Consider the following 56,304-nt stretch of genomic DNA (forward strand, 5'->3'; position numbering starts at 1 on the left):
AGGCAATATCGGCGGGCGGAAAGGCGATAACATCGACTTCGTGTGAGAAACAAACGAAGGTGCGATGCCGTGTTATCAGATAACCGGGGCAGGAAATATGTCGCAAAGACAGAGTGTTGCCTGTATCGGTCGACCCCCCCTCTCTCGACACTGGACGGGGCGGCGCCTGCCAGACCCACACCGCATCGCTGAAACGGTAACACCCCATCCGACCCACACCCCAGCAGACAACACCCCATATCGTGTGAAAATTACGCTTTTTGGGGCAGGCGACTCGGGATGATTTGCCAGGTCAGCCGCGTCGGGATCGCCGCCGGGAATCGGGGCGGGCCGTGGACCGGTGCTTGCCAAACCGGAAAATCCTCAACAGGATTGGCCCGGTATGAGACGAGACCGGGATCGGCGCGGGAATGGTGACTTCTGACAGAAAGATGGATGATGCCGCGCGGGCGGCCTGGCTCTCTTATGTGGCCGGTCGCAAACAGGACGAGATTGCCGAGATCATGGGGATCTCGCGGCAATCGGCGCAGCGGCTGGTCTCGCAGGCCAGTGCCGCCGGGCTGGTCAAGGTGCGCATCGACCATCCGATTGCGCGATGCCTGGAACTGGTCGAGGCGCTGACCGAGCGGTACGGGCTGGGAACCTGCGAGGTGGTGCCGTCGCTGGCCTCGGTCGCGGCGTCGGGCCTGGCAGTGTCACACGCGACCGGAAACCTGATCGAACGCTGGTTGTCGCAGCCCGATCCCATGGTCATGGGTCTCGGGACCGGGCGAACATTGCGCGCTGCCATCGAACACCTGCCGCATCTGGCCTGTGATCAGCACAAGGTCGTCTCCTTGACCGGCAATATCGCGCCCGATGGCTCTACCGCCTATTACAACGTTCTGTTCACCATCACCGACAAGGTCACGGCCCCCACTTACCCTTTGCCCCTGCCTGTCATCGCCGCGTCCGCAGAAGAGCGCACCGTGCTGCTTGGGCAGACGACCCTGACCACCACCCTCGATCTGGCCCGTCAGACCGATGTCCGGTTTCTCGGGATCGGGGCGATCAATGACCGGGCGCCGCTGCTGCTGGACGGGTTCATCACCCCCGACGACCAGCAGCGGGTCAGCGACAAGGGCGCCGTGGGCGAGATCATCGGCTGGATCTACGATGCCGAGGGCCGGTTGCTGGACGATGCCTTGAACGAGCGCGTGTCCTCGGCCGGTCTTGGGGATGAGGCCGATCGCCCGGTCATCGCCGCGGCGCATGGGCCAGACAAGGTGCCCGCGATTCGGGGTGCCTTGCGGGGCGGCCTTGTGAACGGACTGATCACCGACGAAGAGACAGCGACCGCGCTGCTCTGAAAAACCCCTGATTTCCAGACTTTTGAGCCTGACCCTCTCGCCCGCGCCGCGGTGCGGCGGGATTTTGGTGTTGACCTTTCGTAACGGAAAGTGAATAAATGCCCATGAGCTTAGCAATTGCTCATCCTTGGGAGGATATCATGACAAGAACGACCCGCGCCCTTCTGGGTGCCACCGCGCTGACCGCCATGGGCTTTGCCGCGGCCGCGCAGGACACCACCATCACCATCGCAACCGTGAACAACGGCGACATGATCCGCATGCAGGGTCTGACGGACGTGTTCGAAGCAGAAAATCCCGGCATCACTGTCGAGTGGGTGACGCTGGAAGAAAACGTGTTGCGCCAGAACGTGACGACCGACATCGCCACCGGCGGTGGCCAGTATGACATCATCACCATCGGCACCTACGAGGTTCCGATCTGGGGCGAACGTGGCTGGCTTCAGTCGCTCAATGACCTCGGCGACGACTACAATATCGACGACCTGCTGCCCGCGATCCGCGGAGGCCTGACGGTTGACGGCAACCTCTACGCCTCGCCCTTCTACGGCGAAAGCTCCATGGTCATGTATCGCACCGACCTGATGGAGGCCGCCGGTCTGGATATGCCCGATGCGCCGACTTGGGAATTCATCCGCGAAGCCGCCATCGCCATGACCGACCGCGACAACGATATCTACGGCGTCTGCCTGCGCGGCAAGCCGGGCTGGGGCGAGAACATGGCGTTCCTGACCGCGATGTCCAACAGCTTCGGCGCGCGCTGGTTCGACGAGAACTGGACCCCGCAATTCGACAGCGAGGCATGGGCGACGACGCTCAATTTCTACCTCGACCTGCTGAACCAAGCCGGGCCTCCGGGGGCCGCCAACAATGGTTTCAACGAAAACCTCGCCCTGTTCCAGACCGGCCATTGCGGCATGTGGATCGACGCGACCGTTGCGGCGTCTTTCGTGACCAACCCGGACGACTCGCAAGTGGCTGACTCTGTCGGGTTTGCGCTGGCGCCCGACAATGGTCTTGGTCCGCGCGGCAACTGGCTGTGGGCATGGTCACTGGCGATCCCGTCCTCGTCCGACGCCCCGGACGCTGCGCGCGCGTTCATCTCTTGGGCAACCGGCCCCGGCTATGTCGGGCTTGTCGCCGAGAACGAAGGCTGGGCCAACGTGCCTCCGGGCACCCGCACCTCGCTTTACGAGAACCAGGACTATCTGGATGCGGCGCCCTTCGCGCAAATGACGCTCGACTCGATCAATTCGGCCGACCCCACCAACCCGACGGTGGACCCGGTGCCCTATACCGGGGTTCAGTTCGTGGCGATCCCGGAATTCGCGGGGCTGGCGACGGAAATCGGGCAAGTCTTCTCGGCTGCGCTGGCGGGTCAGACGACCGCCGAAGATGCGCTGGCACAGGCACAAGACCTGGCCACCGAGGAAATGGAAGCGGCTGGCTACTGATCGGCTGATCTCCCTCCCTCTCGGGGGGCGGCCCTCAACCGCCCCCCACTTTTCCCAACTGTCCCGAGCGTTGGCCGCAAATCTGCCGGCCTGCCGTTTCCCTTGCCTGTCCGGTCGCCGCCCCGCACGCTTGCAGCCTGCCGCCCGGAAGAGAGGACCCCGCCATGGCCACCCAGCATTCCCGATCCGCCGCCCGACTGATGATGGCACCCGCCGTTTTCGTTCTTCTGGTGTGGATGCTCGTTCCGCTCTGCCTGACGCTCTGGTTCTCGGTGATGGACTACCGACCCATGCGCGGCACCTTCGATTGCTGCGAGGGCTTGGGCAACTACACACGCTTCGTGACCTCCAGTTCGTTTCAGGATGCCGTCGTCACCACGCTGATGATGGTGGGGGGCATTCTGCTGATCACGGTGATCGGGGGCATTCTGCTGGCGCTCCTGCTGGATCAACCGATCTGGGGGCAGGGGCCTGTGCGGATCCTTGTCATTGCCCCGTTCTTCGTGATGCCGACCGTTTCGGCGTTGGTCTGGAAGAACATGTTCATGAACCCGGTGAACGGCCTTTTCGCGCATCTCTGGCGCGGGTTGGGGATGGAGCCGATAGACTGGCTCTCTCAACTGCCGCTGTTTTCGATCATTCTGATTGTGGCGTGGATGTGGCTGCCCTTCGCCACCCTGATCCTGCTGACCTCGGTGCAATCGATGAGTTCTGAACAGCTCGAAGCCGCCGAGATGGACGGCGCGGGCGCGTTCAGCCGGTTCTTCTATATGATCCTGCCGCACATGGCCCGTGCAATCACTGTTGTGATCTTGATCCAGACGATCTTCCTGCTGTCGATCTTCGCCGAGATCTTCGTGACCACCGGCGGCGCGTTCGGCACCCGGACGCTGACATATCTGGTCTACCAGCGGGTCATCGAGAGCCAGAACGTGGGGCTCGGATCCGCCGGCGGCATCATCGCCGTGATCCTCGCCAATATCGTTGCCTTGGTGCTGATGCGCATCGTCGGCAAGAACCTGGACGCCTGAGGGAGGACCTGACCGATGGCCCGCGCAATCACCACACAACGCAAGATCACGCTGACCGCTGTCGCCTGGATCATTGCCCTGCTGATCTTCTTTCCGATCCTCTGGACGATCCTGACCAGCTTCAAGACCGAGGCCGACGCCATCGCCGACCCGCCCTTGTTCCTGAACTTCCACTGGACGCTGGAAAACTACGCCGTGGTGCAAGACCGCTCGGACTACATGCGCTATCTGTGGAACTCGATTGCCATCGCCGTGGGCTCGACCGCGCTCGGCATCCTGATCGCGGTGCCTGCCGCCTGGTCGATGGCCTTCGTGCCGGGCAAGAAGACCAAGGACATCCTGCTGTGGATGCTGTCCACCAAGATGCTGCCCGCCGTGGGCGTGCTGTACCCGATCCGCCTGATCCTGATCCAGACCGGCCTGCTGGACACCAAGGGCGCGCTGATCGTGATCCTGACGCTCATCAACCTGCCGATCATCGTCTGGATGCTCTACACCTATTTCAAGGAAATCCCCGGCGAGATCCTTGAAGCCGCGCGGATGGACGGGGCAACCCTGCGCTCGGAAATCCTTTACGTGCTGACGCCGATGGCGGTGCCGGGGATTGCCTCGACTGTTCTGCTCAACATCATCCTGGCATGGAACGAAGCCTTCTGGACGCTGACGCTGACCACCGTCGACGCGGCGCCGCTGACCGCCTTCATCGCCAGCTATTCCAGCCCCGAGGGCCTGTTCTACGCCAAGCTCTCCGCCGCCTCGACCATGGCCATCGCGCCCATCCTGATCATGGGGTGGTTCAGCCAGAAACAGCTGGTGCGTGGTCTCACCTTCGGCGCCGTCAAATAAGGAAACAAGGATATGGGACGCATTACGCTGGACAAGGTCCGCAAAGCCTTTGGCGACGTCGAAGTCATTCCGCCGCTGGACCTGACAATCGAAGATGGTGAGTTCGTGGTTTTCGTCGGCCCCTCGGGCTGCGGAAAATCCACCCTGCTGCGGCTGATCGCCGGGCTGGAAGATGTCTCGGGTGGGCAGATCCGCATTGACGGCGAGGATGCCACCATGGTGCCCCCTGCCAAGCGCGGCCTTGCCATGGTGTTTCAGAGCTACGCGCTCTATCCACATATGTCGGTTAAAAAGAACATCGCCTTCCCGATGAAGATGGCAGGGATGCCGCAGGACGAGCAGGAGCGCCGGATTGCCTCTGCCGCCAAGGCGCTGAACCTGACCGACTATCTTGATCGGCGGCCCGGCCAGTTGTCGGGCGGGCAGCGCCAGCGGGTCGCCATCGGTCGCGCCATCGTGCGGGAACCGGCGGCTTTCCTGTTCGATGAGCCTCTGTCGAACCTCGACGCCGCGCTGCGCCACGGGATGCGGCTGGAAATCAGCGAGCTGCACGAGCGGCTGACCACGACCATGGTCTACGTTACCCACGATCAGGTGGAAGCCATGACCATGGCCGACAAGATCGTGGTGTTGCAGGCCGGTGTGATCGAGCAGGTCGGCAGCCCTCTGGAGCTGTATCGCGCGCCCCTTAACAAATTCGTTGCAGGCTTCATCGGCTCGCCCAAGATGAACTTCCTTGAAGGCGAGGAAGCCGCCAAACGCAATGCACATACGATCGGCATCCGGCCCGAGCACCTGACCATGTCGACCACCGAAGGCGCGTGGCGTGGCACGGTGGGCGTGGCAGAGCATCTGGGCGCAGACACGTTCCTGCACATTCACCCCGACAGCGCCCGGTCTGAAACCATGACGATCCGCGTCGATGGCAGCGTCACCGCCCGCCATGGCGACGTGGTGTGGCTGAGCCCGCAGGAAGAAAACATCCACCGCTTCGACGAAACCGGACTGCGCATCGCATGAAACGGCTGGACGGAAAATGCGCGCTGATCACCGGCGCAGCGCGGGGCATCGGCCTTGCCTTTGCCAAGGCCTACGTGGCCGAAGGCGCGCGGGTGGCGATTGCCGATATCGACATCGCGCGCGCCCGGCAGGCCGCCGAAGCGATCGGCGAGGCGGCATTTGCCGTCGAGATGGATGTAACCCGTCAAGCCAGCATCGACCAGGCCGTCACCGACACGGTCGCATGGCTCGGAAAGATCGACATCCTGATCAACAACGCCGCGATCTTCACCGCCGCGCCGATCGTCGAGATCACCCGCGACGACTATGCCCGCGTGTTCGATATCAATGTAAGTGGGACGTTGTTTACCCTGCAAGCGGTTGCGCGCCACATGATGGCGCGCGGCGGCGGCAAGATCATCAACATGGCCAGCCAGGCGGGTCGCCGGGGCGAGGCGCTGGTGGCCGTCTACTGCGCCAGCAAGGCCGCCGTCATCAGCCTGACCCAATCGGCGGGGCTGAACCTGATCCAGCACGGCATCAACGTGAACGCCATCGCGCCCGGCGTGGTGGAGGGCGAGCATTGGGACGGTGTTGACGCCTTCTTTGCTGAACACGAGGGCAAAGCCCCCGGCCAGAAAAAACGCGAGGTCGGCGACGCCGTGCCTTTCGGACGAATGGGCACCGCCGCAGACCTGACCGGCATGGCCATTTTCCTTGCCTCGGACGAGGCCGAATACATCGTCGCCCAGACATACAATGTCGATGGCGGCAACTGGATGAGCTGAGCCATGGCCGTGACCCTTTCCCTTTCCACGCTCTCGGACCTGACCGGCGTCGCCGTGCCCGCCTATGCGCGCGCCGACGTTTCGCCCGGCATCGTCCATTTCGGCGTCGGCAATTTTCACCGGGCGCATCAGGCGATGTATCTGGACCGGCTGTTCAACAAGGGCCTCAGCCGCGATTGGGCCTTGGTCGGCGCCGGGGTGTTCGAGGGCGAGCGCAAGGGCCGCGACGTGCTGGCCGCGCAGGACTGGCTGACCACGCTGGTGGAACAAGAGGCCGATAGCAGCACGGCGCGGATTCTGGGCTCGATGATCGAGTTCCTGGAACCGGCCAATCCCGCCGCCACCATCGCCCGCATGGCTGCCCCCGATATTCGCATCGTGTCGCTGACCATCACGGAAGGTGGCTATTTCCTCGACTCCGACGACCGGTTCGACCCGACCCATCCGGCCATTGTCGCGGACGCGGCCACCCCGGCGGCGCCCAAGACCGTGTTTGGCCAGATCCTTTGCGCGTTGCGCCTGCGCCGCGAGCGGGGCCTGTCCCCCTTCACGGTGATGAGTTGCGACAACATCCCCCATAACGGCCATGTCGCCCGCAAGGCGGTCGTGGGGCTGGCCGAGTTGTCGGACCCCGCCTTTGCCGCCTGGGTCGCCGACACCGTCGCCTTCCCGAATGGCATGGTGGACCGGATTACCCCGGCCACCACCGACCGCGAACGGGCCATGCTGGCCGAACAGTTCGGACTCGAGGACGGCTGGCCAGTGTTCTGCGAGGATTTCACGCAATGGGTGTTGGAGGACCATTTTCCCCTTGGCCGCCCGGCGCTGGAGGAGGTGGGGGTGCAATTCGTGGCCGATGTCGCGCCCTATGAGCTGATGAAGCTGCGTATCCTGAACGGCGGCCACGCCATCATCGCCTATCCCGGCGGCCTGATGGACATTCATTTCGTGCATGAGGCGATGGAACATCCGCTGATCCGCGCCTTCCTGCGCAAGATCGAGGAAGACGAGGTGATCCCGAATGTGCCACCGGTTCCCGACACCGACCTTGGCGGCTATTTCGACCTGATCGAACGGCGGTTTTCCAACCCCAAGATCGGCGACACGGTGCGGCGGCTCTGCCTCGATGGATCGAACCGCCAGCCCAAGTTCATCGTGCCCACCCTGCGCGATGCCCTGAAGTCCGGCGGCTCGGTCGAGGGGCTGGCGCTGGAATGCGCGCTTTGGTGCCGTTACTGCGCCGGGACCACGGATAGCGGGGCCGAGATCGCGCCCAACGACCCCAACTGGGACGCCTTGCAGCCGGTGGCGCTGGCTGCGAAGGACCGGTCGCAGGCATGGCTCGACCAACGGGCGATTTATGGCGATCTGGGGCAAGACCCGCGCCTGTGCGAGGCGTTTGCACGTTGGCTTGGGCTGCTCTGGTCGCACGGTACGGCGGCCACCTTGGAAACCTATCTCGGACGCGGCTGACCCATGGCGATGCCTTCCCCCGGCCTGGTGATCTTTGATTGTGATGGCGTGCTGGTCGACAGCGAACCGATTTCGCTGGAGGTGATGCTGGAGGTTCTGGCGCAGGCGGGCTGCACGCTGGACCCGGAAGAAGGCTATGCGCATCTTTTGGGGAAATCACTCGGCTCGATCGGGGCTTGGCTGCGGGCAGAACACGGGCTTGACCTGACGGACGCCCACCTGACGGCCTTGCGTGCGCGCCTGTTCGACCGCTTTCGCCAGTCCCTCAAACCGATTTCCGGCGTGGCCGAGGCAATCCGCGCGATGCCCGGAAAGGTTTGTGTTGCCTCGTCGAGCCAGCCCGACCGTATTCGGTTTTCGCTTGGCCTGACCGGCCTGCTCGACCTGTTCGAGCCGCATATCTTCAGCGCCAGCATGGTGGATCGTGGCAAGCCCGCCCCCGACCTGTTCCTGCACGCGGCGCAGGAAATGGGCGTCGATCCCGGTGATTGTGTCGTTATCGAGGACAGTCCCGCTGGAATCGAGGCGGCGCAGGCGGCAGGGATGCAGGTGATCGGCTTTGTCGGGGGCGGCCATGCCGGGCCGGCCGGTCTGGTCAAACGGGTTGCAAATCGCGCGCCCTCGGCCATCATCTCGTCGATGGAAGACCTGCCCGCGCTTCTTGGTGCGGGCCACTGAAGTGCCGGGAGAGGTGATGACGCAATATCTCTGCGCGGTCGATGTCGGGACACGCTCGGCACGGGCTGGCCTGTTTACCCCCGAGGGCGCGCGCATCGCCCGGGCGGTGCAGCCGATCGCGTTGCATGAAGAGGGCGGCACCGAGGCGGAATACCGGTCCGAGGAGATCTGGCACGCGACCTGTGCGGCCATTGCCGCTGTGCGGGCCGAGGCGGGGATCGCCGCCGATGACGTGGCGGCGCTGGCCTTTGACGCCACCTGTTCGTTGGTGCTGCGCGATACCGGAGGGCGGGGCGTGGCCCTTTCGGCAGACGGGCGGGACACCATCGCATGGTGCGATCACCGGGCCGTGGCACAGGCCGCACGCTGCACCGATACCGGGCACGCGCTGATCCGGCATCTGGGCGGCACCATGTCGCCCGAAATGCAGACGCCCAAGCTGTTGTGGATCAAGGAAAATCGCCCGGATATCTGGGCGCGTCTCGGTCGCGTGCGCGATCTGGCGGACGATCTTGTCTGGCGCGCGACCGGGGCCGAGGGCGCCTCGTCCTGCACCCTGTCCGCGAAATGGCCGTTCCTGCCCGAGGCGGGCGGATGGCAGATGGATTTTCTGGACCAGATCGGGTTGGGGGACCTGCTGGGCCGGGCCGCACTGCCCGCTGTTGCAACACCGGTCGGCACCTGCGCCGGGCCGCTGTCGCCTGACGCCGCCAAGGCCATGGGGTTGCGGCCGGGCCTGCCGGTCGCCGCTGGCATGATCGACGCCTTTGCCGGGGCGCTTGGCTGTCTGCGGCCCGGCAGCGACACGGGCGTGGCGATCATCGCGGGCACCTCCAGTACCGTTCTTGCCACCACGCCGGACCCCAGATTTGCCGCTGGAATATGGGGGCCGTTCCGGGACGCGGTTCTGCCGGGATGGTGGAGCCGCGAGGGCGGGCAATCCGCTGCGGGGGCCCTGCTGGATCATATCCTGACCTCGTGGCCATCAGACGGCGCGCCGCCGGGGCACGAGCGGGTGATCGCACGGGTCGAAGAACTGTTGACGCGCGACGGGCCGGGGTTTGGCGGGGACATCCACGTCCTGCCCGATTTCAAGGGCAACCGGTCCCCCTTGGCCGATCCGGGCGCGCGCGGGGTCATCCACGGTCTGTCCCTTGATCGCAGCTTTGACGGGCTGGCCGCGCTCTACTGGCGCACGGCGGTGTCGCTGGCGCTTGGGCTGCGGCAGATCGCGGATCACATGGGCCTGTTGGTGCCGGGGCAGGGGCCGCTGGCGGTCGCGGGCGGGCTGACGCGCAGCCGCCTGTTCTTGCAGATGATTGCGGACGCCACCGGTCGGCCAGTAATCACCCCGGGCGGCGGCGACGGCGTTCTGCTTGGCACGGCCATGGCGGCGGCCATGGCGGGCGGTATGGCGGACACCCTTTCTGGCGCGGTCGCGGCGATGGCGGGGGTCGCCCCGATCATTGAACCGACGCCAGAAGGGCAGGGCGCGCGCGACCGGGACTATCGCGCCTTTTGCCTGATGCAGGATCAACGCGCGGCCCTGAGCCGGCTTTAGCCTTTCACGCTGCGCAGGATCACGTTGGTCTGTGCGCTGGCCACGGCGGGCAGACGAAACAACACCTCTTCGAGAAACCGGTTGTAGGCGTCGATATCGCGGCAGGCGACGTGCAGGTGATAGTCGGCTTGCCCGGTTGTGGCGTGGCAAGCGCGGATTTCTTCCCGCGTTTCGACCGCGCGTAGAAACGCCGTCAGCTGTGCCGGGTCGTGGCGGGTCAGCTGCACATGGACGATGGCCTTGAACGTCAGGCCCCGCCGGGCGTCGTTGATGCGGATGCCATAGCCCTCGATCACGCCGGCCTCTTCCAGCGCCTTGACGCGCCGCCAGCAGGACGAGGTCGACAGGCCCACGGTCTCGGCCAGATCGGCATTCGACATGCGACTGTCCTGTTCCAGTTGGCGAAGGATTTGTTCGTCGGTTTGGTCCAGTTTCGGCATTTTTTCGCTTATATCGGCATTTCGCGGGCAATCCTTTCAGAACTGGCCATTTTGGACAAGACAATTGGCCAGTTCTTCCAGCTCTCCTGCGCTATCCTTGGCCGCAAGGAGACCACTGATGACCGCACATGCCCCCACCTTCGACACCTACCACCTTGACGACCGCTATGCCCGGACCGAGGGCCGCGTCTTCCTGACCGGAACGCAGGCCCTTGTGCGCGTGATGATCGACCAGGCCCGCCGCGACCGGCAGGCGGGGCGCGATACGGCCGGGTTCGTCTCGGGCTATCGCGGCTCGCCGCTTGGCGGTCTGGACCAGGAGATGTGGCGCCAGAAGGCCCGGCTGAAGGACGAGCGCATCGACTTCTTGCCTGCGGTCAACGAAGACCTCGCAGCCACCGCCGTTCTGGGGGCACAGCAGGCGTCGCTTGACCCTGACTGCACTGTCGAGGGCGTGTTTTCCATGTGGTATGGCAAGGGGCCGGGTGTGGACCGGTCGGGCGACGCGCTGAAACACGGCAACGCTTACGGCTCGTCGCCAAAGGGCGGTGTGCTGGTGGTTGCGGGCGATGACCACGGCTGCGTGTCTTCGTCCATGCCGCACCAGTCTGACGTGGCGTTCATGGCGTGGTTCATGCCGACGCTGAACCCCGCCAGCATCGCGGAATACCTGGAGTTTGGGGCCTATGGATTTGCCCTGTCGCGGTTTTCCGGCACATGGGTCGGGTTCAAGGCGATCTCTGAAACGGTCGAGTCCGGGCAGTCCATCGAAATCCCGGCCGAGCGGGCGTTCGTGCAACCGGATTCCACCGCGCCGCAGGGGGGGCTGCATGTGCGCGCGTCGGACATGCCAAGCCCCGAGATCGAAGGCCGCATCGGCGCCAAGCTGGAGGCGGTAGAGGCTTTCGTCGAGGCCAACCCGATTGACCGCCGCATCTATGACCTGCCAGACGCCCGGTTCGGGATCGTCACCACCGGCAAAGGGCACCTCGACCTGATGGAGGCGCTGCGCCTGTTGGGTCTGGACGCCGCCGCTTGCCGCCGCCTTGGCATCGACATCTACAAGGTCGGCATGGTCTGGCCGCTGGCCCGGCGCGATGCGCTTGCCTTTGTCGAGGGCAAGGACGAGGTTCTGGTCGTCGAGGAAAAACGCGGCATCATCGAAAGCCAGTTCAAGGAATATTTCTATGACTGGCCGGGGCACAAGCCGCAGAAAATGGTGGGCAAGCACCGCGCGGCGGGCGATCCGCTGATCCCGTGGACGGGAGAGTTGAGCCCGCTGTTGCTGGTGCCGGTTCTTGCAGAACGGCTCGACCGGTTCTTTCCGGGCGAAGGGTTGCTTGCCAAGGCGCGGCACCTGACTGCAACGCCCGCCCCGGTGCTGACGGTTCCCGGCGCGACGCGGACGCCCTATTTCTGCTCGGGCTGTCCGCATAACACGTCGACCAAGCTGCCCGAGGGCAGTTTCGCCAATTCCGGTATTGGCTGCCATGTCATGGCGGGGTGGATGGACCGCAACACGCTCGGATATGCGCAGATGGGGGGAGAGGGCGTGCCATGGGTCGCCGCCTCTCGCTTCACCGGTCTTGGACACCGGTTTCAGAATCTGGGCGAGGGGACATGGCATCACTCGGGCTCGCTCGCCATTCGGCAGGCCGTCGCGGCGCGGGCCAATATTACCTACAAGATCCTCTACAACGATGCCGTCGCCATGACCGGCGGCCAGCCTGTCGATGGCCCCGTCAGCCCCGCCGCAATTGCGCTGGCCTGCCGGGCCGAGGGGGTCGAGCGGATCGCGCTGGTTTCGGATGATATCGGCAAGTTCCGGCATGGGGAATTCCCGGCGGGCACCACCTTCCATGACCGGGCCGAGTTGATGCCGGTGCAGGAAGAGCTGCGCGAGGTGCAGGGGGTTTCTATTCTTCTGTATGAACAGACATGCGCCACGGAAAAACGCCGCCGCCGCAAGCGGGGCACGATGGCAGACCCCAAGCGCTTTGCCTATATCAACCCGCTGGTCTGCGAAGGCTGCGGCGATTGTTCGGTCGAGTCCAACTGCCTGAGCATCGAGCCGCGCGAAACCGCGTTTGGCCGCAAGCGCAAAGTGAACCTGTCGTCCTGCAACAAGGATTTCTCTTGCCTCAACGGGTTCTGCCCCAGCTTCGTGACGGTCGAGGGGGGCGCGCGGCGCAAGCCCGCTCCGGTGGCGCTGGACCTTGAGACCTTGAAAGCCGATCTGCCGGTGCCCGACACGGCCGACCTGAGCGAGCCTTTCGACCTGCTTGTCGCGGGTGTGGGCGGAACCGGCGTCGTGACCGTGGGCGCGCTGATCACCATGGCCGCGCATCTGGAAGGCAAGGGCGCAAGCGTGCTCGACTTCACCGGCTTCGCGCAGAAATTCGGCACTGTTTTGGGCTATGTGCGGATCGGTGCCAGCCCCGAGGCCATCCATCAGGTGCGGATCGAACAAGGCGCGGCAGACGCGGTGATCGGCTGTGACGCGGTTGTGTGTTCGTCTCCCAAGGCGTCGCATCACTACCGCAACGGCACGCGGATGGTGCTGAACCGGGCCGAAATGCCGACGGGCGATCTGGTGTTGCACCGTGATGCACACCTCAGGATTGACGAGCGCGAGGCGTTGATCCGTGCGACCGTGGGCGACCGGGTTGTGGCCTTCGACGCCAACCGGGCGGCGGAAAAGCTGATGGGCGACAGTGTCTTCGCCAACATCCTGCTGCTTGGGGCGGCCTTTCAGAACGGGTTGGTGCCGGTCAGCGAGGTGGCGCTGAAGCAGGCGATCCTGCTTAATGGCGTGGCGGTGGACAAAAACGCCATGGCCTTTGATCTGGGGCGCATCATGGCGGCCCAACCCGAGGTGCTGGTGCCCCATCTTGACGATTCGCCCCCGGCCGACGAGACCTTGGACGAGGTGATTGCCACGCGCGCGGCGTTTTTGGCCGACTACCAGAACGCCGCCTATGCCAAACGGTTCACTGACCGCATCGCGCGGTTCCGGACGGCGTTGCCCAAGGCGGAGGACGTCGTGGTGAGGACCGCCACCAAATCCCTGTTCAAGCTCATGGCCTACAAAGACGAATACGAGGTGGCGCGGCTCTTCACCGAGACGGGGTTCGAGGCGGAATTGGCCGAGACATTCGAAGGGGATTACTCCGTCACCTATCACCTCGCGCCACCGATCCTGTCGCTGCGCCGCGATGCGCGGGGTCGGCCTGTCAAACGGGCCTTCGGGCCGTGGATGACCATAGGGTTCCGGCTGTTCGCCCGGATGAAAGGCCTGCGGGGCACGGCGCTCGATCCCTTTGGCTACAGCGCCGACCGGCAGCTCGACCGGGCGCTTCTGGCTTGGTTCGAGCGGGTGTTGACCCATGTGGAGCAGGGACCAGATCCTGACATGGTGCTGGACCTGCTGGCCGCCCCGATGGAAATCCGTGGCTATGGTCCGGTCCGCGAAGACGCGGTGCAAGAGGTTATGGCCAATATGCCCGACGGGCTGCGACTTGCCGTGCCGGGGCAGGGCCGATAAGCAGGATGGAACCAGACACAGGCGGCCCGCCGTGGCCCCATTTCCAAGGAGTTCCTCCATGATCGAACGCAACCACACCGGCCCCCGGATGAGCCAGATCGTCAAGCACAACGGCACGGTCTACCTTGCCGGTCAGGTTGGAGAGGGCGACACCGTGGCCGACCAGACGCGCGACTGCCTGGCCCAGGTGGAAACCCTGCTGGCCGAGGCGGGATCTTCGACCGAGCAAATGCTGCAAGTCATCATCTGGCTGGCCGACATGGCCGATTTCGACGAGATGAACGCCGTCTGGGACGCATGGGTTCCGTCCGGCCATTCGCCTGTGCGTGCCTGTGGCGAGGCCAAGCTGGCCGCCCCGAAGTATCGCGTGGAAATCATCGTTACGGCGGCCTGCTGAACGCGATGCTCACCATCGGCACCCTCGCCAAGAAGACTGGCACCAAGGTCCAGACCATCCGCTATTACGAGCAGATCGGCCTGATGCCCGAGGCCGGTCGCACCGAGGGCGGCCAGCGACGGTATGACGAGGCGGGGCTCGACCGCCTCGCCTTCATCCGCCATGCGCGGCAACTGGGCTTTTCGCTCGATGCGATCCGAGAGCTGCTGGATTTGGCGGACAACCCCCACCAATCCTGCGCCGAGGCGGATTCCATTGCGCAGCGGCAATTGCGGCAGGTGGAAGCGCGGATTGCCCGGTTGGAGGCCCTGCGCACGGAACTGAGCCGAATGGTGCAGGACTGCGATGGACAAAGCGGCAGCGATTGCCGGGTGCTGAGCGTCTTGCGCGACCACGCCGAATGCCTGACCGAACATGAAGACATCGGCGGATAGGGCAATTCGGGGCTTGAACCTACAGTTGCTGTAGGTCTTATCAAGAAGGCCGACTCACGGAGACTGACCCCGGAAAGGCCCCCTATGCCCCACGACCATGGCCACGGCCATCACCACCATCATCATCATCTGGATGCTAACAGCGGCGACCGTCGCGTGTCGCTGGCGATCTGGGCCAATGGTCTGCTGACCGTCGCGCAGATCGTGGGCGGGATCATGTCCGGCAGTCTTGCACTGGTGGCCGATGCCTTGCACAACTTGTCGGACATGGCGTCGCTCGCCATCGCCTTTGCCGCACGAAAGGTGGCTCGCCGCCCGGCGGACGAGGCAATGACCTTTGGCTATGGCCGGATCGAGATCGTTGCCGCCCTGATCAACTACACCACGTTGATCATCGTCGGTCTCTACCTGATCTACGAAGGTGCCATGCGCCTGATCGACCCGCCTGCGGTCGGTGGCTGGACGGTGGTTGTCGTGGCGGGGGTGGCGTTGGTGATCGACGCGCTGACTGCATGGCTGACATGGACGATGCAAAAAGACAGCGTGAATATCCGGGCGCTTTTTCTGCACAACCTCTCGGACGCGCTTGGCTCGGTGGCGGTGATCGTCGCGGGCACTCTGATCCTGCTTTATGACTGGCGACTGGTGGACCCGATCGTGACCATTGGCATCGCGGTCTACATCCTGTGGCTGGCGATTAGCGAGATCGGCGGGCCTGTGCGCACGCTGATGCTGGGCAGCCCCGCCCATATCGACAATGCCGAGGTGCTGGAAGCGCTACGCGGGGTCGATGGGGTCGCGTCTCTCCACCATGTGCATTTCTGGCAGATGCAGGAGCATGAGGCGGCGCTGGACGCGCATATCGTGCTGACCGATGCCGCATGGACGCGGCAGGAACGGGTCAAGGCCGCGCTGAAAGCGATGCTGCACGCGCGTTTCGGAATCGGTCATTCCACGCTGGAATTCGAGCATCAGGACCGCGCCCATGACGCTGCCGGGATCTATGGCTGCCGCGACGGGGCCTTGTCTGGAAACCCTGCGCAGGAATAGGGCGCGTGACCGGTTGTGCCGGTCCGGACACGTCGGCGACACCCCCCGGCAAACGCCACTCGTTTCGGGGGGAAATGGTGCCCGGCCGCGTCTGATTGCGCTGGCGCGCCAGAGGGCGCGATGGTTATTGTCGCCGGTAAGCGTAGGGTAACGAAAGGACTGGAGCGGATGCGTATTGCCATCGTCGGCACGGGATATGTGGGCCTGGTTTCCGGAGTGTGCATGTCCGATTTCGGTCATGACGTTGTCTGCGTCGATTCCGATGCGGCCAAGATAGACCGGCTGAGGGCTGGCCAGGTGTCGATCTACGAACCCGGCCTCGATGATGTCGTGGCCCGCAACGTGCGGGCGGGGCGCTTGTCGTTCACCACCGATCTGGCGGAGGCCACGGAAGACGCGCAGGCCGTGTTCATCGCTGTCGGCACCCCGACGCGGCGCGGCGATGGTCATGCGGACCTGAGCTATGTGGACGCCGCCGCCAAGGCCATCGCCAAAACGATCACATCCTACACGGTGGTGGTCACCAAATCGACGGTTCCGGTCGGCACCAATCGCCGCCTGCGAGAGATCATCGCCACCGAAAACCCCGAGGCCGATTTCGATGTGGCCTCGAACCCCGAGTTCCTGCGCGAAGGCGCCGCGATCGAGGACTTCATGAAGCCTGACCGCGTCGTGATCGGCGTGGAGTCCGAGCGCGCGGCCGAGATCATGTCGGAAGTGTACCGCCCGCTCTACTTGCGCGATTTCCCCATCGTCATCACCGATATCGAGTCCGCCGAGATGATCAAATACGCAGCCAACGCGTTTCTGGCGACCAAGATCACCTTTATCAACGAAGTGGCAGCCCTGTGCGAACGGGTCGGTGCCGATGTTAAAGAGGTCGCCAAGGGCATCGGTCTGGATGGCCGCATCGGCAACAAGTTCCTGCATGCCGGTCCCGGCTATGGCGGCTCTTGTTTTCCCAAGGATACCAAGGCGCTGGCCCGGATCGGACAGGAACATGCCTCGCCCATGCAGATCGTCGAGACGGTCATGAAGGTGAATGACGAGGTCAAGCGCCGCATGGTCGAGAAACTGCGCGATCTGTGTGATGACAGCTTTCGCGGCAAGACGGTCACGGTTCTCGGGGTGACGTTCAAACCCAACACCGACGACATGCGCGACGCGCCCTCGCTGACCATCGTTCCCACCATGATCGGGGGCGGAGCACAGGTGCGGGTGGTCGACCCGCAGGGCCGCCGAGAGGGCGAGGCACTGCTGCCCGGCGTGACGTGGCACGATGACCCTTACGAGGCCGCCGAGGGGGCAGATCTGATCGTGCTGTTGACCGAGTGGAACGAATTTCGGGCGCTGGACCTGCCAAGGATCGCCGCTTCGATGGCCAAGCCGCGCATTGCCGATCTGCGCAATGTTTACCACCGGCAGGCCTTGTGGGACGCAGGCTTTACCAACTGCGCGTTCAACGGGCGGTGATGTCGTGACCGTCCCCCGCGAAACCGCGCACCACTGACATGGCGATGGTGCCGGTTCACGGCACCTTGATACGCCTCAGATGTCCTTCACCAGTCTGAGCGCATCGTAGATCGCCGCATGGGTGTTGCGGGCGCTGACCGCATCGCCAATACGGTAGAGCATGAAGCCCCCGTCGGTATTGCGACTCACGTCCTGTGGGCGTCCGCCGATCAACGCCTCGTAGTCCACCGCGCCTTGGTTCGCGCTAAGCGGCTTGAGGTCGAAATAGAGTTCGTCCAACGGCAGGGTGCCGTAGTTCACCACCACCTGATCATAAGTCTTATCGCTGGTGAAATTGCTGTAATCGGTGCCGATGGTGGCCCGCAGGCGGTTACCGTCGCGGGTGACATTCAGCAGGCGGCGGGTGACGGTGAAGGTCACGTCCTTGTCCTGTAACGCGCGCATGTAGGGCACCAGGTTCATGGCCATGATGTCAGGGGCGAAGACGCGGTCGGGGGTCATCACCTCGACGCTGGCCCCCGCATTCGCGGCCACCTCGGCGGCCATCAGGCCGGGATGGTCGCCGCTTTCGTCGTAGATCAGCACAGTCTGCCCCGGCTTCACGTCACCCGAGATCAGATCCCAGGAGGTGACGACCAGATCCTGCTCCTTGCCGGACTCGAACAGCTCTGTGTTGGGCAGGCCGCCGGTGGCGACGATCACCACGTCCGGGTCCAGCGCGGTCACGTCCCCGGCCTCGGCCCAGGTATTGAAGTGGAACTCCACGTCGCGGGCCGCGCATTGCGCCATGCGCCAGTCGATGATCGAAATCATCTCGCGCCGTCGCGGGTTCTGCGCAGTCAGGCGGATCTGGCCGCCCGGATCGGGCTGCGCCTCGAACACGGTCACGTCATGGCCGCGTTCGGCGGCGACGCGGGCGGCCTCAAGACCTGCAGGGCCGGCGCCGACAATCACCACCTTCTTGCGGGTTTCGGCCGGGGCGATGGTGTGCGGCATGGTCAGCTCGCGCCCCGTGGCCGCGTTGTGGATGCACAGCGCCTCGCCCGCGGCATAGATCCGATCGAGGCAGAAGGTCGCCCCGACGCAAGGGCGGATGTCATCCTCGCGCCCCTCGACGATCTTTTTAACGATATGGGGATCGGCCATGTGCGCGCGGGTCATGCCGACCATGTCCAGCAGGCCAGCCTGAATGGCGTGGCGCGCGGTGGCCACATCGGGGATCTTGGCGGCGTGGAAGGTGGGCAGTCCGGTGGCTGTCCGAACTGTGCCCGCGAAATCCAGATGCGGAGCGTTCTTCATGCCCTGCACCGGGATCACGTCGGTCATCGCCGGATCGGTGTGGATGCGGCCGCGGATCACGTTGAGGAAATCCACCATGCCGCTGTCGGCCAGCCGCTTGGAAATCTCGATGCCTTCCTCGGGGGTGATGCCACCGGCCTCGGCCTCGTCGGCCGTGTAGCGCAGGCCGACGATAAAATCATCGCCCACCCGCGTGCGGATGCCGGTCAGCACGTCCATCAGCAGCTTCATCCGGCTGTCGAGCGTCTGCCCGCCATAGGGACCGTCGAGGTCGTTGGTCAGCGGTGACCAGAACTGATCCAGCAGGTGGCCATAGACCTGCAACTCGATCCCGTCCATGCCACCCGCTTTCATCCGCTCGGTCGCGTCGGCGAAGTCCGTGATGATGCGTTCGATATCCCAATCCTCGGCCAGCTTGGGAAAGGCCCGGTGCGCAGGTTCGCGGTGTTTGGTGGATGACACCGAGGGCAGCCAGTCGCCCTTGGACCAGCCGGTCCGGCGGCCCAGATGGGTCAACTGGATCATCACCGCGCAGCCGTGGTCGTGGCAGGCGTCGGTCAACTGGCGGATCCATGGCACCACCTCGTCTTTATAGGCGAGGATGTTGTTGAAGACCGGCGGGCTGTCCTTGGATACCGCCGCCGACCCTGCCGTCATCGCCAGCGCGACGCCCGCCTTGGCCCGTTCGGCGTGATACGCCGCGTAGCGCTCTTTCGGCATCCCGTCTTCGGGATAGGCCGGTTCATGGCTGGTCGTCATGATGCGGTTGCGCAAGGTCAGGTGCTTGAGCTGATAGGGCTGAAGAAGGGGATCGTTGGACATGGCTCGCTCCGTTGTTCGCGCATAGCATTTCTAAAATGTTCATACATGTCAAGTTTTCGTTCATCAGTGACGATTTTATTGCCCCCGACGGGCCGAGGGGGTAGGTTAGGCCCATGAATGATGCTGACACACAGGACGCGGCGGGCAAAGCCACAGGCTGGCGCGGCTCGCGCGAGGTCTGGCTTGCGGCGGCGCAAGAGGCGTTCATCGAGTCCGGTCTGGATGCGGTGAAAATCCAACCGCTCGCCACGCGGCTGGAACTGTCGCGCACCAGCTTTTATTGGTTCTTCAAAGACCGCGCCGCCCTGCTGGATGCTTTGCTGGAGACGTGGGAACAGACCAATACCGGGGGCCTCATCGCCGCGACACAGGCCTATGCCGAGACCATCACCGAAGCGGTTCTGAACCTTGCATCGGAATTTCTGGAGGGTGGGGCGTTCGAGGCCCGGCTGGATCTGGCGGTGCGTGGATGGGCCCATCAATCGGACGCGGTTGCCGCACGGGTGAATGTGGCGGACGAAACGCGACTCGAAGCCATTCGTGCGATGTTCGACCGCTTTGGCTATGACCCGTCCGAGGCCGATGTGCGGGCGCGGACGGTCTACCTTGTGCAGATCGGCTATATCTCGATGCAGGTGCAGGAGGATCTGGCGGTTCGGATGGCGCGGATTCCCGATTACGTAAAGACGTTTTCCGGCCTCGCACCGTCACAGCGGGAACTGGCCCGGTTCCACGCCCGGCACGGATATCGGCCGAAAACCGGATCCGGGTGACGACCGCCTGACCTACCGCCTTGGGAACACCCGCCCCTCGAAAAGCTTGCGGGCGGTGCGCGTTGTCCCGGCCGCTGCAATCGCTCCGTCCGGGGCGAGGTCGATCAGAACCTCGGTCGCGCCTGCGGGGTGTTCCACATCATGACTGTGGCCCGTGGGCAGAACCGCCAGATCGGCCGCGACCGACCCCGCCACGCGACAGGCGCTGGCCACGGTGATGGCGGCGAACACCCCGATGGACGCATGGCAGCGATGGGGAATGAAAGACCGGGTGCCGATCACGCCGCCCGCGCGGGGAGGAGAGGCAAGCACCATCTTGGGCACGCTCTTGTCGCGCACCTCTCCCAACCCCATCATCGGCCCGGCCTGCAAGCGGACCCGCTCGATCCGGGCCTTGAGGTCTGCACGGTGGTCCAGGTCCGCTCGGCTCTCGGTGCCGGTGATGCCAAATGCTTCGGCGTGCAGGATCGCGCAGGGCATACCGTTGTCTATCAGCGTGCAGTCCAGCCCGTCGATGCGGTCGCGCACATGGCCCGAGGGCAGCAGCGCACCGCAGATCGACCCGGCAAGCTCCTGGAATAGCAGCGGGATCGGGGCGTGGCAGCCAGGCACGCCGTCGATCCGGGTGGCGCCGTCATAGCGGACGCGCCCGCCCGGCGTCTGCACCCGCGCGACCGCGATTTGCGCGGTGTTGCGCATGTGGATGCGCAGCTCGGTCATCTCTCCCTTGGCAGCGACCATGCCCAGTTCAATGGCTGCGGGGCCAACCCCGGCAAGGATATTGCCGCAGCCCTGTGCCGCTGACACCAGCGGCTGATCGACGAAGACCTGAAGGAACAGGTAATCCACATCCGCGTCGGCCCGGCTGGACGGCGACAGGATCGCAACCTTTGAAAACAGCGGGTCGCCGCCCCCGAGGCCGTCCACCTGGCGCGGGTCGGGCGACCCCATGAGCCGGATCAAAAGGTCGTCGCGCGCAGCGGGGTCGGCTGGCAGATCGCTGGCGCGGAAATAGGCGCCCTTGGACGTGCCGCCGCGCATCCAGAGGCACGGGATGCCGTCCCGTACGGGATCATTCATAGGTCAGCCCTTTGGCAGCCAGACGCGGGCGCATGTCGTAGATGTCCAGCCCCAGTTCGCCCGCCGCCAGCCGTTTGCGCCGGGCCTCCTCCGAGGTCATCCGCGTCTCGGCCCTGTCGCGCACGGCGTCGGCTGTTGTACAGGGTACGACCACCACGCCATCGTCATCGGCCACGATCACGTCGCCCGCCGAGACATGCTGACCCGCGCAGACGATGGGCACATTGACCGAGCCGAGCGTTTCCTTGACCGTGCCTTGCACGCTGATCGCTTTGGACCAGACGGGAAAGCCCATGGACGCAAGCTCGCGAACATCCCGGACGCCCGCGTCGATCACCAGCCCGCGACAGCCGCGCGCCATGGCCGAGGTGGCCAGCAGATCGCCGAAATACCCCATATCGCAGGGCGAGGTGGGAGAGAGCACCATGATGTCGCCGGGTTGCACCTGCTCGATGGCCACGTGCAGCATCCAGTTGTCCCCCGGCGGGGCCGAAATGGTCACGGCAGAGCCCGCGACCCGCGCCCCGGAAAAGATTGGCCGCAGGCGGGCGGCAAGGCACCCGGTGCGCCCCTGTGCTTCGTGCACGGTGGCGGCCCCGGCCCGTGCCAGCCGGTCGATCGTGTCTGGCGCGGCGCGGGGGATGGTCTGAACGACGACGGGCATCAGCGGAGCCTTTCTGAACAGGGCCTAGAGGGAATCCACGGTGCGCGGGAACACCGATTGAAAGCCTTCGGCATAGCGGCAGTCGCGGCCACCGGCCTGCCCGCCGGAATTGCGCTTGAAATGGTTGGCCCGTTGCTCGGCCACGCGGGTGTAATATTCCCACAGGTGGGCCTGCCCGTTCATGCATTCCATCGCGGCGCGCTTCTTGTCCCAGACCGGGGTGATGTCGAGGAAGGTATCGGGCCGCCATCCCATCTGTTCGGTCTGGTGCGGCTCGAACAGGTATAGCTGCGGCGCACCAAGCACCGGGTCGCCCGGATTGTGGCCCCATGCCTGTGCGATCATCCGCGCCTCTAGCACGGCCTCGGTCGTTTTCATGTGGTCGGTGTTGTAGGGGTCATACTGGGAATGCGAGAGCATGAAGTCGGGCTGCACCTGCCGGATCACATCGACGATCCGCATCTTGTTTTCCATCGAGAAATCCAGTGGGTAGTCACCCAGATCGAGGCAAACGAGGCTTTGAACCCCAAGCGCCTTGGCGGCGGCGGCGGCCTCGCCCCGGCGGATATCCTTGATCTCTTGCAGGGATCTACCCTCTTTCCACAGGCGCGCGCTCTCGCCCCGTTCCCCGAAGGACAGGCACAAGACGGTGACCGCGCAGCCCCGTTCGGCATGCAGCGCGATGGCCCCGCCACAGCGCCAGACGAAGTCGGCGGCATGGGCGGAAATGACAAGCGCGGACGTTGCGGCGGACATTGGAAACCTCCTGCGGGGCGATGACCCATCTGTTCCCACGCAGGCCCGTTCCCGGCAATTCGGAAGCCCGTGGCCGCAGATTAGTTTTCGCTATAGGCCGGGACGGCCCACCACCACGCGGGTATCCCAATCGGCGCATTTCCCGGCCAGACCGCCGGGCAGGGGGCGGTCGGTATAGAATGCGTCCAGGTCGCCAAGCGACGCGATGCGCGCCGGGGCGCTGCGGCGGAATTTCCAGTGGTCGGCAACAAGGAAGCAGCGGCGGGATTGCGACAGGATGGTCTGGCTTACGCCCACCTCCTGGATGTCGAAATCCAGCAGGTCGCCGTCTGCATCGAGGGCTGAGCAGCCGATCACCGCATAGTCGAACTTGAACTTGCGAATGGTTTCGACTGTCAATGCGCCGATCAAGCCGCCGTCCGAGGGGCGCAGGCTGCCGCCTGTCACGATCACCTCGACCCCCGGCGCACGGGCCAGCAGGTGCGCGACGTTCATGTTGTTGGTCACCACCAGCAGGTTGCGGTGGTGGATCAACTCTGTGGCCACGGCCTCGGTGCTGGTGCCGATATTGAGAAAGACCGAGCAGTCGTCGGGAATGTCGGCAGCGCAGGCGCGCGCGATTGCGGCCTTTTCCTCGGACAGGATGCCGCGCCGGTGCTCATAGCGCAGGTTGGTGGTGCCAGAGGGGATGATCGCGCCGCCATGCACGCGGTCGAGCTGCCCGGCCTGATCCAGCTCGGTCAGGTCGCGGCGAATGGTTTGCAGGGTCACGCCGAAGCGGCTGGCAAGGTCCTCGACCGTCACCTTGCCCTCGCGGCGGGCAATTTCCAGAATTTCAGCCTGGCGAAAGCCGAGTGACATGGGCGCACCTCCGCCTCGCATGATGGCCGATCCGACGCGCGGGCGCGAGGGCAAATGTTCGCTTTCGTTCGATTCTCTTCGATGGTGGAGCGCGCACGGTGTCTGGTGGCAAGTCAGGGCGGATTCCGGGCGAGCAAGTGCATCAATGATTGCCGATTTGCCCGTTGAAACACGGGCTTATGTGATAATCGCATGAAAGCGAACATATCGCCCTTTCCTTTTTGCGCGCTTTTGGACAGGATCGCCTCGATTGCAGCAGCCGCGCCGCCCGTTCGGTGCAACCGGAGGACGTTCCGTGACCCCATCCCCATCTCGGCCCGACATCTGCGATGTTCTCGTCATCGGGGGCGGCATCAACGGCTGCGGCATTGCCCGCGACGCGGCGGGACGCGGGCTGTCGGTCGTGCTTGCAGAGATGAACGACCTTGCCTCGGCCACCTCCTCGGCCTCGACCAAGTTGTTCCACGGCGGGCTGCGCTATCTTGAATATTTCGAAATTCGGCTGGTGCGAGAGGCGCTGATCGAGCGAGAGACCCTGTTGCGCGCGATGCCCCATATCAGTTGGCCAATGCGCTTTGTGCTGCCCTACAGCAAGGACATGCGGTTCGAGGGGGCGACGCCCACCTCGCGCCTGTTGAATATCGTCATGCCGTGGACCCGCGGGCGGCGGCCCGCGTGGCTGATCCGTCTGGGGCTGTTCCTTTATGACCACCTGGGCGGACGCAAGATCCTGCCCGGTACCCGCACGCTGGATCTGCATGACAGCCCCGAGGGTGACCCGTTGAAGGACCGGTTCCGCAAAGCCTATGAATATTCCGACTGCTGGATCGAAGATTCGCGTCTGGTGGTGCTGAATGCGCGCGACGCCGAGGCGCGCGGGGCAACGATCCTGACCCGGACGAAGGTGATCTCGGCAGAGCGCGGCGCAGAGTCATGGCGCGTGACACTGGAAGATACCGAAACCGGCGACACCCGCGTGGTCACGGCCCGGATGCTGGTCAATGCCGGCGGCCCCTGGGTGGGCGACATCCTGCAAGGCAAACTGCGTGTGAACACGCCCGACACCGTTCGGCTGGTGCGTGGCAGTCATATCGTGACCCGGCGGCTCTATGACCATGACAAGTGCTATTTCTTTCAGGGAACGGATGGCCGGATCATCTTTGCCATTCCCTACGAGCAGGATTTCACCCTGATCGGCACGACCGACAAGGATCACCCGGACCCATCCGAAAAACCCGTCTGCACGCCCGAGGAACAGCGCTACCTGATGGATTTCGCCAACCAGTATTTCAAGGCGGACATAGACGAAGAAGATGTCGTCTGGACCTATTCCGGCGTGCGACCGCTATATGACGACGGGGCGCAATCGGCGACGGCGGCAACGCGGGACTATACCTTGAAGACCGATTGCAACGGGGCGCCGATCCTCAACGTCTTCGGCGGCAAGATCACCACCTATCGGCGACTGGCCGAAAGCGCGCTGGCGCAGATCGGCGCGGTGTTTTCCGATTTGCCCGGCAACTGGACGGCGGGAGTTCCGCTGCCCGGTGGCGATTTCCCCGTCGATGGGGTCGCCACCCTGACCGACCGGCTAACGGCGGATTATCCCTTTCTGGCGGGTTACTGGGCCGCCCGGCTGGTGCGAGCCTATGGCACCGACGCCGAGCGGATGCTGGATGGCGCGGAAAGCGCCGAGGCGTTGGGCGAAGACTTCGGCGCGACCTTGACCGCGCGAGAGGTCGCGTGGCTGATGGATCACGAATACGCATGTCGGGCCGAGGATGTGGTCTGGCGGCGCAACAAGCTGGGTCTGCGGCTGAGTGCCGAGCAGATCACCCGGCTGGACGACTGGATGCAGGCCCGCCGCGCGGCCCAATAATACGACCTCCAGGGAGGAGACCGAGACATGACCCATATCCTCGCCATCGACCAGGGCACCACGTCAAGCCGCGCGATCCTGTTCGATTCCGATTTGCAGATCGTCGCTGCGGCGCAAGAGGAATTCGCGCAGCATTTTCCCCAGTCGGGCTGGGTGGAACATGACCCATCCGACCTGTGGACCACCACGGCCTCGACCTGCCGCGCCGCGATCGAAAAGGCGGGATTGGGATCAGAGGACATTGCCGCCATCGGCATCACCAACCAACGCGAAACCACGCTGGTCTGGGACAAGGCCACGGGAAAGCCGATTTACAACGCCATTGTCTGGCAGGACCGGCGCACGGCCCCGTTCTGCGCCGAACTGCGCGAGGCCGGGCATGGCGAGATGATCACCGCGCGCACCGGTCTGCTGGTCGATCCATATTTCTCGGCCACCAAGCTGAAATGGATTCTCGACCATGTGGACGGCGCCCGAGAGCGCGCGCGAAAGGGCGAGCTGCTGTTTGGCACCGTCGATACCTTCCTGACATGGAAACTGACGGGCGGGGCCGCTCACGTCACCGACGCGACCAATGCGGCGCGGACCATGCTATACGATATTCTCAAGGGCCGGTGGAGCCGCACGATCTGCGATCTCTTCGACATCCCCATGGAGATGCTGCCCGAGGTCAAGGATTGCGCGGCAGAGTTCGGCACCGCCCGCCCGGACCTGTTCGGGCGGCCTATCCCGATCCTTGGAATCGCGGGCGACCAGCAGGCCGCCACCATCGGGCAGGCCTGTTTCCAGCCGGGGATGCTGAAATCGACCTATGGCACCGGCTGTTTTTCCTTGCTCAATACCGGCGACACGCCGGTGGCGTCGAAAAACCGCTTGCTGACGACAATTGCCTACCAGTTCGACGGCACACCGACTTACGCGCTGGAAGGGTCGATCTTCATTGCGGGGGCAGTGGTGCAATGGTTGCGGGACGGTTTGCAAATCATTGACACGGCGGCGGAAACACAGCCGCTCGCCGATCAGGCCGACCCGAACCAGACGCTGATCCTCGTGCCTGCCTTCACGGGTCTTGGGGCGCCTTATTGGAACGCGGAATGCCGGGGGGCGGTTTTCGGGCTGACCCGCAGTTCCGGGCCCAAGGAATTCGCGCGCGCCGCGCTGGAAAGCGTCGGGTTCCAGACCCGCGACCTGCTGGAGGCGATGACCGCCGACTGGCAGGCCGAACAAGAGGCCGCCACCCTGCGCGTCGATGGCGGGATGAGCGCAAGCGATTGGGCGATGCAGTTTTTAGCCGACATCACCGGCGCCCCCGTGGATCGACCCGAGGTGTTGGAAACCACGGCCTTGGGGGCGGCATGGCTGGCGGGAATGCGGGCGGGGATTTATCCTCAGATGGAAGAATTCTCTCGCACATGGGCGTTGGAGCGGTCGTTTCAGCCGCAGATGGACGCAAGCGCGCGGGACGGCCGTTACGCAGCGTGGAAACGTGCCGTGGCGGCGACGATCAGCGTGTAACCGAACGCGCTTGACAGCCCCGCCCGCACCCGCACATTGGCTGAACGCGTGCGGACAGGAAAGGGCGGGGCATGAGCTATCTTCTGGGGGTCGATACCGGCGGCACCTATACCGATGCGGTGATCCTCGATACCGGGGCAGATCAAATCATCGGCTCGGCCAAATCCCTGACAACACGCGCCAATCTGGCCATCGGTATCGGCAAGGCCATTGACGCGGCGGTCGCCGGGGCGGGCGTCGAGGTGGGGCAGATCGGCATGGTCTCGCTCTCGACCACGCTGGCCACCAACGCCCTTGTCGAAGGGCAGGGCGAGCGGGTGGCGCTTGTCGCCATCGGCTTTGACGAGGCCGACCTGGGCCGCGCCGGGTTGGCCGAGGCGCTTGGGTCCGATCCGCTGATTCAAGTGATGGGCGGGCATACCCATGCCGGGGCCGAAGCTGCGCCGCTGGATGAGGCCGCGCTGATCCGACAAATCGGCAAGATCGCAAGCGAGGTCGATGCGTTTGCCATTGCCAGCCATTTCGCCACCCGCAACAGCGCCCATGAACGCCGTGCCCGCGACCTGATCCGCGATGCGACCGGGCGGCCTGTGACCTGTTCGCATGAGCTTTCGGCGCAGTTGAACGGACCGCGCCGGGCGCTGACGGCGGTGTTGAACGCGCGGTTGATTGGCATGATCGACCGGCTGGTGACGGCCTGCGAGGGGCACTTGCAAGAGCTGGGGTTGACCGTGCCGTTGATGGTTGTGCGCGGCGACGGGGCGTTGATTTCCGCCCGCGTGGTGCGGGAACGCCCGATCGAAACGATCCTGTCCGGCCCCGCCGCCAGTATCGTCGGCGCGCGTTGGTTGACGGGCGAGGCCGATGCGCTGGTCTCTGACATCGGCGGCACCACGACCGACGTGGCCCTTCTGCGGGATGGCCTGCCCGAGATCGACCCGGCGGGCGCCCGTGTCGGCCCGTTCCGCACGATGGTCGAGGCCGTTGCGGTGCGCACCACCGGCCTTGGCGGTGACAGTGAAGTGCGGATGGAAACGGATCAGCCCGGCACGCCCCTGCACCTTGGGCCGCGTCGGCGCATCCCGGTGTCGGCGCTGGCCATCGACCATCCCGAGATGGTGCATCAGGCGCTCGACAAGGCGCTGGCGGGTGATCTGGTAGGCGATCACGATGGTCTGTTCGCCGTGCCCATGGGCGGCGTGGCGCCTGGGCTGTCGCCGCGTGATGCCGCGCTTCTGGCCCGGATTTCCGCCCCTATGCCGGTCGGCAAGCTGTTGAACACACGTCTGGAGGGACCAGCCCTCGACCGGCTGGTGGCGCGGGGGCTGGTGATGATTTCGGGCGTGACCCCGTCGGATGCCAGTCATGTTCTTGGGCGGCTCGACGCCTGGGATCGCGAGGCTGCGGAAAAGGCCCTGACGGTCTTTGCCCGGCAAAAGACGCCCAGGGGCGACCGTTTGGCACCGGATGCCGAGGCGCTGGCAACGCGGATCGTCGATCAATTGACCACCCAGACCGTGGATTGCCTGATGGAAGCGGCCTTTGCCGAAGATGCGGGTTTTGCCGGGGAAGATCCGACCACGCTGGCGCGCCATGTCCTGACCCGGCAGGGCCTTGCGCAGCATCGTGGGATCGTGGAAACCAGCCTGCGCCTGGGGGTGCCGCTTGTCGGGCTTGGCGCCTCGGCCCCCAATTATTACCGCGCCGTGGGCGACCGGTTGGGATGCCGCGTCGTCCTGCCAGACCATGCCGGGGTCGCCAATGCCATCGGTGCGGTGGTGGGACAGGTCAGCCAACGCCTGACCGGCAGCGTCACCAGCCCTGGCGAGGGCCGCTTTACGGTGCACCTGGTGGATGGCAATCGGGACTACGGCAACCGGGAAGAGGCGTTGCTGGCGCTAGAGGCCGCCCTCAGCCTGCAAGCCACCGACCGGGCCCGCGCCGCCGGGGCGCAGGACGTGCATGTGCATACCAGCCGCGTGCTGCGCGAGATCGAGGTTGAGGGGCAGTCGATGTTTATAGAGGGAACCGTGACCGCCATCGCTTCGGGGCGGCCACGGGTGGCGCACGGCTAGGGCCGGTCGCAACAAATGCCAAGCACACCCGCCTTTTCCGGTTCATGGCCGGGCGGGGGGTGTCCGGCATGGCGCCGAAGTTCTGCGATCACACGAGGCTGTCGATGCCCACGCCCTTGTCCGACAAGCCATCGCGCAGACGTTGGAACGCGCGTTCGCGCAACTGGCGGACGCGCTCCTTGGAAATCCCGAAATGGGTGCCAAGCGTTTCCAGCGTCGCCGCCGGCTCCCGGATCTGGGTGGCGATGATGATTTCGCGCTCGCGGTCGGGCAGGGCCTGAACTGCTTCAACCAGCGTATGGCCAAGCGATTCCGTGTCCATCTTGACCATCACGTCGCGTTCCACATCGGTATCGGTGTCGGCCAGCCGGGCCATCATGTCTTCGCCGTCTTCCATGGCGGGCGCGTTCAGCGACTGGTCGGGGCCGGACACCTGACGGCGCACCTTGTCGACCTTTTCGATCGTGATTCCGAGCGCCTTGGCGATCTTCTGGTCCTTGTCGTGCTGCGATCCGCTGGCGTCGTCTTCCAGCGATTGTTCCACCCGTTTCAGGTTGAAGAACGCCTTGCGATATTGGGCGGAATTGCCCCGGCCCACGACCGACCAGTTGGACAGGCTGTAATCCTGAATCTCGGCCCGCAGCCACCAGGCGGCATAGGTGGAAAAGCGAAAGCCCTTGTCGGGGTCGAACCGGTCGGCGGCCTTGATCAGGCCGATCTGCGCCTGTTGCACAAGGTCGGCATCGGGCGGCTGGTTGCCCTTGGTGTAGCGCCGCGCGGTGGCCATGGCGAGCGGCATGAACGCCGCCACCAGCTTGTTGCGGGCGTCCACATCGCCGTCATCCTTCCAGGCGCGGGCCAAGCGCAGCTCTTCCTCTGCCGAGAGCATCGGCAGGCTGCGCCCGCCAGCACGGCGGGACCGGGGTTGAATAAGCGGTTTGTTCATGGCGAAAGCGCCTTTCCGACCTGAGACGGGGAAACTGATTTTGAATCGAAACTAAATCATCCCATACCCCATTGTCAAACTAGTTTCGATTCGATACCAAATAACTCATGAAGACCACCTGCACCCCTTCCGACCAGATTGCCGAGCTCTTGGTGCATCTCGGACGCTCCGCCCGTTGCGAGGATGCGGGTTCTTGCCTGACCGCCGCACAATGGACCTGCCTGCGCTTCTTCGCGCGGGCGACGCGCAATTCCTGCACGCCCTCGGCCTTTGCCCGGTTTCAGGCCACGACACGCGGCACCGCCTCGCAAATCATCAAGACGCTTGAAGGCAAGGGGCTGATCGCGCGCCGCCGGTCCGAGACCGACAAACGCAGCGTGCTGTTCGAAGTGACCGAGGCAGGCAGGGCGGTCTTGTCCGACGATCCCTTGGGAGAGCTTGTCTTTGCCATCGACCGGCTGGACCCCGCCATGCGAGAGGTCTTTCTGGCGGCGCTGTCGCATGTCGCTGAAGGGCTTGGTGCCCTGCGCGGCACCTCTGCCTTCGGCACCTGCGCCGATTGCACGCATTTTTCCGAGGCCGGATGTGGGGGCTATTGCGCTTGTGCAGCCGCTGCCCTTGCCCCGACCGAAATCGGCAAACTCTGCGCCAACCACAACCGGGACGCAGCCGACTGCGCCGCGCCCCAGCTCAAGAGGCCCCCGCAATGATGAAATGGTCGCGGAAATCCGCCACCCCCGACGCGGGCACCGCTGCTGACCCGCAGCCCGCCCCGACCCGCGCCGAGCGCCGCATGATCGCTGTCAGCAGTGGCAAGGGCGGCGTGGGCAAATCCACCGTGACCGCCAATCTGGCGGCGTCGCTCGTGCAGCAGGGCCTGCGCGTCGGTGTCGTCGATGCTGATATCTACGGCCCCTCCATTCCCGGCATGTTGGGCATTCCCGCCAACACACCGCCCGCGATGACACCGGACCGCAAGGTGATCCCGGCCGAGGCGCACGGGATCAAGGTGATCTCGATGGCGATGCTGTCGGACGATGACAAGCCCGCCATCCTGCGCGGCCCGATGGTGACGAAATACCTGCAAATGTTCGTGGCGCAGGTGGACTGGGGCGAACTGGACGTGCTGCTTCTGGACATGCCGCCGGGAACCGGTGACATTCAATTGACGCTGGCGCAGGCCTTTCCGCTGAGCGGTGCGGTCGTCGTGACCACGCCACAGGATGTCAGCCTCAAGATCGCCCGGCGCGGCCTGCGGATGATGGAGCAGGTGAATGTCCCGATCCTCGGTCTTGTCGAGAACATGAGCGGCTTTACCTGCCCGTCTTGCGGCGAAGTCACCCATATCTTTCACAAGGGCGGGGGTGAGGCGATTGCCGCTGACCTTGGCGTTCCATTCCTTGGCGCGGTGCCGCTAGACCCCGGCGTGGTCGATTCCGGCGATGCGGGCGCACCCCTTGTGCTGAGCCACCCAGACAGCCCCGCAGCGCAGGCCTATCGCGCCATTGCCACGGCCTTGGCGGGGCAGGGGGGCGGGGCCGCGGGCCTGTCTGTGCCCTTCGACTGGAACGTCGCGCAAGGCAGCGGAAGACCCGGCGGCGCGGCCCCGGTCGCGGGCGGTGCGGCAGAGGTGCCTGTGGCACTCGACCTCGATGAGACCGGCCTCTCGATCCATTGGCAGGACGGGGCTGAAAGCCTGATCGCCATCCGTGATCTGCGACTGGCCTGTCGCTGTGCGTCCTGCCGGGATGAGATGACCGGCGCGCCGCTGCTCGATCCGGCAAACGTGCCGCTCGATATTGCGGCAACCCGGATCTGGAGCGTTGGCAACTACGCCATCGGTGTGGCGTTCAGCGACGGGCACGACACCGGGATTTACACCTTCAAGGCCCTGCGCGCGATGGAAAGTGCCGAGGTCGAGGATGTCTGAGACCGACACCCGCCGACGCATTCGTGTGCAGGCCTCACCGAAAGATCCCGACACGCTGCGATTTCTGCTTGATGGGCCGGTTGCGGACTCGCCGTTGCGCCTGAACGCCGGGGATGACAGGCCCTTGGCGCGGGCTTTGTTCGCGGTCTCGGGCGTCGAGGGCGCCGAGGTGTCGGGTGCGACCATCCATGTCCGCCGCGCGCCCGGTGCCGATTGGGGCGCGCTGAAAGCCCCGATTGCCGCCGCGATCCGGGCCGCGCTGGAAGGCCCTGCGCCGCTTGGGGATGTCGCCACAGAGGACGACCCCGACGCCGCGCTGTTGGCCGCCGTGCGCGAGTTGCTCGACCGGCAGGCCAACCCCGCGATTGCCAGCCATGGCGGCTACATCGCCGCCGAGCGGGTAGAGGACGGAACCGTCTACCTGCGCATGGAGGGCGGATGCCAGGGCTGCGCGGCCTCTGCCGCAACCCTGCGCGACGGGGTCGAGCGGATGCTGCGCGCGGCCTTGCCGCAAATCGTGGCGATTGTCGATGTCACCGACCACGCCTCGGGCGCGAACCCGTTTTATGACCGCAACGTCGGCACTTTGCCCGCTTTGGTGCGGCCCGTGCCGCCCGAGGTCATTGGCTGGCGGGGCGAGCAGATCGTGGTGGACCCCGAGTATCTGGCCCCGCGCCTTTCCCTGACTGCCGAGGCGCTGCGCGACGGGATGACCACGGGCACCGTCAAAAGCCGGATGGAACCGGGAAAAGAGCCGGGCACCACCCGCGTCATCGTGCGGGGGCCGCAACGGGCCTGGGCTGCCGAAATCTCGACCGATGGCCGCGCCTACGAGGTGCCGCCGCCGTGTGACGAAACCCCGCTCAGGGGGCGTGTGCGGGCACATCTGGAGGCGCTTGTGCCCGAGGACGGGCCGATCACCTACGGTGCCCTTGCGCGGGCCATGGGGCTTTGGATGCCTGGATCGGTCCGCAAGGTCACGCAGGCGTTGGAAGAGACGATGGACGAAGACGCCGCCGCAGGGCGTCCGTTCGTTGCCGCTCGCGTTGTCAGCCGGGCCGGGCATCTGCCGGGCAAGGGATTTTTCGAGAAAGCCAGTGCCTTGGGGCAAGGGCCGGAACCGGGCGAGAGCGACAGCGCCTTTCATGCGCGGCAGGTGGCGGCGCTGTCGTAGTGCATGTCGTGCAGGAGTGGGACCCGGTTTTGCACTTCTTGGACGCGCAAAATCAATGGGCTAGCGTGGGGTGCGGGATTGCGGATGACCGTGGCACGCGTCGTCGCGGAATGCTGCCATCCAGCCAAGCGTGGCGTCGGTATCCGGTCCCGGCCTGTATTCAGCCCCGAGCGGGGCGGTCCAGCCAAGTGCGGCAATGCCCTTGAACACCCGCCCATAATCCAGATCGCCATGATCGGGCGGGCCGCGGTCCGGGACTGCGGCAAATTGGATATGGCCAACCTTGGGCAGCAGGCGAGAGAGGACCGGCAGTGGATCACCCTCGGTCCGGCCCACGTGGTAGCAATCCAGCATGATCCTGAGCGCGGGATGCGCGAGACGGTCAAGGATCGCTTCGGCCTGCGCCGTGTCGCGCAGGAAATACTCCGGCGCGTCGACCCGGTTGAGCGGTTCGATCAGGATCGCCCGGCCATCGCGCGCGGGATGGTCGCAGGCGTAAGACAGGGTGGCGAGGAACGCGGCCTCGGCATCGGGCCCGTTGGCATTGCCAGCCATCACATGCACATGCCGCGCCCCAAGCGCGGCGGCATAGTCCAGCGCCTGATCAACGGCTGCGCGCGCGGCAACCTGTCGCCCCGGCACAGCGGACAGACCGAACTCATCCGCGGCGACATCGCCACGCGCGGTGTTCAGTCCCACCATCCGCAGGCCGGTTTCGTCCAGCGCGACGCGCACATCCGCCGGGGCCGTGTCGTAGGGCCAATGGCATTCCACCGCGTCGAACCCGGCCGCTGCGGCGGCGCGGATCGCGTCGGGCAGGGGGCGGTCGGCCCACAACATCCCCAGATTGGCCGAAAACCGCAGGCTCAGCGCCGTTGCTGGCGGGCCATGAACGCCAGACGTTCAAACAGCGCCACGTCCTGTTCGTTCTTCAACAGCGCGCCATGCAGCTTGGGCAGGGCATTGGCGCCGTCGCGTTTCAGATCCTCGGGGTCCAGATCCTCGGCCAACAGAAGTTTGAGCCAGTCGATCACTTCCGAGGTCGAGGGTTTTTTCTTCAACCCCTGTTGCTCACGAATTTCGTAAAACTGGGTCAGGGCCTCGGTCAGCAGGCGCGGCTTGATGCCGGGGTGGTGCACCTCGACGATTTCTTTCAGCACCTCGATCTCGGGGAACCGGATGTAGTGAAAGAAGCAGCGGCGCAGAAACGCGTCGGGCAGCTCTTTTTCGTTGTTCGAGGTGATGATGACGATGGGCCGGGTCTGTGCACGGATCGTCTCGCCGGTCTCGTAGACGAAGAATTCCATCCGGTCGAGCTCCTGCAACAGGTCGTTGGGGAACTCGATATCGGCCTTGTCGATCTCATCAATAAGCAAGACGCATTTGCCGTCCATCTCGAAGGCCTGCCAGAGCTTGCCCTTGCGGATGTAGTTGGCCACGTCATGCACCCGCTCGTCGCCCAACTGGCTATCGCGCAGGCGGCTGACCGCATCGTATTCATAAAGGCCCTGCTGCGCGCGGGTGGTGGATTTGACGTGCCATTCGATGATCGGCAGGCCAAGCGCCTCGGCCACCTGGCGGGCCAGCTCGGTCTTGCCGGTGCCGGGTTCTCCCTTGACCAACAGCGGGCGTTCCAGCGTGACGGCGGCATTCACCGCCACGGTCAGGTCTTCGGTCGCCACGTAGTTGGCAGTTCCGTCAAAGCGCATTGCGGGTCTTTCCTCTGGCCTCGTGATCCGGGGCGAAGTGCTAAGGGGCCGGGCCGGGCAATGCAAGCGCCGCGGCATGGGATCGTGGCGACGCGAGGGGCCAAACCGGGCAATCAGCGCGACGTCATCCGTCCTCAAGCAAGGCTGGCGACGGGCTACGCAGGTTTCCGATCGTGCCCATTGCAACGATCATTCGGGGCGACTTGCGCTCTTTCGTGCCATCTCGGGGCGTGACAAGGGCGGCGCGGTCGGGTAATCGGACCGCAATGTGACCGGGATCGGGTGCCCGCATGAGTCGGATCAACCGCCTCGGTCCCGCCAAGGGGAGCACGATGAAAGCCGAAGTCTTTCTGCCTGAGGATTATCGTCCTGCCGAGGACGAACCCTTCATGAACGAGCGTCAGCTCGAGTATTTCCGCCGCAAACTGAATGCATGGAAAAACGACCTTCTGGACGAAAGCCGGGGCACCGTCGCGGTGTTGCAGGATGATACCCGCAACATTCCCGATGTGGCAGACCGGGCGTCCGAGGAAACGGACCGCGCGTTGGAACTGCGCACCCGTGACCGTCAGCGCAAGCTGATCGCCAAGATCGACTCGGCCCTGCGCCGCATCGAAGAAGGCGAGTATGGCTATTGCGAGGAAACCGGCGATCCGATCTCACTCAAGCGTCTTGACGCGCGACCGATCGCAACGCTGAGCCTCGAAGCGCAGGAACGTCACGAGCGCCGCGAAAAAGTCCACCGCGACGACTGAGGTCTTCCGCCCTGACTGGGCGGGAGACCACGATAACGCGGCCCCGGACACAACCGGGGTGAGGACACCGGGGCTGTTGCGCCCCGGTGTTTTTCCATGAGGGGACAGGTCATGCTGATCGGGCAGAAGATCACGGTTCTGGGTGCCGGCATCGGTGGGCTGGCGGCGGCAACGGCGCTGGCGCAGCGCGGCGCGGTGGTCCGGGTGCTGGAACAGGCCGACGCGATCCGCGAAGTGGGGGCGGGTTTGCAGATCAGCCCGAACGGCGCCGTGGTGCTAAGGGCCCTCGGGCTGGGGGGCGCATTGGCCGAGGCCGCGCCGCGCGCCCATGCCGTCGTGCTACGCGATTTCCGGCGCGGGGCCGAGGTGTTTCGCATGCCGCTGACCCGCGACGACCGCCCCTATCACCTGACCCATCGGGCCGATCTGGTGTGTATGCTGCGCAAGGCAGCGCAGGCGGCGGGCGTTGCCATAGAACTGGGGCGCACGGTGGAGCAGGTGACCCCCGGCAACGCGGGCACCCATCTGCGGTTTGCCAGCGGGGGGGAAGAGACGGTGCCACTGTTGATCGGGGCGGATGGTCTGCATTCTCCGACGCGGGCGTCCCTGAACCCGGCAACCAGACCCTTTTTCACCGGGCAGGTCGCATGGCGCTGCACCATTCCCCTGGATGCCCCGGACACCCCCCCCGAGGCAACGGTTCACATGGGGCCTGGGCGGCATATCGTGACCTACCCGCTGCGGGGCGGCGAGTTGATGAACGTGATCGCCGTAGAAGAGCGCGATGGATGGGCCGCCGAAGGCTGGAACCACAAGGATTCTCCCGAGAACCTGCGCCGCGCTTTTGCGGATTTCCCGCCCGAGATCCGCGACCTGCTGTTTCGCGCGCAAGAGGTCTATCTTTGGGGCCTGTTCCGCCATCCCGTTGCCAAATGCTGGGGCGGCGACAGTGTGGCGCTGCTCGGCGATGCGGCGCATCCGACGCTGCCCTTCCTTGCCCAAGGGGCGAACATGGCGCTAGAGGACGCGTGGGTGCTGGCCGAGGCGCTGGATCAAGAGGATGACACCACCACGGCCCTGACCCGCTACGAAGCGCAGCGCAAGGGCCGCACGGCCCGCATCGTCGAGGCCGCGTCGCAAAACGCCAGGAATTACCACCTGCATCCGGGGCCGTATCGCGCCGCTGCCCATATGGCCTTGCGCATCGGCAGCCGTGTCGCGCCGCAGATGGCGACGCGACCCTTCGAATGGCTCTATGGGCACGACGTGACCCATGGGGCGGGCGCGCTTTAAGGCCGTGCCCGCTGCACCATGCCAAACAGATCGCGCGGATCGTCGGGGTCGGCAAGCATATCCAGTTGCAGGAACAACTCGGTGCCGTCCAGCCTGTCGCGCACATAGCGCAGGGCCGAAAAATCCTCGATGGCAAAGCCGACCGAGTCAAAGAGCGTGATCTGCCCCGACGAGGTTCGGCCCGTGGCCGCGCCGGTGATGACCTGCCAAAGCTCGGTCACCGGGTGGTCTGCATCCAGTTGCTGGATTTCGCCCTCGACCCGCGTTTGCGGCGGGTATTCCACGAAGATCGACGAGCGGTGCAGGATTGCGGGCGCCAGTTCTGTCTTGCCCGGACAGTCGCCGCCAATCGCGTTGATATGCACGCCCTCGCCGACCATGTTGTCGTTCAGGATGGTGGCATATTGCTTGTCGGCGGTGCAGGTGGTGATGATCTCGGCTCCCTCCATCGCCTCTTCCGGCGTGGCGCAGGTGATCACGGTCAGACCTTGGCCAGACAGGTTGCGCGCGGCCTTTGCGGTGGCGCCCTTGTCGATGTCGAATAGGCGCACGGTGTCGATGCCGACGACCGCTTTCATGGCGAGCGACTGGAACTCGGACTGCGCGCCATTGCCGATCATCGCCATGGTTCTCGCTCCCTTGGGCGCAAGGTGCCTGGCCACCATGGCCGAGGTCGCGGCGGTCCGGATCGCGGTCAGCACGGTCATTTCCGACAGCAGCGTCGGATAGCCTGTCGCCACATCGGCCAAAAGGCCGAAGGCGGTGACGGTTTGCAAGCCGGATTTGGTGTTGGTCGGGTGGCCGTTCACATATTTGAACGCATATTGCTGGCCGTCCGAGGTCGGCATCAGCTCGATCACCCCTTCGGCCGAATGCGCTGCCACGCGCGGGGTCTTGTCAAACAGCGGCCAGCGGCGGAAATCCTCTTCGATATAGGCGGCCATTTCGACCAGCATCCGCTCCAGCCCGATGGTATGGACCAGCCGCATCATGTTCTCGACCGAGACGAAGGGCACGAAGGCGCGATCAGAGGGTTGGGGCAGGGTTTTCATGCGGCAAAGCTCCGGGTTGGGCGGTCAAAGACGCGGCGCCCCATCAGGGACGCGGTGAGGTCGACCATCAGGCTCGCGGTGCGGCCCCGGTCGTCGAGGAACGGGTTGAGTTCGACCAGGTCGAGCGAGGAGACAAGACCAGAGTCGTGCAGGATCTCCATGACCAGATGTGCCTCGCGGAAGGTCGCGCCACCCGGCACGGTCGTGCCCACGGCGGGCGCGATGGAGGGGTCGAGGAAATCGACATCGAGCGAGACATGCAGCATTCCGTTGGCGGCATCGACCCGCGCAAGGAATTCGCGCAACGGCGCGGCGATACCATGTTCGTCGATGGTGCGCATGTCGGTCAGCGCGATATCGGTCCGCTCCAACGCCTCGCGTTCTTCCGCATCGACCGAGCGCAGGCCAAGCAGGCAAAGCCGATCTTGCGGGATCGGGGAGCTGAGCGATGGAAACGCGTCAAAGCCCGGCTGCCCCGTGACATAGCCCACGGGCGTGCCGTGCAGGTTGCCCGAGCCGGTCGTCAGCGGCGTGTGGAAGTCGGAATGCGCGTCGAGCCAGAGCACGAATTGCGGGCGGCCTTGTGCCTGGGCATGTTCGGCCACGCCCGCGACGGTGCCAAGCGACAGGCTGTGATCGCCGCCCATGAAGATTGGAAAGCCCTCGGCCATCGCGTCGCGCGCGGCGGGAATCAGTGCCTCGGTCCAGGCGACGGTATCTGACAGCGCGTGCAGATGGGCGGGGCCGGGCAGGTCGCGCAGCGGCGCTCGGGCCACGTTGCCGAGGTCGCGGGTGACGCGGCCAAGGCTGGTCAACTGCTCGGCCAGACCAGCGGTGCGAAAGGCGTCGGGGCCCATCAGGCAGCCGCGGGTGCGCTTGCCGCTGTCGACGGGCGCGCCAATGAGAAGGCAGGGGGATTGGGGCATGATGTGGAAATCCTTGATCGCGTTGGTGCAGGGATATCGCCCGGATCGGATTGGACAGAAGCCATCAAAATGGCCATAATGAGGTTTAGTTTACCATAATGAGCAATCAAAATGAGCGAAATGGATGAAACAGACCGCCGGTTGCTGGCCGCGCTGCGCCATGATGGGCGGGCCTCGGTCTCGGATCTGTCGATCGAACTTGGGGTGACCCGCGCCACGGTGCGCGCGCGGATGGAAAAACTTGCGCAGGCCGGGGAAATTCGCGGGTTTTCCGTGGTCACCCGTGACGATGTAGCGACCAGCCCGGTGCGCGCGCTGACGATGCTGGGCCTCGAAGGGCCGGGGATGGACCGTATCCGCCGCCAGTTGTCCGGTCGCCGCGAGGTGCGGGCGGTGCATTCGACCAATGGCAAATGGGACTTGATCGTCGAGCTTGGGACCGAGACGCTGGAAGCCCTCGATGGCGTCCTGCGCGACATCCGGCGGCTGGAGGGGGTGGCGACCTCGGAAACCAGCCTGCTCTTGTCCACCAGCCGCTACAGCCGGGTGTGACGTCCTCAGGCCTTGCGCCGCGCCGCCATGACCCAGATCACAGCCAGACCCAGCGAGATGATCACGTTGTAATTGGCCATGGACAGGCCGAACAAGTCCCATGCGATCTGGTCGCATAGCACGATCGGCGCGCCGCAATCGGGGTCGAGCAACCCGCAATCGCTGGCCGCCGACAGGTCCACCCCGCGCGAGGTGCAGGTGGTCGGCCCAAGCCACCAGTGCCGCTCGACCCCGGTGTGATACATGGCCAGCCCGGTCGAAACGAGCATGTTCAGCCCGCCAAGCCACGCCACGATGGCGCGCGGAAAGGCCAGCCCGACCAGCCCGAGACCGATGCCGATCCGGTGCGGCCAACGCTGCCAGAAGCACATGGTGCAGGGCTCGATTCCGATCACGAACTGAAAGAACAGCGCGCCAAGGAACAGGGCGGCCGAGCCAAGGCCCGCCAGCAGGATGAGATTGCGCCGGGACAGGCTGTTGAGAAGGGTCATAGATATTTCACCACATAGAAGCCGCCCGCCAGCAGTAGCACGAACACGATGAACATCAAGCCGAGCCGCTTCTCGATGAAATCACGAATGGGTGCGCCGAACTTCCAAAGCAGCGCCGCCACGACGAAGAAGCGCAGGCCACGGGCAATGACACTGGCCACCATGAACACGCCGAGGTTCAGCTGCGTGACACCGGACATGATGGTGATGACCTTGTAGGGGAAGGGCGTGACCCCCGCCACCAGCACGGCCCACGCCCCCCATTCGTTGTAGCGGGTGCGGAAGTCTTCGAAATAGGCATCCTTGCCATAGAATTCGAGCACCGGGCGACCGACCGTCTCAAACAGACCATAGCCGATGTAATAGCCCAACATCCCGCCAAGCACTGACGACACCAGGCAAACCGTGGCGATCAGGAACGCCCGGCGCGGGGCGGCGATGATCATCGGGATCATCAGGATATCGGGCGGGATCGGAAAGACGGAGCTTTCGAGGAAGGAAATCACCGCGAGTGCAACCAGTGCGTAGCGATGTTCGGCCAAGCTCATGGTCCAGGTATAGAGGCGTTGGATCATCGAAAAGGGCTCCGCTGGAAAGGCCCTTGGGCGATGCCGCATTCCGGGGGGGCGGTCAAGCGGGGGCGGCCCCACAGCGGCCATCTGCGTGCTTCACCCTCGGGGCCGTTGCCGCTATGCCTCTGAAAACGGCAATTTGCCCGTCCCTGCGGATGGGCGCGGGCGGGCGAGGAGGCCTCATCATGACGGTAGTGATCGCGGGCGCGGGCATCGGTGGGCTAAGCCTTGCCCTGACGCTGCACGAGGCGGGCATTCATTTTCACATGGTCGAAGCGGTGGAGGAGTTGAAACCTCTCGGGGTGGGCATCAACCTGCAACCGCACGCGGTGCGAGAGCTGTTCGCGCTCGGGTTGGAGGACAAGCTCGACCGGATCGGACTGCGAACCAAGGAGGTGGCCTATTTCTCGCAACAGGGCAACCTGATCTGGTCGGAACCGCGCGGCATGGACGCGGGCTATCACTGGCCGCAATTCTCGGTCCATCGGGGCGAGTTGCAATATTTGCTTTTCAACGAGGTGCTGGAGCGCTGCGGCCCCGAGGTCATCACCACCGGCGCGGCGCTGGCGGGATGGGATGAAGACGCCCATGGTATCGTTGCGCATCTTGTCAATCGTCGCACCGGCACGGCCCTGCCTGATCTGCACGGGCAGTTGCTGATCGGGGCCGACGGGATCAATTCAACCCTGCGCGCCGCGCTCTACCCGGACGAGGGCCCGGCCCATTGGCGCGGCACGATGATGTGGCGCGGGGTGACGCGGGGGCCATCTTTCCTGAGTGGTCGGACGATGGCCATGGCGGGCACGGCGGACCGCAAATTCGTCTGCTACCCTATTCAGGATCTCGACAACCGCGAGGTGCGGATCAACTGGATTGCCGATCTAGCGATGCCCGCCGGGTATGAATGGAACCGGCAGGACTGGAACCGAGAGGGCCATCTGCACGCCTTTGCCGACCGGTTCGAGGCTTGGTCCTTCGACTGGCTCGACATTCCCCGTCTCATCCGCGAGGCCGAGGGGGTTTGGGAATACCCGATGGTCGACCGAAACCCGCTGCCCCGCTGGAGCCATGGGCGCGTGACGCTGTTGGGGGATGCTGCCCATGCCATGTACCCGATCGGCTCGAATGGCGCGACGCAGGCGATCATGGATGGTCGGGTTCTGGCGCGCGAAATGCTGACACACGGCCAGACCGAGGCGGCGCTGACAGCCTATGACGCCGCCCGGCGTGAAGAGGTCAACGCGTTGGTGCTGGCCAACCGGGGCGACGGGCCTGACATCGTGCTGGATACCGTGGCCGCGCGCGCACCGGATGGATTCACCGATATTTCCGAGGTCATGAGCGCCGAGGAACTGGCCGGGATCGCCGCGGGCTACAAGAAAATCGCGGGCTTCGACGTGGACCAGTTGAACAGCCGTCCCGGCCTGATGGAGATGTGACGCAGGCACCGGCGGCCCGGACCGTCGGTGGTGCCGGTCGGTTTGGCCCCGCCGCCGAGGCAGAGACTTGCGCCGCCCCGCTTCTCAGACGGGGGGATGTCGCCTATGTTGACAGCAATACTTGTTTTCAGATCAGGATCACCGTCGCGCCATGACACGACCCTATGACAGCATCCCCGAAATCGCATTGGACTGGCACCGGCAGGGCAAGGGCGCGGCTCTGGCCACGGTCGTCGAAACATGGGGCAGCGCGCCGCGCCCGGTGGGCAGCCAATTGGTGATTTCCGGCGCGGGCGAAATGGAGGGCTCCGTCTCGGGCGGGTGTGTCGAAGGGGCGGTGGTGGTCGAGGCGATGGAATGCCTCGACTCCGGCGCGGCGACCTTGCTGGAATTCGGCGTGGCCGATGAACAGGCCTTCGCCGTCGGTCTGGCCTGCGGCGGGCGTATCCGGGTGCTGGTGGAACCGGTGGGCCGTGTTCTGCCGGTCGAGATGCTGGAGGCGTTGGTCGATGCGCGTGCCGCGCGCGAACAAGCGGCCTACGTGGTCAACCCCGATACCGGCGCACGGCGCCTGGTGGCCGGACCCGGCGACGCGCTGGAGACTGAAATCGCCGAGCGGTTTCGCCGCGACAAATCCGGCTTCGAAGGCGACTGGTTCATCGGTATCCACAACCCGCCGCTGCGCATGGCCATCGTCGGTGCGGTCCATATCGCGCAGGCGCTTGTGCCGATGGCGCGGCTTGCGGGGTATGATCCGGTCTTGATCGACCCGCGCCCGGCCTTTGGGGCCGAGGCCCGCTTTCCGGGGGAAACCATTCTCGAAGATTGGCCGGACGAGGCGTTGGCGGCCTTCGGGCTGGACCCGCGCACGGCGGTGGTGACCCTGACCCACGACCCCAAACTGGATGATCCAGCGATCGAGGCGGCGCTGAAATCCGGCTGTTTCTACCTCGGGTGCCTCGGGTCGACCCGGACCCACGCCAAGCGCGTCGAGCGGTTGACCGAGGCCGGGTATTCCCCGGCGCAGATCGCGCGCATCCACGGGCCGGTTGGCCTTGATATCGGGGCGCAGGGACCGGCGGAAATCGCTATCTCGATCTTGGCCGAAATCACCCAAAGACTGCGCCAGCCATGAGGTTCGGCGCGGTCCCGCTGGTTGACGCCCAAGGCGCGATCCTTGCCCATTCGGTGCAAGTTCAGGCCGGGCGGCTGCGCAAGGGCCGCGTTCTGAGTGCCGATGACCTTGCCGCCTTGCAAGAGGCGGGGCTGAGCGAGATCACCGTCGCGCGTCTCGATCCGGGCGACGTGGAAGAGAACGCCGCAGCGATGCGGCTGGCCCAGGCCCTGGTGCCAGATCCGCGAGGCGCGGGGCTGACAGTGCAGGAGGCATTTACCGGACGGGTCAACATTCGCGCGGATCGTCGGGGGGTTGTCTTGCTCGATGCCGAGGCGGTTCACCGGCTGAACGCGGTTGATCCGATGATCACGCTTGCCACCGTTCCGCCAATGCAACGCAGTTGGCCGGGCATGATGGTGGGGACGGTCAAGATCATTTCCTACGGTGTCGATGGTGCGGCGCTGGCGCAGGCCGAAAAGGTCGCGCGCGGGGCCATGCAGGTGTGCCCTGTCAGCCGCCACCGCGCCACCCTGATCGTAACCGAAGTGGCGGGCCGACCGGTCAGTGCCGAAGACAAGGGCATTCGCGCGGTTCAAGGCCGTCTCGACGCGCTTGGGATCACGCTGGACGCGCTCAGGATCGTCCCGCACGAGGCCGGGTCCATCGCCTCGGCGCTGCGCGCGGCAAAGGGCGATCTGTCCTTGATCCTGACCGCCTCGGCCACCTCTGACATCCATGACGAGGCCCCGGCGGCGGTTGTCGCGGCGGGGGGGGAGATCGCGCGATTCGGGATGCCGGTCGATCCAGGGAACCTGCTGTTTCTGGGCCGGATTGGCACGGTGCCTGTGATCGGGCTGCCGGGCTGTGCGCGGTCGCCCGCCTTGAACGGTGCCGATTGGGTGCTGGAGCGGATCGCCTGCGGCCTCGCGGTCGAGGCTGGTGACATCGCAGCCATGGGTGTCGGCGGTTTGCTCAAGGAAATTCCGCAACGGCCACAGCCCAGGGCGGGCCGCTCTACCTGAGGGCGAATTTTGCGCCCCCGCGCCCGTCATGGGCGACTTGCCTCATCACGAAAAATTTTCGTTTGTGATGAGGCGATTCCGTGTTTGGATAGCCGCATAATCAAGGGAGGATCTCAATGACTCAGGTCACAATGACCGTGAACGGCAAATCCGTTTCCGGTACCGTGGAAGGGCGCACATTGCTGTCCGAATTTCTGCGCGAAGGCCTGCGCCTGACCGGCACCCATGTGGGCTGTGACACCAGCCAATGCGGTGCCTGCGTGGTGCATGTGAACGGAAATGCCGTGAAAAGCTGCACCATGCTGGCTGCCGAAGCCGAAGGCGCAGAGGTCAGGACGATTGAAGGAATGGCCGATGCCGACGGCACTTTGTCCACCATCCAACAAGCGTTTCAGGACCATCACGGCCTGCAATGCGGGTTCTGCACACCCGGAATGGTGATGAGCGCCGCCGCCCTTTTGTCGGAGAACCCGAAGCCGACCGAGGCCGAGATTCGGGCTTATTTGGAAGGGAACATTTGCAGATGCACAGGATATCACAACATCGTGAAAGCCATTATGGCCGCCAGCGGACAGGAGGCGTCTGCCGTCGCAGCGGAATGATGCGGCCCGCGCTGGCCGCAATCGGTCTGACCACGGTGCTTGCGCCGGGGCTGGCGCAGGCTGAAGGGTTTTCCTCGGGCTACGTGACCGGCTTCGTGTCGGAAACCGAATGCATGGACACCGCACGCAGTTCCATGAACGCGCGCTTCCATGCCTTCGGGATGGACCCCGATACCGGCGAGGCGACGTTCTCGGTCTTTGGGTTCGACGTGCCGCCGGGCAACACCATGGTGGCGATCATCTGCTCGGAAGATCAGGGCCGCGTGACCGCGTCCGTGACCGGCTACAGCCTGCCCGAAGACGGCAACCGCCTGCAAACGGTCGAGGATTTCATCGACATGTTGGAAGGCAATCCCGTTGGCAGCGGCGGCCCCTCTGGCGGTGGCGGCAACAAATAACCGCGCCGGTCCCCCCCAGAGGACGGGGCAGGACGACAGGTGTGACGTGATACACCCCCATCCGCGTCGTGGGCGGGGGGACACGAGATAACAGGGAGGAAACGATGCCGAAAGATCATGGCATAGGCGCGAGTTCCAAGCGCCGCGAGGACGTCCGGTTCCTGACCGGGAACGGCAATTATACCGATGACATCAACGTTGCGGGACAGGCCTATGTGCATTTCCTGCGCTCTGACGTGGCGCATGGGCGGCTCACCAAGGTCGATACCTCGGCTGCTGCCGAAATGCCGGGCGTGATCCGCGTCTTTACCGGCGCCGATTTCGAAGGCGTGGGCGGCCTGCCCTGTGGCTGGCAGGTCACCGACAAACACGGCAACCCGATGCAGGAACCGGCGCACCCGGTTCTGGCGCAAGGCAAGGTCCGCCATGTGGGCGATCCGATTGCCGCGATCGTGGCCGAAACCCCGGCTCAGGCGCGCAACGCGGCGGAAGCTATCGAGATCGACATCGAAGATCTGCCCGCCGTCATCGACATGAAGGCCGCCCTGCAAGAGGGCGCGCCCAAGGTGCATGACGATCTGGACAACAACCTTTGCTATGACTGGGGGTTCGTGGAAGAGAACAAGGGCGCGGTCGACGAGGCGTTTTCCAAGGCGGCCCATGTCACCACGCTGGAGCTGGTCAACCAGCGGCTGGTTGCAAACCCGATGGAGCCGCGCGTCGCCGTGGGTGATTTCAACCGCTCGACGGGCGATTCCACCCTCTACACCACCAGCCAGAACCCGCATGTGATCCGGCTGTTGATGGGCGCGTTCGTTCTGGGCATTCCGGAACACAAGCTGCGCGTCGTGGCCCCCGATGTGGGCGGCGGCTTTGGCTCGAAGATCTTCCACTACGCGGAAGAAGCGTTTTGCACCTTCGCCGCCAAGGCATTGGCGCGGCCCGTCAAGTGGACCTCCAGCCGGTCCGAGGCGTTCATCTCGGACGCACATGGCCGCGATCACGTGACCAAGATCGAACTGGCGCTGGATGCCGACAACAACTTTACCGCGCTGCGCACCGAGACGTATGCGAATATGGGCGCCTACCTGTCCACCTTCGCGCCGTCGGTGCCGACCTGGCTGCACGGCACGCTGATGGCAGGCAACTACAAGACGCCGCTGATTTACGTGAACGTGAAGGCGGTCTTCACCAATACGGTGCCCGTCGATGCCTATCGCGGCGCCGGGCGGCCCGAGGCGACCTACCAGCTGGAACGAGTCGTCGACAAGGCGGCGCGGGAACTGGGTGTCGATCCGATTGCCCTGCGGCGGCAGAACTTCATCACTGAATTTCCCTATGCCACGCCCGTGGCGGTGGAATATGACACCGGTGATTACAACGCCACGATGGACAAGCTGCTGGAGATGGTGGACCGCGACGGGTTTGACGCGCGCGCGGCGGAAAGTGCCAAATCGGGCAAACTGCGCGGCTTTGGCGTCAACACCTATATCGAGGCCTGCGGTATCGCGCCCTCGGCCCTTGTCGGCCAGTTGGGGGCCCGCGCCGGACTTTATGAATCGGCCACGGTGCGCGTCAACGCCACCGGCGGTCTGGTTGTCATGACCGGCAGCCACAGCCACGGGCAGGGCCATGAAACCGCCTTTCCGCAGGTGGTTGCTGACATGATCGGCATCCCCGAGGATATGGTCGAGGTGGTCCATGGCGACACTGCAAATACACCCATGGGCATGGGCACCTATGGCTCTCGCTCGCTGGCGGTTGGTGGATCGGCCATCGTGCGCGCGACCGAGAAGATCATCAACAAGGCCAAGAAGATCGCGGCCCACCTGATGGAAGCGTCCGAAGGCGATATCGAGCTGAAGGACGGCCAGTTCACCGTTGCGGGCACCGACAAATCGGTTGCCTGGGGCGATGTCACGCTGGCGGCCTACGTGCCCCATAACTACCCGCTGGAAGAACTGGAACCGGGGCTGGAGGAAACCGCCTTCTATGATCCGGCCAACTTCACCTATCCCGCAGGCGCCTATGCCTGCGAGGTGGAGGTCGATCCCGACACCGGCAAGGTGGAAATCTGCTCCTTCGCGGCGGCGGATGACTTCGGCAACGTGGTCAATCCGATGATCGTCGAGGGCCAGGTTCATGGCGGTCTGGCACAAGGCATCGGCCAGGCGCTGCTGGAAGGCGCGGTCTATGACTCGGACGGGCAACTCTTGACGGCGTCCTACATGGACTACGCCATGCCGCGCGCCGATGATGTGCCAAGCTTTCAGGTCGATCACAGCTGCTCGACGCCGTGCACCCATAACCCGCTTGGCGTGAAGGGGTGTGGCGAGGCCGGGGCCATTGGCAGCCCGCCCGCCGTGGTCAATGCTGTCGTGGACGCCCTGAACCGGGGCGGCCATAACGTCACCCATATCGACATGCCGCTGTCGCCGTCGCGCGTCTGGTCGGCGATGAACGGGTAACCCGGGACAAGGAGAGAACCCCATGTATGAGTTTGAATTCAAACGTCCGGGAAGCGTCGCCGAGGCCGTCGCGGCGCTCGGATCGGAAGAGGCGCAGATCCTCGGAGGCGGGCAGACCCTGCTGCCGACGATGAAGCAACGTCTGGCCGCGCCTGCGGTTCTGGTCAGCCTTGGCGGCATTGGCGAGATCAAGGGCGTCTGCACCGACGATGCGGGCCGCGTTTGTGTGGGCGGGGGCACCCCCCACGCGGTCGTGGCGGTCGAGACCGCCGACAGTTATCCGGCGCTGTCGCACTTGGCGGGCCATATCGGCGATCCGGCGGTGCGCAACCGGGGCACCATCGGTGGCTCGTTGGCCAACAACGATCCGGCGGCCTGCTATCCGGCTGCGGTGCTTGGCTCGGGCGCGACCGTCGTCACCAACAATCGAGAGATTGCGGCAGATGACTTCTTCGACGGCATGTTCACGACGGCGCTCGAAGATGGCGAGATCATCACAGAGGTGAAGTTCCCGGTACCGCAGGCTGCGAATTATCAGAAGTTCCTGCAACCGGCGTCGCGTTTTGCGCTGACCGGGGTCTTCGTCGCCAAGTTCGCCGATGGCGTGCGCGTGGCGGTCACGGGCGCCTCGGAGGAGGGGGTACATCGCTGGACGGCGGCGGAAGAGGCGCTGTCGGCCAATTTCTCGCCGGATGCGATCGACGGGTTGTCGGTTTCGGCAGATGGCATGATTTCCGACATGCACGGCTCGGCCGCGTATCGGGCCAATCTGGTCAAGGTGCTGACCAAGCGGGCCGTGGCCGCCGCAAGCTGAACGCGCCCCACAAGACAACAAAAAACCCCCGCGCCTTGGCGCGGGGGTTTCGTTTTGCGGTATTGCCGGCTTAGAGGCCGAGGGCATTCCGCAAGCGGGTCACCACTTCGGGGACCAGCTCGGGGTTGTTGCGGGCCTGTTCGATGGCGGCGCTGAGGGCCGTGGTTGCGACCGGGGTCAGATCGGCGTTCTGCACGGCCTGCAAGGCTGCGTCCGCATTGAACCCGTCAACCGTGAACAGGGTCGAAAGGTCGGCAGCCCCCGCAAGCGCGTCCGTTGCAGCAGGCGCGGTGTCTTCGGCTGCGGTGGTTTCCTGCATGGTGTCCGTGGCCGCCTGATCCGTCGCCTCGGCAGAGTCTGCGGTGGCTTCGGCAGGTGCCTCTGCGGTCGGCTCCGCTGCGTCCTCGGTCGGGGCAACGGCCTCGGCTGCGGTGTCAGCGGTCGACTCCATGGTCTCTGCCACAGGTTCAACGGCTTCGCTGGCAGCGTCAACGGCGCTGTCTGCGGCCTCGGTGGCGGTATCGACGGCCTCGCTTGCCGCGTCGGACATGGTGTCTGCGGCCTCGGTCGTGGTTTCGGTCACCGCCTCGGTCGCATCTGTTGCCATGTCTTCGGCGGTTTCAGCCGCCTCGGTGGCGGTTTCTTCCGCTGCGGTGGCAGCCTCGGTCGCCACGTCGCTGCCGGTGTCCATGGCGTCGGACGCGGCTTCCTCTACGGCGTCTGCGGCTTCTTCGACCGTTTCGGTCACGGCTTCGGTGGCGGCGTTGACGGCATCGCCGACCTCTTGGGCGGCATCGGATGCGGCCTCGACCGCCGCGTCGGCGGCGTCGGACATGTTGGCATCATCCGTGGTTTCAACGGCTTCCGGCGCTTCGACCGCGTCTTGCGCGGCAGGGGCCGATTCCATGGATTCGGTTTCACGCATGGTCATCAATGCGTAACCGCCGCCGCCGATGGCAGCGAGGGCAATCAGGATAATCAAAGCTCTGGACATAATGACAACTCCAATTTTCGGGTTGTGGATGGACTTTCGCCCCAGATAGGCTGTCCGCTGCGGCGGCGCAACAGCAACCAATGCAACACCCTGCAATCGCGCGGCAATGCGCCGGGGTTTGCGCTTGAACACCGACAGCCTCAACGCTACTTTGGGCCACCGCAATCCGTGGCAATAGAAGGATTTTAGCAATAGCCCGCAGACCGCACAACGCGCCCCCGACGCGCGACACTGGCCCCCGCGTGAATGAACGTATCCGGGAGCCCGAAATTCGATTGATTGGTGCCGATGGCGAAAACGTTGGGGTCGTGGCCCCGGCGCGCGCCCTCGAAATGGCCACCCAAGCAGGACTCGACCTGGTTGAAATTTCACCCAACGCGACGCCGCCGGTCTGCAAAATCATGGATTACGGCAAGTTCAAGTATGAGCAGCAAAAGCGCGAATCCGAGGCCCGCAAGAAGCAGAAGACCATCGAGGTCAAAGAGGTGAAATTCCGTCCCAACACGGACACCCACGACTACGAAGTCAAGATGCGCAACGTGGTGAAATTCCTTGAAAACGGTGACAAGGTGAAGGTCACGCTGCGATTTCGCGGTCGCGAGATGGCGCACCAGAACCTTGGCCGAGAATTGCTTGAACGCGTTGCTGGTGACGTTCAGGAAATCGGCAAGGTCGAGAACATGCCGAAGATGGAAGGCCGTCAGATGGTCATGATGATTGGCCCGGCGAAATAGCCGTCACCTTCGCAGGTGAATGGAACAGGCGCGCCTTTGACCGGCGCGCCTTTTTTCGTGGCCCCTTGTCGAACCACCGCGGCGACCCACTGTTGAAAGACATGAGATACGAGGGACGACAGATGACACAGGCAAGACCGGACGTGACCGATCTGAAGGAAGCGGCCCGCCCCAAGGCACCGCGAATCGCCGGCGCAACCGACATGCACCGGCGGCAGGGCCGACAGTTGGCGATGATCCACCGGATGCATCTGCAACAGATGGCTGGCGTGCAGCGCGTTCTGGATGACATCGCCGCGGGGCAGGGCGCGCCCGCGGCCTTGGCCGAAGCGGTGCCGCAGATGGAAATGCTGCGCAATTATCGCCAGTTCGGCAACCTGTGCGGGCAGGAGTGCCAGTTTCTCGATTATCACCATGGTGCCGAAGAACACGACATTTTCCCGCACCTCGCATCGAAAGGGGGCGACGGGCTGCGCAAGGTGATCGACAAGCTGCGCGAAGAACACGAGGTCGTCCACGCCCTGTTGGAACGGCTTTACGCCGATGCGGTGCGTCTGGTGCAAGACCCCGGGCCCGACGCCTTTGACGAGGCGCGGGCGACCTTCGAGGCGTTGGACCGCGTGGTGCGCTCGCATTTCGGCTACGAGGAAGTGGAGCTGGAAGAGGCGCTCGGCGTCTATGGCGGGCTCTGAGCCGCGCCAGCAGGCAATCAGGATTTGGTCAGCACGAGGAAGGTCATCATTCCCAAGGGTGGATGCGGGCGCTGGATCTCGACCGACAGGTCCGGCTCTTGCAGAACCCGGTCGAGTTCGAAATCCGAATGCCAGCCGAGGACGTTCTCCAGCGGGGCGGTGATCCGTTCCAGCATGGCCAGAATCCCCCGGTCGCGCGCGAAGTGGTTGGCGATGACGACCTGCCCGCCGGGTTTGCAGACACGGGCGATTTCCGACATCACCTGTTCCGGGTCGGGCACCACGGACAGCACGTGCATCGCGGTCACGATGTCGAAATGGTCATCGGGAAAGTCGAGCGCGCGGGCATCCATCTGGCGCAGGTCCACCACCTGGCGCAGGCCCAGTTCCCGGACTTTTTCCCGCGCCCTTGCAAGCATGTCCTCGCTGAAATCAACGCCTGTAACCGATACGTCCGCACCGTAGAAGGGCAGGGCCAATCCGGTGCCGACACCGACCTCCAGCACCTTGCCGCCGGTGGCATTGATGTAGTCGACGCTGCGGCGGCGGCCGGAATTGGTGATCAGGCCAAAGGTGCGGTCATAGACAGGCGCCCACCGGGCGTAAGATTTCTGAACGGCTTTGATATCCAAATCAGGTCTTTCCAGTTGGGGTTGCAGGGCCGGGCGACAGCAGCGCCCAGATCACGATGCCGATATAGCCGATGCACAGCGCAACCATGGTGATCCAGGCATAGGTCAGCACGGCCGCGCCGAAAAAGGCGAAACCGACCAGAACGAACTTGACCTTGTCGCGCGAAATGCGGGTGGTCTTGAACGACCAGATCGGGATGCGACTGATCATCAGCAGGCCGATCCCCACGATGTACAGGCACAGCAGGCTGTCGGGCAGAATGGGCGCGTTGGCGAAAGCGAAGGACACGAACATCGGCAACAAGACCAACATGGCCCCCGCAGGGGCCGGAACGCCGGTGAAAAACGAGGGGTCGGCGGGGACGACCTCGTCCTTGGCGGCGACGTTGAACCGGGCCAGCCGCACCACGCAACAGACGGAAAAGACAAGAACGGTCAGCCAGCCGGTGCTGCGCATGTCCTGCAACGCCCAGAAATACAGGACAAGCGGCGGGGCCACGCCGAAATTCAGGAAATCGGCCAGCGAGTCCAGCTCCGCCCCCATCTTGCTGTCGCTGTTGAGCAGCCGGGCCAGCCGCCCGTCGATCCCGTCGAAGATGCAAGCCGCAAGGATAAGCTGCACCGCCAAAGCGTAGTTGTTATGCACGCCAAAGCGGATGGCCGTCAGCCCCGCGCAGATCGCGGCGATGGTAATCATGTTGGGCAAGAGCTGAAAGATCGCCAGCTCGGCGGGGGGCTTGTCGTTGGTGCCCGGCATGGCTCACGCCTCCTGTTCGGGGGCGGTCAGGTCGGCCAAGACGGTTTCACCCGCGACCATGGTCTGGCCAAGCTCGACCAGCGGCACGACGCCATCGGGCAGGTAGACGTCAAGGCGCGAACCGAAGCGGATCAGGCCAAAGCGATCACCGGCCCGGAGCGTGGCGCCCTCGGACACGAATGACACGATCCGCCGCGCCACCAGCCCGGCGATTTGCACCACGACCAAATGGCGGCCATCTGCCATTTCGATGCTCAGGCTATTGCGTTCGTTGTCCGAACTGGCCTTGTCCAGCGAGGCGTTGAAGAACTTGCCGGGACGATAGGCGATCGCGGTGATGCGCCCGGCCACCGGGCTTCGGTTCACATGGCAATTGAATACGCTCATGAAAATGCTGACCCGCGTCAAGGGGGCGGCCGAAAGCCCCAACTCCGCCGGGGGCACAGCCGGTTCGATCAGCGACACGATCCCATCTGCGGGGCTGATCACCAGCCCGTCGCGCGCGGGTGGCACCCGCTCGGGGTCGCGGAAGAAATAGTAGCACCAGACCGTCAGCCCGACGCCGACCCAGCCCAAGGGGGCCCACAGAACGAACAGGACAACCGTGACAGCCGCGAAGATGGCGACGAAGCGAAGGCCCTCCCGGTGCATGGGTTTGATGAAAGTGCCAAGCATGGTCATCTGGGAAGCCTCGGGGTTGGTGGGGGTAAGCGCGTTCTACGTCCGCGGCCGGGCCAGGCAAAGGGGCCGTGATGTCGCCCCACCCACTCGTGATCGGCCGGACGACAGAGAAAGAGGGCCATCTGGCCCTCTTGTCCGGTATCCCGCCTGCGTCAATCGAGGAACGCTTTTTCCACCACATACTGCGCAGGTTTGGAATTCGCGCCTTCCTCCAGCCCGTAGTCTTCCAGCATCTCTTTCAATTCAAGATTGAAGGCAAGGTTGCCGCAGATCATGGCGCGGTCGGTTTCAGGATTGATCGGCGCGACGCCCAGATCCTCGAACGCCTCGCCCGAGCGCATCAGGTCGGTGATCCGGCCCATCTTGGCGCTCTCCTCGCGGGTGGTGGTGGGGTAGTACTTTATCTTTTTCCAGAACCCCTCGCCGATCACCTCGTTGAGCAGTTCGTCTTCCTTGAGGCTTTCGATGATTTCACGGCCATAGGTCAACTCGCCCGCCTCGCGGCAGGTGTGGGTTATGATGACCTCGTCATAATCCTGGTAGGTCTGCGGTTCGCGCAGCAGGCTGGCAAAGGGGGCAAAGCCGGTGCCGGTGGCAAAGAACCAGATCCGCTTGCCGGGCAAGATCGCGTCATGCACCAAGGTGCCCACGGGCTTGGGCCGCAGGATCACCTGATCGCCCACCTCGATATGTTGCAGTTTCGAGGTCAGCGGACCGTCCGGCACCTTGATCGAGTAAAACTCCAGCTCTTCATCCCAAGACGGCGAGGCGATGGAATAGGCCCGCAAAAGGGGCTTTTGTTTGCCTGTTTTGGGGTCAGGGTCGCCCATCAGGCCGATCATCACGAACTCGCCCGAGCGGAACCGCAGCGAGGCGGGCCGGGTGCAGCGGAACGAGAACAGGCGGTCGGTGTAGTGCTTGACCTCCGTCACGGTCTGCGCGTCGGGAAGGGTGGGCACTTTTACGGCGGAGGCGGAGGCGTCTGTCACTGGTTTTTGCTCGGTCATGTCAACTGTTGCGGCCTTGATAAAGCCGACTCCTTCATTAAGCTTTGATCTGTGTCAGGAAAAGGGGGTGATCAAGCCCCGCGAAGCCGCGACCGATAGTCATGGTCGCGCCAGTTGGCGCGGGCGCGCCATTGATCCTGCGGTTGTCGGGCGGCCAGATCGGCGCTGATCTGGACATCGTCAAAACCCGACCGGCGGACCATGGCGTATTGGTCGGCCAGCACATGCCCGGTGGCACGCAGGTGACCGGTAAAGCCCATCTGGCGCAGTCGGCGGGCCAGCGTGAAGCCACGCCCATCGGCGAAGGACGGGAAGGCGATGCGCACGACATCGGCGTGAAGCGCCGCCGCCAGATCATCCGCCGTTGCGTCCGAGGCAAGGTCGTGGGCCGGCAATGTCTCGGCCGGGGCAAAGCCTGCATCGGTGACGATCACGGCGTCTTCGGTCATCATGTCTTTCATATCGCTTGTCTCCTCAGGAGGCATCTTTCAGGGGGCCGCGCACGATCCGCCCGTCGATGAAGTGAATACCGCATTCTTCCTTCTGCTCGCCCCGCCAGCGGCCCGCGCGCGGGTCTTCCCCGGCTTTCACGGGGCTGGTGCAAGGAGAGCAGCCGATGGATGGATAGCCCTTGGCCACCAGCGGGTGACGCCGCAGGCGGTTGTTCACCATGTAGTCCTGCACGTCCTCGGGCGCCCAATAGGCCAGCGGGTTGATCTTGATGCGGATGTCGGCCTCGGTCTCGAAGAAATCGAGCTGCGCACGGGTGCCGGACTGGAACCGCTTGCGCCCGGTGATCCAGCTATCGAACGGGGCCAGCGCATGTTCCATCGGGCGAACCTTGCGCAGGTCACAGCAGGCGTCGGTGTCGTGCTGGTGCAACGTGCCGTCCGGGTCGCCTGCAAGGATGGAAATCTTGCTGGCATGAATGGTGCGCACGTCCTCCAGACCCAACTCTGCCGCAACATCTTGCTGATAAGACAGAGTTTCGGGGAACAACATCTGCGTGTCGATGAACAGCACCGGTGTTTTCGGCTCGATGACAGAAACCATATGCAGAAGCACAACGGATTCCGCCCCGAACGAGCTGACCAGTGCGATCCGGCCAAGATCGGGGTCTTTCAGCGCGCGTTCCATCACCGCCGTGGCCGAATGATGCTTGTAACGCGCGTTCAGACCCTCGACCCAGCCAGAAAGCGATCCGATGGGGGCGTCAAGCGGCACGGGTCTTTGCCTCCGGGTATAGGGCGGATTTGAAGGGCTCGATGCCAACGCGCCGGTAGGCTTGAAGGAAGGTTTCCCCCGCATCCTGCCGCAGGCCCAGGTAGGTGGTCACGATGGTTTCAACCGCGCCGACGATCTCGTCATAGGCAAAGCCGGGGCCGGTGCGGGTGCCGATCACCGCATCCTCGGTGCCGTCGCCGCCAAGGGTGATCTGGTAGTTTTCCACCCCCGCGCGGTCTAGGCCCAGAATGCCGATATGGCCCACATGGTGGTGCCCGCAGGCATTGATGCAGCCCGAGATCTTGATCTTGAGCGGACCGACCTCGTGTTCCAGCTTCAGCTCTTCGAAGCGCGTCGCAATCTCCTGCGCGACGGGGATCGACCGGGCCGTCGCAAGTGCGCAGTAATCCATGCCGGGGCAGGCGATGATGTCAGAGATCAGCCCGATATTGGCCGTGGCCAGCCCCGCCTTTTGCAGCGCCGCATGAAGGGCGGGCAGGTGGCGCTTGTGGACATGGGGCAGGATGACGTTCTGCTCGTGGCTGATGCGCAGCTCATCATGGCCGTATTGACTTGCCAGATCAGCCATGACGCGCATTTGGTCTGCCGTGGCGTCACCAGGGGTATCGCCCTGTTTCTTCAGGGAAATCGTAGCGATGGCATAGCCGTCTGCGCGATGCTCCGCCAGATTGGTATCGGCCCAGGACCGGAAGATCGGATCGGCGGCGTAGGCTGTGTCGAAGGCGTCGACCGGCGCGGTCTCAAACGTGGGTGCTACGAAATGCGCCTTGATCTCTTCCAGCAGCGCCACGTCCTTGCCACCCGCATAGAGCGGCTTGCGAAGGGCAAATTCGGTCTCGACCTCTTCGCGCAGGTTTTCCAAGCCGAACTCATGCACAAGGATCTTGATCCGCGCCTTGTACTTGTTGTCCCGCCGCCCGATCACGTTCCAGACGGCGACCGTGGCTTCCAGATAGGGCAGCAGGTCGGCGGCGGGGATGAACTCTGCCAGTACCTTGCCGATCATCGGGGTCCGGCCAAGCCCGCCACCGACCAGCACCTGATAGCCGATCTCGCCGTCC

General features: G+C 64.6%; 54 protein-coding genes (1 of these 54 only partly in view). 33 read left to right on the forward strand and 21 right to left on the reverse strand.

Translation table 11 applies throughout. The features are described 5' to 3' along the window. Window positions 1-410 precede the first annotated feature (410 nt). From BKY27_RS12175 to BKY27_RS12215, 9 genes are all read left to right on the forward strand, one after another. Window positions 411-1,349 (forward strand): sugar-binding transcriptional regulator, encoded by a 939-nt coding sequence (locus BKY27_RS12175; protein ID WP_071674770.1) that lies wholly within the window; start codon window positions 411-413, stop codon window positions 1,347-1,349. Window positions 1,350-1,489: 140 nt separating this feature from the next. Further along, window positions 1,490-2,803: an ABC transporter substrate-binding protein gene (locus BKY27_RS12180; RefSeq protein ID WP_071674771.1), complete on the forward strand. Its 1,314-nt coding sequence runs from the start codon at window positions 1,490-1,492 to the stop codon at window positions 2,801-2,803. Between the two features lie 164 nt (window positions 2,804-2,967). Next, complete coding sequence (locus BKY27_RS12185) at window positions 2,968-3,834, forward strand: carbohydrate ABC transporter permease (protein WP_071674772.1); 867 nt, start codon at window positions 2,968-2,970, stop codon at window positions 3,832-3,834. Between the two features lie 15 nt (window positions 3,835-3,849). Further along, window positions 3,850-4,680, forward strand: a complete 831-nt coding sequence (locus BKY27_RS12190) for a carbohydrate ABC transporter permease (RefSeq protein ID WP_071674773.1) — start codon at window positions 3,850-3,852, stop codon at window positions 4,678-4,680. Window positions 4,681-4,692: 12 nt separating this feature from the next. Next, window positions 4,693-5,700, forward strand: coding sequence for an ABC transporter ATP-binding protein (locus BKY27_RS12195; RefSeq protein ID WP_071674774.1), 1,008 nt, complete (start codon window positions 4,693-4,695; stop codon window positions 5,698-5,700). Further along, window positions 5,697-6,467 (forward strand): L-iditol 2-dehydrogenase, encoded by a 771-nt coding sequence (locus BKY27_RS12200; protein ID WP_071674775.1) that lies wholly within the window; start codon window positions 5,697-5,699, stop codon window positions 6,465-6,467. The genes BKY27_RS12195 and BKY27_RS12200 overlap by 4 nt, the downstream gene beginning before the upstream one ends. 3 nt (window positions 6,468-6,470) lie before the next feature. Further along, window positions 6,471-7,940: a mannitol dehydrogenase family protein gene (locus BKY27_RS12205; RefSeq protein WP_071674776.1), complete on the forward strand. Its 1,470-nt coding sequence runs from the start codon at window positions 6,471-6,473 to the stop codon at window positions 7,938-7,940. A gap of 3 nt (window positions 7,941-7,943) precedes the next feature. Then, a complete protein-coding gene (locus BKY27_RS12210) occupies window positions 7,944-8,618 on the forward strand; it encodes an HAD family hydrolase (protein ID WP_071674777.1) in 675 nt (224 codons plus the stop codon). Between the two features lie 16 nt (window positions 8,619-8,634). Beyond that, window positions 8,635-10,179 carry an FGGY family pentulose kinase gene (locus tag BKY27_RS12215; protein ID WP_071674778.1) on the forward strand — a complete coding sequence of 515 codons (1,545 nt, stop codon included), beginning with the start codon at window positions 8,635-8,637 and terminating at the stop codon, window positions 10,177-10,179. Here the strand turns inward: BKY27_RS12215 and BKY27_RS12220 are convergent. Beyond that, on the reverse strand, window positions 10,176-10,619 hold the full coding sequence (locus tag BKY27_RS12220; RefSeq protein ID WP_071674779.1) for an Lrp/AsnC family transcriptional regulator: 444 nt from the start codon (window positions 10,617-10,619) through the stop codon (window positions 10,176-10,178). The genes BKY27_RS12215 and BKY27_RS12220 overlap by 4 nt on opposite strands. Before the next feature lie 118 nt (window positions 10,620-10,737). On the opposite strand from BKY27_RS12220, the gene BKY27_RS12225 reads away from it, so the two are divergent. From BKY27_RS12225 to BKY27_RS12245, 5 genes are all read left to right on the forward strand, one after another. Next, window positions 10,738-14,163: an indolepyruvate ferredoxin oxidoreductase family protein gene (locus tag BKY27_RS12225; protein WP_071674780.1), complete on the forward strand. Its 3,426-nt coding sequence runs from the start codon at window positions 10,738-10,740 to the stop codon at window positions 14,161-14,163. A 58-nt stretch (window positions 14,164-14,221) separates the two neighbouring features. Continuing rightward, entirely contained in the window at window positions 14,222-14,560 is a 339-nt protein-coding gene (locus BKY27_RS12230; RefSeq protein ID WP_071674781.1) for a RidA family protein, read from the forward strand. A 5-nt stretch (window positions 14,561-14,565) separates the two neighbouring features. After that, window positions 14,566-14,994: a MerR family transcriptional regulator gene (locus tag BKY27_RS12235; protein ID WP_071674782.1), complete on the forward strand. Its 429-nt coding sequence runs from the start codon at window positions 14,566-14,568 to the stop codon at window positions 14,992-14,994. Window positions 14,995-15,078: 84 nt separating this feature from the next. After that, window positions 15,079-16,044 carry a cation diffusion facilitator family transporter gene (locus BKY27_RS12240; protein WP_071674783.1) on the forward strand — a complete coding sequence of 322 codons (966 nt, stop codon included), beginning with the start codon at window positions 15,079-15,081 and terminating at the stop codon, window positions 16,042-16,044. Between the two features lie 168 nt (window positions 16,045-16,212). After that, on the forward strand, window positions 16,213-17,517 hold the full coding sequence (locus tag BKY27_RS12245; RefSeq protein ID WP_071674784.1) for a UDP-glucose dehydrogenase family protein: 1,305 nt from the start codon (window positions 16,213-16,215) through the stop codon (window positions 17,515-17,517). A gap of 75 nt (window positions 17,518-17,592) precedes the next feature. Here BKY27_RS12245 and BKY27_RS12250 read toward each other — a convergent pair whose 3' ends face one another. Further along, entirely contained in the window at window positions 17,593-19,638 is a 2,046-nt protein-coding gene (locus BKY27_RS12250) for an NADH:flavin oxidoreductase (RefSeq protein WP_071674785.1), read from the reverse strand. A gap of 113 nt (window positions 19,639-19,751) precedes the next feature. Between BKY27_RS12250 and BKY27_RS12255 the strand changes: the two genes are divergently transcribed. Continuing rightward, window positions 19,752-20,411 (forward strand): TetR/AcrR family transcriptional regulator, encoded by a 660-nt coding sequence (locus BKY27_RS12255; protein ID WP_071674786.1) that lies wholly within the window; start codon window positions 19,752-19,754, stop codon window positions 20,409-20,411. Between the two features lie 12 nt (window positions 20,412-20,423). On the opposite strand, the gene BKY27_RS12260 is transcribed toward BKY27_RS12255, so the two are convergent. From BKY27_RS12260 to BKY27_RS12275, 4 genes are all read right to left on the reverse strand, one after another. Next, window positions 20,424-21,491 (reverse strand): 4-oxalomesaconate tautomerase, encoded by a 1,068-nt coding sequence (locus BKY27_RS12260; RefSeq protein ID WP_071674787.1) that lies wholly within the window; start codon window positions 21,489-21,491, stop codon window positions 20,424-20,426. Beyond that, window positions 21,484-22,155 (reverse strand): 4-carboxy-4-hydroxy-2-oxoadipate aldolase/oxaloacetate decarboxylase, encoded by a 672-nt coding sequence (locus tag BKY27_RS12265; RefSeq protein ID WP_071674788.1) that lies wholly within the window; start codon window positions 22,153-22,155, stop codon window positions 21,484-21,486. The genes BKY27_RS12260 and BKY27_RS12265 overlap by 8 nt, the downstream gene beginning before the upstream one ends. A 24-nt stretch (window positions 22,156-22,179) precedes the next feature. Further along, on the reverse strand, window positions 22,180-22,911 hold the full coding sequence (locus BKY27_RS12270) for a PIG-L deacetylase family protein (protein ID WP_071674789.1): 732 nt from the start codon (window positions 22,909-22,911) through the stop codon (window positions 22,180-22,182). A gap of 90 nt (window positions 22,912-23,001) precedes the next feature. Beyond that, window positions 23,002-23,772, reverse strand: a complete 771-nt coding sequence (locus BKY27_RS12275) for a DeoR/GlpR family DNA-binding transcription regulator (protein WP_071674790.1) — start codon at window positions 23,770-23,772, stop codon at window positions 23,002-23,004. Between the two features lie 295 nt (window positions 23,773-24,067). Between BKY27_RS12275 and glpD the strand changes: the two genes are divergently transcribed. The 3 genes from glpD to BKY27_RS12290 all read left to right on the forward strand — a co-directional run bounded on the left by glpD (window position 24,068) and on the right by BKY27_RS12290 (window position 29,241). Continuing rightward, window positions 24,068-25,651, forward strand: a complete 1,584-nt coding sequence (gene glpD, locus BKY27_RS12280; RefSeq protein ID WP_071674919.1) for a glycerol-3-phosphate dehydrogenase — start codon at window positions 24,068-24,070, stop codon at window positions 25,649-25,651. 27 nt (window positions 25,652-25,678) lie between these two features. Beyond that, on the forward strand, window positions 25,679-27,166 hold the full coding sequence (glpK, locus tag BKY27_RS12285; protein ID WP_071674791.1) for a glycerol kinase GlpK: 1,488 nt from the start codon (window positions 25,679-25,681) through the stop codon (window positions 27,164-27,166). Between the two features lie 71 nt (window positions 27,167-27,237). Continuing rightward, complete coding sequence (locus BKY27_RS12290) at window positions 27,238-29,241, forward strand: hydantoinase/oxoprolinase family protein (protein WP_071674792.1); 2,004 nt, start codon at window positions 27,238-27,240, stop codon at window positions 29,239-29,241. An 88-nt stretch (window positions 29,242-29,329) separates the two neighbouring features. Here BKY27_RS12290 and BKY27_RS12295 read toward each other — a convergent pair whose 3' ends face one another. Next, window positions 29,330-30,187: a sigma-70 family RNA polymerase sigma factor gene (locus BKY27_RS12295; protein WP_071674793.1), complete on the reverse strand. Its 858-nt coding sequence runs from the start codon at window positions 30,185-30,187 to the stop codon at window positions 29,330-29,332. Window positions 30,188-30,294: 107 nt separating this feature from the next. Between BKY27_RS12295 and BKY27_RS12300 the strand changes: the two genes are divergently transcribed. From BKY27_RS12300 to BKY27_RS12310, 3 genes are read left to right on the forward strand one after another with little or no spacing between them, the layout of a single operon-like run. Continuing rightward, window positions 30,295-30,897, forward strand: a complete 603-nt coding sequence (locus BKY27_RS12300; RefSeq protein WP_071674794.1) for a MarR family winged helix-turn-helix transcriptional regulator — start codon at window positions 30,295-30,297, stop codon at window positions 30,895-30,897. Next, a complete protein-coding gene (locus tag BKY27_RS20585) occupies window positions 30,894-32,117 on the forward strand; it encodes a P-loop NTPase (RefSeq protein ID WP_324610002.1) in 1,224 nt (407 codons plus the stop codon). The genes BKY27_RS12300 and BKY27_RS20585 overlap by 4 nt, the downstream gene beginning before the upstream one ends. Continuing rightward, complete coding sequence (locus BKY27_RS12310) at window positions 32,110-33,291, forward strand: NifU family protein (RefSeq protein ID WP_071674795.1); 1,182 nt, start codon at window positions 32,110-32,112, stop codon at window positions 33,289-33,291. The genes BKY27_RS20585 and BKY27_RS12310 overlap by 8 nt, the downstream gene beginning before the upstream one ends. Window positions 33,292-33,351: 60 nt before the next feature. On the opposite strand, the gene BKY27_RS12315 is transcribed toward BKY27_RS12310, so the two are convergent. Then, window positions 33,352-34,131 carry a hydroxypyruvate isomerase family protein gene (locus tag BKY27_RS12315; RefSeq protein WP_233491830.1) on the reverse strand — a complete coding sequence of 260 codons (780 nt, stop codon included), beginning with the start codon at window positions 34,129-34,131 and terminating at the stop codon, window positions 33,352-33,354. 26 nt (window positions 34,132-34,157) lie between these two features. Then, window positions 34,158-35,000, reverse strand: coding sequence for an AAA family ATPase (locus tag BKY27_RS12320; RefSeq protein WP_071674797.1), 843 nt, complete (start codon window positions 34,998-35,000; stop codon window positions 34,158-34,160). 332 nt (window positions 35,001-35,332) lie between these two features. Here BKY27_RS12320 and dksA point away from each other — a divergent pair, with 332 nt between their 5' ends. Together dksA and BKY27_RS12330 are read left to right on the forward strand one after the other, a co-directional pair. Further along, window positions 35,333-35,755 carry an RNA polymerase-binding protein DksA gene (gene dksA, locus BKY27_RS12325; protein ID WP_071674798.1) on the forward strand — a complete coding sequence of 141 codons (423 nt, stop codon included), beginning with the start codon at window positions 35,333-35,335 and terminating at the stop codon, window positions 35,753-35,755. 111 nt (window positions 35,756-35,866) lie between these two features. Continuing rightward, the gene (locus BKY27_RS12330; protein ID WP_084667960.1) at window positions 35,867-37,048 is read left to right on the forward strand and encodes an FAD-dependent monooxygenase; all 1,182 of its coding nucleotides are present in this window, start codon (window positions 35,867-35,869) and stop codon (window positions 37,046-37,048) included. On the opposite strand, the gene BKY27_RS12335 is transcribed toward BKY27_RS12330, so the two are convergent. Together BKY27_RS12335 and rocF are read right to left on the reverse strand one after the other, a co-directional pair. Continuing rightward, window positions 37,045-38,100 carry an ornithine cyclodeaminase gene (locus BKY27_RS12335; RefSeq protein ID WP_199559104.1) on the reverse strand — a complete coding sequence of 352 codons (1,056 nt, stop codon included), beginning with the start codon at window positions 38,098-38,100 and terminating at the stop codon, window positions 37,045-37,047. The two genes, BKY27_RS12330 and BKY27_RS12335, sit on opposite strands and share 4 nt — an antisense overlap. Then, the gene (rocF, locus tag BKY27_RS12340) at window positions 38,097-39,026 is read right to left on the reverse strand and encodes an arginase (RefSeq protein WP_071674800.1); all 930 of its coding nucleotides are present in this window, start codon (window positions 39,024-39,026) and stop codon (window positions 38,097-38,099) included. Before rocF ends, BKY27_RS12335 begins: the two co-directional genes overlap by 4 nt. Before the next feature lie 120 nt (window positions 39,027-39,146). Here rocF and BKY27_RS12345 point away from each other — a divergent pair, with 120 nt between their 5' ends. Then, the gene (locus BKY27_RS12345) at window positions 39,147-39,578 is read left to right on the forward strand and encodes an Lrp/AsnC family transcriptional regulator (protein WP_071674922.1); all 432 of its coding nucleotides are present in this window, start codon (window positions 39,147-39,149) and stop codon (window positions 39,576-39,578) included. A 5-nt stretch (window positions 39,579-39,583) separates the two neighbouring features. On the opposite strand, the gene BKY27_RS12350 is transcribed toward BKY27_RS12345, so the two are convergent. Further along, a complete protein-coding gene (locus BKY27_RS12350) occupies window positions 39,584-40,069 on the reverse strand; it encodes a disulfide bond formation protein B (RefSeq protein ID WP_071674801.1) in 486 nt (161 codons plus the stop codon). Next, a complete protein-coding gene (locus BKY27_RS12355; protein ID WP_071674802.1) occupies window positions 40,066-40,644 on the reverse strand; it encodes a YqaA family protein in 579 nt (192 codons plus the stop codon). The genes BKY27_RS12350 and BKY27_RS12355 overlap by 4 nt, the downstream gene beginning before the upstream one ends. 182 nt (window positions 40,645-40,826) lie before the next feature. Here BKY27_RS12355 and BKY27_RS12360 point away from each other — a divergent pair, with 182 nt between their 5' ends. The 7 genes from BKY27_RS12360 to BKY27_RS12390 all read left to right on the forward strand — a co-directional run bounded on the left by BKY27_RS12360 (window position 40,827) and on the right by BKY27_RS12390 (window position 48,501). After that, a complete protein-coding gene (locus BKY27_RS12360; RefSeq protein WP_071674803.1) occupies window positions 40,827-42,080 on the forward strand; it encodes a flavin-dependent oxidoreductase in 1,254 nt (417 codons plus the stop codon). 151 nt (window positions 42,081-42,231) lie between these two features. After that, on the forward strand, window positions 42,232-43,215 hold the full coding sequence (locus tag BKY27_RS12365) for an XdhC family protein (RefSeq protein ID WP_071674804.1): 984 nt from the start codon (window positions 42,232-42,234) through the stop codon (window positions 43,213-43,215). Further along, window positions 43,212-44,219 carry a molybdopterin-binding protein gene (locus BKY27_RS12370; RefSeq protein WP_071674805.1) on the forward strand — a complete coding sequence of 336 codons (1,008 nt, stop codon included), beginning with the start codon at window positions 43,212-43,214 and terminating at the stop codon, window positions 44,217-44,219. Before BKY27_RS12365 ends, BKY27_RS12370 begins: the two co-directional genes overlap by 4 nt. A 116-nt stretch (window positions 44,220-44,335) precedes the next feature. Next, window positions 44,336-44,821, forward strand: coding sequence for a (2Fe-2S)-binding protein (locus tag BKY27_RS12375; RefSeq protein WP_071674806.1), 486 nt, complete (start codon window positions 44,336-44,338; stop codon window positions 44,819-44,821). Next, the gene (locus BKY27_RS12380; protein WP_071674807.1) at window positions 44,818-45,219 is read left to right on the forward strand and encodes a hypothetical protein; all 402 of its coding nucleotides are present in this window, start codon (window positions 44,818-44,820) and stop codon (window positions 45,217-45,219) included. The genes BKY27_RS12375 and BKY27_RS12380 overlap by 4 nt, the downstream gene beginning before the upstream one ends. Before the next feature lie 104 nt (window positions 45,220-45,323). Beyond that, entirely contained in the window at window positions 45,324-47,687 is a 2,364-nt protein-coding gene (locus tag BKY27_RS12385; protein WP_071674808.1) for a xanthine dehydrogenase family protein molybdopterin-binding subunit, read from the forward strand. Window positions 47,688-47,709: 22 nt separating this feature from the next. Continuing rightward, window positions 47,710-48,501: an FAD binding domain-containing protein gene (locus tag BKY27_RS12390; RefSeq protein ID WP_071674809.1), complete on the forward strand. Its 792-nt coding sequence runs from the start codon at window positions 47,710-47,712 to the stop codon at window positions 48,499-48,501. Window positions 48,502-48,571: 70 nt separating this feature from the next. Here BKY27_RS12390 and BKY27_RS12395 read toward each other — a convergent pair whose 3' ends face one another. Beyond that, window positions 48,572-49,495, reverse strand: a complete 924-nt coding sequence (locus tag BKY27_RS12395) for a hypothetical protein (RefSeq protein WP_146636234.1) — start codon at window positions 49,493-49,495, stop codon at window positions 48,572-48,574. Between the two features lie 242 nt (window positions 49,496-49,737). Here BKY27_RS12395 and infC point away from each other — a divergent pair, with 242 nt between their 5' ends. Next, window positions 49,738-50,229 carry a translation initiation factor IF-3 gene (gene infC, locus BKY27_RS12400; protein ID WP_233491831.1) on the forward strand — a complete coding sequence of 164 codons (492 nt, stop codon included), beginning with the start codon at window positions 49,738-49,740 and terminating at the stop codon, window positions 50,227-50,229. Between the two features lie 101 nt (window positions 50,230-50,330). Beyond that, window positions 50,331-50,921 (forward strand): hemerythrin domain-containing protein, encoded by a 591-nt coding sequence (locus BKY27_RS12405; RefSeq protein WP_084667961.1) that lies wholly within the window; start codon window positions 50,331-50,333, stop codon window positions 50,919-50,921. Between the two features lie 17 nt (window positions 50,922-50,938). On the opposite strand, the gene BKY27_RS12410 is transcribed toward BKY27_RS12405, so the two are convergent. The 7 genes from BKY27_RS12410 to BKY27_RS12440 form a co-directional block, all read right to left on the reverse strand. Continuing rightward, window positions 50,939-51,553, reverse strand: coding sequence for a class I SAM-dependent methyltransferase (locus BKY27_RS12410; RefSeq protein WP_071674812.1), 615 nt, complete (start codon window positions 51,551-51,553; stop codon window positions 50,939-50,941). Between the two features lies 1 nt (window position 51,554). Beyond that, window positions 51,555-52,310, reverse strand: coding sequence for a CDP-diacylglycerol--serine O-phosphatidyltransferase (gene pssA / locus BKY27_RS12415; protein ID WP_071674813.1), 756 nt, complete (start codon window positions 52,308-52,310; stop codon window positions 51,555-51,557). Window positions 52,311-52,313: 3 nt separating this feature from the next. After that, complete coding sequence (locus BKY27_RS12420; protein ID WP_071674814.1) at window positions 52,314-52,991, reverse strand: phosphatidylserine decarboxylase; 678 nt, start codon at window positions 52,989-52,991, stop codon at window positions 52,314-52,316. Window positions 52,992-53,143: 152 nt separating this feature from the next. Beyond that, on the reverse strand, window positions 53,144-53,998 hold the full coding sequence (locus tag BKY27_RS12425) for a ferredoxin--NADP reductase (protein WP_071674815.1): 855 nt from the start codon (window positions 53,996-53,998) through the stop codon (window positions 53,144-53,146). A gap of 71 nt (window positions 53,999-54,069) precedes the next feature. Then, a complete protein-coding gene (locus BKY27_RS12430; RefSeq protein ID WP_233491832.1) occupies window positions 54,070-54,459 on the reverse strand; it encodes a DUF934 domain-containing protein in 390 nt (129 codons plus the stop codon). Between the two features lie 13 nt (window positions 54,460-54,472). After that, the gene (locus BKY27_RS12435; RefSeq protein ID WP_267888893.1) at window positions 54,473-55,222 is read right to left on the reverse strand and encodes a phosphoadenylyl-sulfate reductase; all 750 of its coding nucleotides are present in this window, start codon (window positions 55,220-55,222) and stop codon (window positions 54,473-54,475) included. Further along, on the reverse strand, window positions 55,212-56,304 hold the 3' portion of the coding sequence (locus tag BKY27_RS12440; RefSeq protein WP_071674816.1) for a nitrite/sulfite reductase. 575 nt of this gene lie beyond the right edge of the window; the window shows 1,093 of its 1,668 coding nt (coding positions 576-1,668); the start codon falls outside the window, past its right edge; its stop codon occupies window positions 55,212-55,214. The genes BKY27_RS12435 and BKY27_RS12440 overlap by 11 nt, the downstream gene beginning before the upstream one ends.

Origin of the sequence: Nioella nitratireducens, from assembly GCF_001879715.1 — a bacterium.
Taxonomy (GTDB): domain Bacteria; phylum Pseudomonadota; class Alphaproteobacteria; order Rhodobacterales; family Rhodobacteraceae; genus Nioella; species Nioella nitratireducens.

Bases quoted from the DNA above. Each gene is read 5' to 3' on its own strand.
- BKY27_RS12175 (WP_071674770.1), top strand. From the start codon at position 411: ATGGTGACTTCTGACAGAAAGATGGATGATGCCGCGCGGGCGGCCTGG.
- BKY27_RS12180 (WP_071674771.1), top strand. From the start codon at position 1,490: ATGACAAGAACGACCCGCGCCCTTCTGGGTGCCACCGCGCTGACCGCC.
- BKY27_RS12185 (WP_071674772.1), top strand. From the start codon at position 2,968: ATGGCCACCCAGCATTCCCGATCCGCCGCCCGACTGATGATGGCACCC.
- BKY27_RS12190 (WP_071674773.1), top strand. From the start codon at position 3,850: ATGGCCCGCGCAATCACCACACAACGCAAGATCACGCTGACCGCTGTC.
- BKY27_RS12195 (WP_071674774.1), top strand. From the start codon at position 4,693: ATGGGACGCATTACGCTGGACAAGGTCCGCAAAGCCTTTGGCGACGTC.
- BKY27_RS12200 (WP_071674775.1), top strand. From the start codon at position 5,697: ATGAAACGGCTGGACGGAAAATGCGCGCTGATCACCGGCGCAGCGCGG.
- BKY27_RS12205 (WP_071674776.1), top strand. From the start codon at position 6,471: ATGGCCGTGACCCTTTCCCTTTCCACGCTCTCGGACCTGACCGGCGTC.
- BKY27_RS12210 (WP_071674777.1), top strand. From the start codon at position 7,944: ATGGCGATGCCTTCCCCCGGCCTGGTGATCTTTGATTGTGATGGCGTG.
- BKY27_RS12215 (WP_071674778.1), top strand. From the start codon at position 8,635: ATGACGCAATATCTCTGCGCGGTCGATGTCGGGACACGCTCGGCACGG.
- BKY27_RS12220 (WP_071674779.1), bottom strand. From the start codon at position 10,619: ATGCCGAAACTGGACCAAACCGACGAACAAATCCTTCGCCAACTGGAA.
- BKY27_RS12225 (WP_071674780.1), top strand. From the start codon at position 10,738: ATGACCGCACATGCCCCCACCTTCGACACCTACCACCTTGACGACCGC.
- BKY27_RS12230 (WP_071674781.1), top strand. From the start codon at position 14,222: ATGATCGAACGCAACCACACCGGCCCCCGGATGAGCCAGATCGTCAAG.
- BKY27_RS12235 (WP_071674782.1), top strand. From the start codon at position 14,566: ATGCTCACCATCGGCACCCTCGCCAAGAAGACTGGCACCAAGGTCCAG.
- BKY27_RS12240 (WP_071674783.1), top strand. From the start codon at position 15,079: ATGCCCCACGACCATGGCCACGGCCATCACCACCATCATCATCATCTG.
- BKY27_RS12245 (WP_071674784.1), top strand. From the start codon at position 16,213: ATGCGTATTGCCATCGTCGGCACGGGATATGTGGGCCTGGTTTCCGGA.
- BKY27_RS12250 (WP_071674785.1), bottom strand. From the start codon at position 19,638: ATGTCCAACGATCCCCTTCTTCAGCCCTATCAGCTCAAGCACCTGACC.
- BKY27_RS12255 (WP_071674786.1), top strand. From the start codon at position 19,752: ATGAATGATGCTGACACACAGGACGCGGCGGGCAAAGCCACAGGCTGG.
- BKY27_RS12260 (WP_071674787.1), bottom strand. From the start codon at position 21,491: ATGAATGATCCCGTACGGGACGGCATCCCGTGCCTCTGGATGCGCGGC.
- BKY27_RS12265 (WP_071674788.1), bottom strand. From the start codon at position 22,155: ATGCCCGTCGTCGTTCAGACCATCCCCCGCGCCGCGCCAGACACGATC.
- BKY27_RS12270 (WP_071674789.1), bottom strand. From the start codon at position 22,911: ATGTCCGCCGCAACGTCCGCGCTTGTCATTTCCGCCCATGCCGCCGAC.
- BKY27_RS12275 (WP_071674790.1), bottom strand. From the start codon at position 23,772: ATGTCACTCGGCTTTCGCCAGGCTGAAATTCTGGAAATTGCCCGCCGC.
- glpK (WP_071674791.1), top strand. From the start codon at position 25,679: ATGACCCATATCCTCGCCATCGACCAGGGCACCACGTCAAGCCGCGCG.
- BKY27_RS12290 (WP_071674792.1), top strand. From the start codon at position 27,238: ATGAGCTATCTTCTGGGGGTCGATACCGGCGGCACCTATACCGATGCG.
- BKY27_RS12295 (WP_071674793.1), bottom strand. From the start codon at position 30,187: ATGAACAAACCGCTTATTCAACCCCGGTCCCGCCGTGCTGGCGGGCGC.
- BKY27_RS12300 (WP_071674794.1), top strand. From the start codon at position 30,295: ATGAAGACCACCTGCACCCCTTCCGACCAGATTGCCGAGCTCTTGGTG.
- BKY27_RS20585 (WP_324610002.1), top strand. From the start codon at position 30,894: ATGATGAAATGGTCGCGGAAATCCGCCACCCCCGACGCGGGCACCGCT.
- BKY27_RS12310 (WP_071674795.1), top strand. From the start codon at position 32,110: ATGTCTGAGACCGACACCCGCCGACGCATTCGTGTGCAGGCCTCACCG.
- BKY27_RS12315 (WP_233491830.1), bottom strand. From the start codon at position 34,131: ATGTTGTGGGCCGACCGCCCCCTGCCCGACGCGATCCGCGCCGCCGCA.
- BKY27_RS12320 (WP_071674797.1), bottom strand. From the start codon at position 35,000: ATGCGCTTTGACGGAACTGCCAACTACGTGGCGACCGAAGACCTGACC.
- dksA (WP_071674798.1), top strand. From the start codon at position 35,333: ATGAAAGCCGAAGTCTTTCTGCCTGAGGATTATCGTCCTGCCGAGGAC.
- BKY27_RS12330 (WP_084667960.1), top strand. From the start codon at position 35,867: ATGCTGATCGGGCAGAAGATCACGGTTCTGGGTGCCGGCATCGGTGGG.
- BKY27_RS12335 (WP_199559104.1), bottom strand. From the start codon at position 38,100: ATGAAAACCCTGCCCCAACCCTCTGATCGCGCCTTCGTGCCCTTCGTC.
- rocF (WP_071674800.1), bottom strand. From the start codon at position 39,026: ATGCCCCAATCCCCCTGCCTTCTCATTGGCGCGCCCGTCGACAGCGGC.
- BKY27_RS12345 (WP_071674922.1), top strand. From the start codon at position 39,147: ATGGATGAAACAGACCGCCGGTTGCTGGCCGCGCTGCGCCATGATGGG.
- BKY27_RS12350 (WP_071674801.1), bottom strand. From the start codon at position 40,069: ATGACCCTTCTCAACAGCCTGTCCCGGCGCAATCTCATCCTGCTGGCG.
- BKY27_RS12355 (WP_071674802.1), bottom strand. From the start codon at position 40,644: ATGATCCAACGCCTCTATACCTGGACCATGAGCTTGGCCGAACATCGC.
- BKY27_RS12360 (WP_071674803.1), top strand. From the start codon at position 40,827: ATGACGGTAGTGATCGCGGGCGCGGGCATCGGTGGGCTAAGCCTTGCC.
- BKY27_RS12365 (WP_071674804.1), top strand. From the start codon at position 42,232: ATGACACGACCCTATGACAGCATCCCCGAAATCGCATTGGACTGGCAC.
- BKY27_RS12370 (WP_071674805.1), top strand. From the start codon at position 43,212: ATGAGGTTCGGCGCGGTCCCGCTGGTTGACGCCCAAGGCGCGATCCTT.
- BKY27_RS12375 (WP_071674806.1), top strand. From the start codon at position 44,336: ATGACTCAGGTCACAATGACCGTGAACGGCAAATCCGTTTCCGGTACC.
- BKY27_RS12380 (WP_071674807.1), top strand. From the start codon at position 44,818: ATGATGCGGCCCGCGCTGGCCGCAATCGGTCTGACCACGGTGCTTGCG.
- BKY27_RS12385 (WP_071674808.1), top strand. From the start codon at position 45,324: ATGCCGAAAGATCATGGCATAGGCGCGAGTTCCAAGCGCCGCGAGGAC.
- BKY27_RS12390 (WP_071674809.1), top strand. From the start codon at position 47,710: ATGTATGAGTTTGAATTCAAACGTCCGGGAAGCGTCGCCGAGGCCGTC.
- BKY27_RS12395 (WP_146636234.1), bottom strand. From the start codon at position 49,495: ATGTCCAGAGCTTTGATTATCCTGATTGCCCTCGCTGCCATCGGCGGC.
- BKY27_RS12405 (WP_084667961.1), top strand. From the start codon at position 50,331: ATGAGATACGAGGGACGACAGATGACACAGGCAAGACCGGACGTGACC.
- pssA (WP_071674813.1), bottom strand. From the start codon at position 52,310: ATGCCGGGCACCAACGACAAGCCCCCCGCCGAGCTGGCGATCTTTCAG.
- BKY27_RS12420 (WP_071674814.1), bottom strand. From the start codon at position 52,991: ATGACCATGCTTGGCACTTTCATCAAACCCATGCACCGGGAGGGCCTT.
- BKY27_RS12425 (WP_071674815.1), bottom strand. From the start codon at position 53,998: ATGACCGAGCAAAAACCAGTGACAGACGCCTCCGCCTCCGCCGTAAAA.
- BKY27_RS12430 (WP_233491832.1), bottom strand. From the start codon at position 54,459: ATGAAAGACATGATGACCGAAGACGCCGTGATCGTCACCGATGCAGGC.